Source organism: Pelosinus sp. sgz500959 (assembly GCF_042610375.1).
Classification (GTDB): Bacteria; Bacillota; Negativicutes; order DSM-13327; family DSM-13327; genus CTSoil-075.
In genome coordinates this window covers 1-57671 of the sequence record NZ_JBGJZL010000009.1, presented here as the reverse complement: position 1 = coordinate 57671, position 57671 = coordinate 1, and the positions used below count along the sequence as shown (strand labels likewise).

The 57671-nt window shown below is 37.7% G+C and carries 53 protein-coding genes, 8 tRNA genes, 1 other RNA gene and 1 riboswitch (1 of these 63 running past the window's edge); of the genes, 47 read left to right on the top strand and 15 right to left on the bottom strand.

What is annotated here, in order from left to right; genetic code table 11:
* Positions 1-387, top strand: partial view of a polysaccharide deacetylase family protein gene (locus ACAN52_RS14870; RefSeq protein WP_378955701.1) — the 3' portion only. The gene continues 309 nt to the left of window position 1, outside the view; 387 of the gene's 696 nt are visible here — the last part of the coding sequence; the start codon falls outside the window, past its left edge; it ends in the stop codon at positions 385-387.
* 14 nt (positions 388-401) lie between these two features.
* Here ACAN52_RS14870 and ACAN52_RS14865 read toward each other — a convergent pair whose 3' ends face one another.
* Entirely contained in the window at positions 402-788 is a 387-nt protein-coding gene (locus tag ACAN52_RS14865) for a hypothetical protein (protein WP_378955700.1), read from the bottom strand.
* Positions 789-916: 128 nt separating this feature from the next.
* Between ACAN52_RS14865 and ACAN52_RS14860 the strand changes: the two genes are divergently transcribed.
* Positions 917-1897 (top strand): phenylacetate--CoA ligase family protein, encoded by a 981-nt coding sequence (locus tag ACAN52_RS14860; protein WP_378955699.1) that lies wholly within the window; start codon positions 917-919, stop codon positions 1895-1897.
* A 46-nt stretch (positions 1898-1943) separates the two neighbouring features.
* On the opposite strand, the gene ACAN52_RS14855 is transcribed toward ACAN52_RS14860, so the two are convergent.
* Positions 1944-2261, bottom strand: coding sequence for a hypothetical protein (locus ACAN52_RS14855; RefSeq protein ID WP_378955698.1), 318 nt, complete (start codon positions 2259-2261; stop codon positions 1944-1946).
* Between the two features lie 153 nt (positions 2262-2414).
* Between ACAN52_RS14855 and ACAN52_RS14850 the strand changes: the two genes are divergently transcribed.
* Positions 2415-2861 carry a DUF188 domain-containing protein gene (locus tag ACAN52_RS14850; RefSeq protein WP_378955697.1) on the top strand — a complete coding sequence of 149 codons (447 nt, stop codon included), beginning with the start codon at positions 2415-2417 and terminating at the stop codon, positions 2859-2861.
* On the opposite strand, the gene ACAN52_RS14845 is transcribed toward ACAN52_RS14850, so the two are convergent.
* Positions 2813-3328: a C39 family peptidase gene (locus ACAN52_RS14845; RefSeq protein ID WP_378955696.1), complete on the bottom strand. Its 516-nt coding sequence runs from the start codon at positions 3326-3328 to the stop codon at positions 2813-2815. The genes ACAN52_RS14850 and ACAN52_RS14845 overlap by 49 nt on opposite strands.
* Before the next feature lie 73 nt (positions 3329-3401).
* On the opposite strand from ACAN52_RS14845, the gene ACAN52_RS14840 reads away from it, so the two are divergent.
* Complete coding sequence (locus tag ACAN52_RS14840; protein ID WP_378955695.1) at positions 3402-4046, top strand: YigZ family protein; 645 nt, start codon at positions 3402-3404, stop codon at positions 4044-4046.
* A gap of 71 nt (positions 4047-4117) precedes the next feature.
* On the opposite strand, the gene ACAN52_RS14835 is transcribed toward ACAN52_RS14840, so the two are convergent.
* Positions 4118-4306, bottom strand: coding sequence for a YjfB family protein (locus tag ACAN52_RS14835; protein ID WP_378955693.1), 189 nt, complete (start codon positions 4304-4306; stop codon positions 4118-4120).
* A gap of 202 nt (positions 4307-4508) precedes the next feature.
* On the opposite strand from ACAN52_RS14835, the gene ACAN52_RS14830 reads away from it, so the two are divergent.
* On the top strand, positions 4509-6200 hold the full coding sequence (locus tag ACAN52_RS14830) for a glutamine--tRNA ligase/YqeY domain fusion protein (protein ID WP_378955692.1): 1692 nt from the start codon (positions 4509-4511) through the stop codon (positions 6198-6200).
* 62 nt (positions 6201-6262) lie between these two features.
* Here ACAN52_RS14830 and ACAN52_RS14825 read toward each other — a convergent pair whose 3' ends face one another.
* The 3 genes from ACAN52_RS14825 to ACAN52_RS14815 form a co-directional block, all read right to left on the bottom strand.
* Positions 6263-6685, bottom strand: coding sequence for a hypothetical protein (locus tag ACAN52_RS14825; protein ID WP_378955691.1), 423 nt, complete (start codon positions 6683-6685; stop codon positions 6263-6265).
* A 144-nt stretch (positions 6686-6829) separates the two neighbouring features.
* A complete protein-coding gene (locus tag ACAN52_RS14820; protein ID WP_378955690.1) occupies positions 6830-8488 on the bottom strand; it encodes an ABC1 kinase family protein in 1659 nt (552 codons plus the stop codon).
* 120 nt (positions 8489-8608) lie between these two features.
* On the bottom strand, positions 8609-9220 hold the full coding sequence (locus ACAN52_RS14815) for a LysE/ArgO family amino acid transporter (protein WP_378955689.1): 612 nt from the start codon (positions 9218-9220) through the stop codon (positions 8609-8611).
* 136 nt (positions 9221-9356) lie between these two features.
* On the opposite strand from ACAN52_RS14815, the gene ACAN52_RS14810 reads away from it, so the two are divergent.
* Together ACAN52_RS14810 and ACAN52_RS14805 are read left to right on the top strand one after the other, a co-directional pair.
* Positions 9357-10814, top strand: coding sequence for a PLP-dependent aminotransferase family protein (locus ACAN52_RS14810; RefSeq protein ID WP_378955688.1), 1458 nt, complete (start codon positions 9357-9359; stop codon positions 10812-10814).
* 107 nt (positions 10815-10921) lie between these two features.
* Positions 10922-11098, top strand: coding sequence for a hypothetical protein (locus ACAN52_RS14805; protein WP_378955687.1), 177 nt, complete (start codon positions 10922-10924; stop codon positions 11096-11098).
* 269 nt (positions 11099-11367) lie between these two features.
* Here the strand turns inward: ACAN52_RS14805 and ACAN52_RS14800 are convergent, their stop codons facing one another.
* Complete coding sequence (locus tag ACAN52_RS14800) at positions 11368-12642, bottom strand: tyrosine-type recombinase/integrase (protein WP_378955686.1); 1275 nt, start codon at positions 12640-12642, stop codon at positions 11368-11370.
* Between the two features lies 1 nt (position 12643).
* Entirely contained in the window at positions 12644-13564 is a 921-nt protein-coding gene (locus tag ACAN52_RS14795; protein WP_378955685.1) for a helix-turn-helix domain-containing protein, read from the bottom strand.
* A gap of 234 nt (positions 13565-13798) precedes the next feature.
* Here ACAN52_RS14795 and ACAN52_RS14790 point away from each other — a divergent pair, with 234 nt between their 5' ends.
* The 16 genes from ACAN52_RS14790 (at position 13799) to ACAN52_RS14715 (ending at position 26156) form a co-directional block, all read left to right on the top strand.
* Positions 13799-13978 carry a hypothetical protein gene (locus ACAN52_RS14790; protein ID WP_378955684.1) on the top strand — a complete coding sequence of 60 codons (180 nt, stop codon included), beginning with the start codon at positions 13799-13801 and terminating at the stop codon, positions 13976-13978.
* Positions 13978-14205 carry a hypothetical protein gene (locus tag ACAN52_RS14785; RefSeq protein WP_378955683.1) on the top strand — a complete coding sequence of 76 codons (228 nt, stop codon included), beginning with the start codon at positions 13978-13980 and terminating at the stop codon, positions 14203-14205. The genes ACAN52_RS14790 and ACAN52_RS14785 overlap by 1 nt, the downstream gene beginning before the upstream one ends.
* 37 nt (positions 14206-14242) lie before the next feature.
* Positions 14243-14404, top strand: coding sequence for a hypothetical protein (locus tag ACAN52_RS14780; RefSeq protein WP_378955682.1), 162 nt, complete (start codon positions 14243-14245; stop codon positions 14402-14404).
* 4 nt (positions 14405-14408) lie between these two features.
* Entirely contained in the window at positions 14409-15776 is a 1368-nt protein-coding gene (locus ACAN52_RS14775; protein WP_378955681.1) for a VapE domain-containing protein, read from the top strand.
* Between the two features lie 396 nt (positions 15777-16172).
* Positions 16173-17051, top strand: a complete 879-nt coding sequence (locus tag ACAN52_RS14770) for a DUF3991 domain-containing protein (RefSeq protein WP_378955680.1) — start codon at positions 16173-16175, stop codon at positions 17049-17051.
* Positions 17052-17135: 84 nt separating this feature from the next.
* Complete coding sequence (locus ACAN52_RS14765; RefSeq protein ID WP_378955679.1) at positions 17136-17294, top strand: hypothetical protein; 159 nt, start codon at positions 17136-17138, stop codon at positions 17292-17294.
* 94 nt (positions 17295-17388) lie between these two features.
* Positions 17389-17787: a hypothetical protein gene (locus ACAN52_RS14760; protein WP_378955678.1), complete on the top strand. Its 399-nt coding sequence runs from the start codon at positions 17389-17391 to the stop codon at positions 17785-17787.
* A gap of 69 nt (positions 17788-17856) precedes the next feature.
* Positions 17857-18198 (top strand): DUF5681 domain-containing protein, encoded by a 342-nt coding sequence (locus ACAN52_RS14755; protein WP_378955677.1) that lies wholly within the window; start codon positions 17857-17859, stop codon positions 18196-18198.
* Positions 18199-18428: 230 nt separating this feature from the next.
* A complete protein-coding gene (locus tag ACAN52_RS14750; protein ID WP_378955675.1) occupies positions 18429-18992 on the top strand; it encodes a recombinase family protein in 564 nt (187 codons plus the stop codon).
* 138 nt (positions 18993-19130) lie between these two features.
* On the top strand, positions 19131-19349 hold the full coding sequence (locus ACAN52_RS14745) for a hypothetical protein (protein ID WP_378955674.1): 219 nt from the start codon (positions 19131-19133) through the stop codon (positions 19347-19349).
* A gap of 113 nt (positions 19350-19462) precedes the next feature.
* Entirely contained in the window at positions 19463-23596 is a 4134-nt protein-coding gene (locus ACAN52_RS14740; protein WP_378955673.1) for a phage tail tape measure protein, read from the top strand.
* Positions 23583-24080 (top strand): hypothetical protein, encoded by a 498-nt coding sequence (locus ACAN52_RS14735; protein ID WP_378955672.1) that lies wholly within the window; start codon positions 23583-23585, stop codon positions 24078-24080. Before ACAN52_RS14740 ends, ACAN52_RS14735 begins: the two co-directional genes overlap by 14 nt.
* A gap of 501 nt (positions 24081-24581) precedes the next feature.
* The gene (locus ACAN52_RS14730; protein ID WP_378955671.1) at positions 24582-25190 is read left to right on the top strand and encodes a hypothetical protein; all 609 of its coding nucleotides are present in this window, start codon (positions 24582-24584) and stop codon (positions 25188-25190) included.
* A gap of 279 nt (positions 25191-25469) precedes the next feature.
* Positions 25470-25688 (top strand): helix-turn-helix domain-containing protein, encoded by a 219-nt coding sequence (locus ACAN52_RS14725; protein WP_378955670.1) that lies wholly within the window; start codon positions 25470-25472, stop codon positions 25686-25688.
* Positions 25689-25830: 142 nt separating this feature from the next.
* Positions 25831-26007 (top strand): hypothetical protein, encoded by a 177-nt coding sequence (locus ACAN52_RS14720; protein ID WP_378955669.1) that lies wholly within the window; start codon positions 25831-25833, stop codon positions 26005-26007.
* Positions 26004-26156: a hypothetical protein gene (locus tag ACAN52_RS14715; RefSeq protein ID WP_378955668.1), complete on the top strand. Its 153-nt coding sequence runs from the start codon at positions 26004-26006 to the stop codon at positions 26154-26156. Before ACAN52_RS14720 ends, ACAN52_RS14715 begins: the two co-directional genes overlap by 4 nt.
* 412 nt (positions 26157-26568) lie before the next feature.
* Here ACAN52_RS14715 and ACAN52_RS14710 read toward each other — a convergent pair.
* Both ACAN52_RS14710 and ACAN52_RS14705 read right to left on the bottom strand, forming a co-directional pair.
* Positions 26569-26644 (bottom strand) — tRNA-Lys (locus ACAN52_RS14710).
* A gap of 10 nt (positions 26645-26654) precedes the next feature.
* A tRNA-Gln gene (locus ACAN52_RS14705) sits at positions 26655-26730 on the bottom strand.
* Positions 26731-26904: 174 nt separating this feature from the next.
* Between ACAN52_RS14705 and ACAN52_RS14700 the strand changes: the two genes are divergently transcribed.
* The 4 genes from ACAN52_RS14700 (at position 26905) to addA (ending at position 35690) form a co-directional block, all read left to right on the top strand.
* Complete coding sequence (locus tag ACAN52_RS14700) at positions 26905-27816, top strand: CsgG/HfaB family protein (RefSeq protein ID WP_378955667.1); 912 nt, start codon at positions 26905-26907, stop codon at positions 27814-27816.
* An 82-nt stretch (positions 27817-27898) separates the two neighbouring features.
* Positions 27899-28387 (top strand): spore coat protein, encoded by a 489-nt coding sequence (locus ACAN52_RS14695; protein ID WP_378955666.1) that lies wholly within the window; start codon positions 27899-27901, stop codon positions 28385-28387.
* A gap of 153 nt (positions 28388-28540) precedes the next feature.
* Positions 28541-31990, top strand: a complete 3450-nt coding sequence (gene addB, locus ACAN52_RS14690) for a helicase-exonuclease AddAB subunit AddB (protein ID WP_378955665.1) — start codon at positions 28541-28543, stop codon at positions 31988-31990.
* Positions 31977-35690 (top strand): helicase-exonuclease AddAB subunit AddA, encoded by a 3714-nt coding sequence (gene addA / locus ACAN52_RS14685; protein WP_378955664.1) that lies wholly within the window; start codon positions 31977-31979, stop codon positions 35688-35690. The genes addB and addA overlap by 14 nt, the downstream gene beginning before the upstream one ends.
* A gap of 80 nt (positions 35691-35770) precedes the next feature.
* Here the strand turns inward: addA and ACAN52_RS14680 are convergent, their stop codons facing one another.
* Entirely contained in the window at positions 35771-37174 is a 1404-nt protein-coding gene (locus ACAN52_RS14680) for an amino acid permease (RefSeq protein ID WP_378955663.1), read from the bottom strand.
* 493 nt (positions 37175-37667) lie between these two features.
* On the opposite strand from ACAN52_RS14680, the gene ACAN52_RS14675 reads away from it, so the two are divergent.
* The 7 genes from ACAN52_RS14675 to ACAN52_RS14645 all read left to right on the top strand — a co-directional run bounded on the left by ACAN52_RS14675 (position 37668) and on the right by ACAN52_RS14645 (position 44324).
* Positions 37668-39341: a ribonuclease J gene (locus tag ACAN52_RS14675; protein WP_378955662.1), complete on the top strand. Its 1674-nt coding sequence runs from the start codon at positions 37668-37670 to the stop codon at positions 39339-39341.
* Positions 39342-39656: 315 nt separating this feature from the next.
* Positions 39657-39884 (top strand): hypothetical protein, encoded by a 228-nt coding sequence (locus tag ACAN52_RS14670; RefSeq protein WP_378955661.1) that lies wholly within the window; start codon positions 39657-39659, stop codon positions 39882-39884.
* Positions 39885-40031: 147 nt separating this feature from the next.
* The gene (locus ACAN52_RS14665; RefSeq protein WP_378955660.1) at positions 40032-40796 is read left to right on the top strand and encodes a polysaccharide deacetylase family protein; all 765 of its coding nucleotides are present in this window, start codon (positions 40032-40034) and stop codon (positions 40794-40796) included.
* Positions 40797-40942: 146 nt separating this feature from the next.
* Positions 40943-41032, top strand: a tRNA-Ser gene (locus ACAN52_RS14660).
* A 12-nt stretch (positions 41033-41044) separates the two neighbouring features.
* Positions 41045-41135, top strand: a tRNA-Ser gene (locus tag ACAN52_RS14655).
* A 142-nt stretch (positions 41136-41277) separates the two neighbouring features.
* A riboswitch (M-box (ykoK) riboswitch) is annotated at positions 41278-41452 on the top strand.
* Positions 41453-41748: 296 nt separating this feature from the next.
* On the top strand, positions 41749-43047 hold the full coding sequence (locus ACAN52_RS14650; RefSeq protein ID WP_378955659.1) for a magnesium transporter: 1299 nt from the start codon (positions 41749-41751) through the stop codon (positions 43045-43047).
* Positions 43047-44324 (top strand): Nramp family divalent metal transporter, encoded by a 1278-nt coding sequence (locus ACAN52_RS14645; RefSeq protein WP_378955658.1) that lies wholly within the window; start codon positions 43047-43049, stop codon positions 44322-44324. Before ACAN52_RS14650 ends, ACAN52_RS14645 begins: the two co-directional genes overlap by 1 nt.
* A gap of 49 nt (positions 44325-44373) precedes the next feature.
* Here the strand turns inward: ACAN52_RS14645 and ACAN52_RS14640 are convergent, their stop codons facing one another.
* Positions 44374-45540 carry a DNA polymerase IV gene (locus ACAN52_RS14640; RefSeq protein ID WP_378955657.1) on the bottom strand — a complete coding sequence of 389 codons (1167 nt, stop codon included), beginning with the start codon at positions 45538-45540 and terminating at the stop codon, positions 44374-44376.
* A gap of 176 nt (positions 45541-45716) precedes the next feature.
* On the opposite strand from ACAN52_RS14640, the gene ACAN52_RS14635 reads away from it, so the two are divergent.
* Positions 45717-46844: a M20/M25/M40 family metallo-hydrolase gene (locus tag ACAN52_RS14635; protein ID WP_378955842.1), complete on the top strand. Its 1128-nt coding sequence runs from the start codon at positions 45717-45719 to the stop codon at positions 46842-46844.
* Between the two features lie 42 nt (positions 46845-46886).
* On the opposite strand, the gene ACAN52_RS14630 is transcribed toward ACAN52_RS14635, so the two are convergent.
* Both ACAN52_RS14630 and ppx read right to left on the bottom strand, forming a co-directional pair.
* Entirely contained in the window at positions 46887-47945 is a 1059-nt protein-coding gene (locus tag ACAN52_RS14630) for a tetraprenyl-beta-curcumene synthase family protein (RefSeq protein ID WP_378955656.1), read from the bottom strand.
* Between the two features lie 194 nt (positions 47946-48139).
* Positions 48140-49657 (bottom strand): exopolyphosphatase, encoded by a 1518-nt coding sequence (gene ppx / locus ACAN52_RS14625; protein WP_378955655.1) that lies wholly within the window; start codon positions 49655-49657, stop codon positions 48140-48142.
* Between the two features lie 293 nt (positions 49658-49950).
* Here ppx and ppk1 point away from each other — a divergent pair, with 293 nt between their 5' ends.
* From ppk1 to ACAN52_RS14565, 12 genes are all read left to right on the top strand, one after another.
* Positions 49951-52002, top strand: a complete 2052-nt coding sequence (gene ppk1, locus ACAN52_RS14620) for a polyphosphate kinase 1 (protein WP_378955654.1) — start codon at positions 49951-49953, stop codon at positions 52000-52002.
* Between the two features lie 349 nt (positions 52003-52351).
* Positions 52352-52428, top strand: a tRNA-Arg gene (locus tag ACAN52_RS14615).
* A gap of 20 nt (positions 52429-52448) precedes the next feature.
* Positions 52449-52525 (top strand) — tRNA-Arg (locus ACAN52_RS14610).
* Between the two features lie 22 nt (positions 52526-52547).
* Positions 52548-53033, top strand: a complete 486-nt coding sequence (gene tadA, locus ACAN52_RS14605) for a tRNA adenosine(34) deaminase TadA (RefSeq protein ID WP_378955652.1) — start codon at positions 52548-52550, stop codon at positions 53031-53033.
* A gap of 23 nt (positions 53034-53056) precedes the next feature.
* Positions 53057-53147: transfer RNA gene (locus ACAN52_RS14600), tRNA-Ser, on the top strand.
* Between the two features lie 196 nt (positions 53148-53343).
* A tRNA-Ser gene (locus ACAN52_RS14595) sits at positions 53344-53433 on the top strand.
* 26 nt (positions 53434-53459) lie between these two features.
* Positions 53460-53674, top strand: an RNA gene (gene ffs / locus ACAN52_RS14590) — signal recognition particle sRNA large type.
* A gap of 140 nt (positions 53675-53814) precedes the next feature.
* Positions 53815-55551, top strand: a complete 1737-nt coding sequence (gene dnaX / locus ACAN52_RS14585; RefSeq protein WP_378955651.1) for a DNA polymerase III subunit gamma/tau — start codon at positions 53815-53817, stop codon at positions 55549-55551.
* A gap of 4 nt (positions 55552-55555) precedes the next feature.
* Positions 55556-55891, top strand: a complete 336-nt coding sequence (locus ACAN52_RS14580) for a YbaB/EbfC family nucleoid-associated protein (protein WP_378955650.1) — start codon at positions 55556-55558, stop codon at positions 55889-55891.
* 3 nt (positions 55892-55894) lie between these two features.
* On the top strand, positions 55895-56491 hold the full coding sequence (recR, locus tag ACAN52_RS14575) for a recombination mediator RecR (protein ID WP_378955649.1): 597 nt from the start codon (positions 55895-55897) through the stop codon (positions 56489-56491).
* A 59-nt stretch (positions 56492-56550) separates the two neighbouring features.
* A complete protein-coding gene (locus tag ACAN52_RS14570; protein WP_378955648.1) occupies positions 56551-56859 on the top strand; it encodes a DUF2508 family protein in 309 nt (102 codons plus the stop codon).
* 169 nt (positions 56860-57028) lie between these two features.
* Positions 57029-57307: a pro-sigmaK processing inhibitor BofA family protein gene (locus tag ACAN52_RS14565; protein ID WP_378955647.1), complete on the top strand. Its 279-nt coding sequence runs from the start codon at positions 57029-57031 to the stop codon at positions 57305-57307.
* Positions 57308-57671 lie beyond the last annotated feature (364 nt).

Genomic DNA, 57671 nt, shown 5'->3' with positions numbered 1-57671 from the left:
TTATTGTCAAAGATGAGCAAAGATGACGTTCAAAAAGAACTAAATCAGGCAGAAAAAGTCATTACTGCGGTAGCGCCGATGCCAACACTCTTTCGACCTCCAGGTGGTGCATATAATCATTACGTATTGGAAGAAAGCGCTAAACATGGTTATACGACAATTTTATGGTCCATTGATCCAGGTGATTGGCGTCGACCGAGCGTCGAATCGGTTGTCGATGAAGTCATGAAGAAAATTGAACCAGGCAGTATTGTATTACTTCATGATGGTCAATACCCATTGCCAACGCCTGAGGCGATTGGTATTATCATTGATCGATTACGAGAACAGGGATATAGCATTGTGACAGTCAGTGAATTACTACAATATTACGAAGTACGCCCGTAGACAGTCCTGATTAGTTATTGATAAGGCTGTAAATTTTTCCAGTGTGATTGAATGAGTTGATCATAACGCATAATGGTGGCAGTACGTTCATTACGCAAGGCTTGAATGGAACTCAAAATAGGTTGATCAAACACATATACATTTTGTTTGGGAACGATGATGGGACTCGCATATTCTTTTAACTTCGTAGCAACTTTTAAGTTAACTTTACTTTGTTTGATGATCACAGCTGGTTCTAAGATATCTGAGCCAGCATAACGGTAGATTAGACAGTTAGGTTGTATACGATCAATAATATTTTTGTTCTCTCCATCAAAAAAAATCCCTGTATTGCAAGTGGAGCAATGGGTTAAATCTGGAGTGATCCAAGTATGGCAGTGGGCACAAATCATTTCGTTCATCAATTACACCTCCGAATGGTAGTCTGCCCAATGACTGATGTAAATATTAAACAGTATAATTTACAATGAATTGACAAGACGTTATACTGTGCAAGAGAGTCATTATATATTTCGCAGGAGGTAATGATATGTTTTGGAATCAAGAAGTCGAGACTTTACCTAGAGCTGATATGGTACGGTGGCAAAGCCATAAATTAAATAAAGTGATAGAGCGTGTATATGAGAAAAGTTTGTTATATAGTAAGCGAATGTCAGACAATGGTATAAGTCCAGAAGATATTGAGACTGTGGATGACCTTTGTAAACTGCCATTCACCACACGCCAAGACCTAGCTGCCAACTATCCATATGGACTTTTAACAATGCCTGTGAGTGGTGTTTCTTATATTCATAAAAATCAGAATCTGGAGAATCACCCAGTCGCGATGAACTACACAAGCAATGATATGCTCATGTGGACTGAGCTCATGGCACGAATGTTAGTGGCCGGAGGGGTAAATGTGACGACGGTTTTTCAGGTAGGAGTTCCCGGAGAACTGCACCCAGGAAGTTTAGGGGTATGCTATGGGGCAAGGCAGGTAGGGGCAACATTGGTACCAGGTAATAGTGATCATGCTGCCCAACAACTGTCTATTATAGAAGACTTTGGTGTAAATGGAATCTTCTCTACACCAGAGTCTCTCCTAGCTTTAGCCAAAGAAACGAGAGCGGCAGGGAGTCAACCTGAAGAATTACCACTACAAATGATATTTTGTAGTATACAATCGTTAGAAGAACATACTTTGCAACAAATTAAAAAAGAGTATGGAAGACAATTAATAAGAATTTATGGATTCAATGATATTTTTGGTATGGGTATCGGTGGGGAATGCCACTGCGCTGATGGGTTGCATCTACAGGAAGATTGTTTTTTTCCGGAGATCATAGATCCAGAGAGTGGACAAGTGCTAGCGTCAGGAGAAATGGGAGAATTAGTATTAACGAGTCTAACACTAGAGGCTATGCCGATGATTCGTTATCGTACAGGAGTACAAGGAGCTCTTGATGGCAGCCCGTGTGCTTGTGGACGAACTTTGGTGCGATTAAAAAATAAAGAGTCTAAAAAATAGAAAAAGGTTCTGAGATGAAAAATCTCAGAACCTTTTTGTTTGATTTTTAATAATATTCGCCACTATCTCGGTAGCTTTTCACAATATCTACAAGATTATCACTTTTAGGATGGTTATTGAGTAGTTCTAAAAACTGGTGGGAATTTTCAAATCCTACACTCCATGCGAAAGCTCCGTCAGCAGTATAAGCAGCAAAAATGATTTCCTGTTCTAAATCCATAGGTAGAGTGCCGTCAATATCAGTCACTAAGGCATAAGCCTCATTTTCGACGGGTTCATAAATTAGAGCAGTACAGCCGTCTTCAATTTCTGTTTCATACAACTCAAAAGGTTCATAAGCTTCTAATAGTGTGTTAGCGTTCATTCAGTATCATCCTTTATTCTTTGTAATAGTATGTCAGTATCTGTTCTTTATCTTAAAACAGGTATAGCCATTTGACAAGTAAAAATTTTAGGATCATAGTAGAAAAGTATGTTAAAATTTTATTGAAGAATAAATAGGCAGAAGGATGGAAATATGAAGATTTTAGTAGATGCTGATGCCTGCCCAAAGAAAGTATTACAAATCTGCATGGAACTAGGACGGCGATATGCTGTTGCGGTGTGGACTGTTGCTAGTTTTAATCATAATATCATATCTGATTATCATGTAGTGGTGGGCGATAACGATCAAGAAACAGATATCAAAGTTCTCAATTTAAGTGAAGCTAGAGATATTATTATAACCCAGGATTGGGGACTAGCAGCCATGGTCTTAGGCAAAAAAACTCGTTGTATCAGTCCAGCAGGGAGAGAGTTTCGTAATGATAACATCGATTTTTTACTTGAAGAACGTGATATGAAAGCTAAATTACGCCGTAGTGGCGGTAAGACTAAAGGGCCAAGTAAGCGCACCGGAGAAGAGGATAGACGATTTCAAGAATGTTTGGAGGCAATTCTAGGAGAGGGTACAAAGGCGACATAACCAGTATTTGCATTATCTTGTACGAGAAAATCCCACTGGTAAAGTTTGCAGGTGTCATCTCGATTTGGATCATTGACCATTACTTCATTGTCAGCTGTAATATAAGCGTATACAATGAAATGACCGCTTTGTGTGAATTCTCCAGGACCATGGGCGCCAATACATGGAATTCCTTGATTAAGTGCAGTTAAAACTTGATCGGGATCGGCTGTTTGAACCATGGGTATACCAAAATACTGACCAGCCGCGGCAAAAAAATCCCAACTGGTTCCGCCTGGTGTGGGATAAAAACCGTTGATGATCGCAAAATCAGCGGCTTCTGGTGGTGTGATATTTATGCCGTAGAATTGAGCGATCATCGTAAAACAGGTTGGACCACAGCCTGATGTGGCAATTGTACTTGAAGAATAGGGATAATCACCCCATCGCTCATCCCATTGTTTAAGCAGTGGTACTCGATTGGGCATGGATATCAACCTCCTGATAACATAATCTTTTTCAAATTATTATATGCAGAGAGACAATAAGAAGGTGTGTGAAATGTTAAAGTTTTATCGAACTGTTAAGGGTTATGGACAAAAAGAAATTGAGATTAATAAATCACGTTTTATTGCCTATGTTGAGCAAATCGAAAGTGAAGAAGCTGCAGTCGCTTTTATTGAACAAATTAAAAAGAAACATTGGAATGCGACTCATAATTGCTCTGCTTATTTGATCGGTGAAAATGATCAGTATCAAAAAGCCGATGATGATGGTGAGCCTTCCGGTACAGCTGGTAAACCTATTTTGGAAATTATTAAAAAATCAGGACTTAAAAATACTGTGATTGTGGTGACTCGTTATTTTGGCGGCATCAAACTAGGTGCAGGGGGGCTTATTCGAGCCTATGGAAAAAGTGCCAGTGCAGGTATTAAAGAGACTGGTATAATTGAAAGGCAAGGTCATACACGGATTGGAGCTGAGGTTGATTACACTTTCTTAGGCATGTTGGAAAATCAGCTTCGCATACAAGGCTATATTATCGCTGACAAACAATTTGCTGATAAAATAACTCTGATTGTGTTAGAAAAATTAGGGCAAGAAGAAGTGCTTAAGCAAAAAATAATCGATTGGACAGCAAATCAAGTGAAATTTAGTGATGAGGGTGAAGTCTATGTGGATACTCCAGTGTCATATCAAGAGTAATTGATCAGGGAAAACAAAAGGGTTTCAGATATCATAATCTGAAACCCCATGATGAGCTGGATACTAAGATCTTAGGCTGAAATGTCAATGGTTTGCCCTAAGTGAGCAGGAGAAAGATTCGGTCCACTAGAAGAAAGCAAATCAGTAATTGCCTGTCCATTTTGTTGGCTAGTATCCATTACTTTTCGCATAATCATGATACTGGCTTGATTTTGAACTTTACTCATAGACGCCATGGTTGATAAGGCTGCGATGTCCATTTCATCATCTCCTTTTACATACGTATATTTTACCATAAATATTTAATCATGTTAAAAGTTTATTTAGGAAAAAATAAAGGAATTATTATATAAAAATTGGTTATTTTAGATTAATATGTGAGGTTTTTTGGCATAAAGCAGGAAATATGGGTTCTATGCCGAACACTGAATAAAGCAAAAAAACCACGAGGGAGTTTTAAAAATGACGACAACCAATACAGTTATATCTTCAAACTTTATTCAAAATATTATTAATGAAGATTTGAAAAACAATAAAAATAATAGCCGGGTACATACTCGTTTTCCACCTGAACCTAATGGTTATCTACATATTGGTCATGCGAAATCGATTTGTCTCAATTTTGGTATTGCCAATGAATATAAAGGACAATGCAATTTGCGGTTTGATGATACCAATCCAAGTCGCGAGGAAACTGAATATGTGGAATCCATTCAGGAAGATGTGAAATGGTTAGGTTTTGATTGGGATGATCGGATGTTTTATGCCTCTGACTATTTTGAGCAAATTTATGACTATGCAGTTCAGCTTGTGAAGAACGGGAAAGCCTATGTCTGTGATCTCACTGCCCAGCAAATGCGGGAATATCGGGGAACCTTAACTGAACCAGGGACAGAAAGTCCTTATCGCAATCGTTCAGTTGAGGAAAATTTGGAACTATTTGAAGGCATGAAGAATGGACAATTTGCAGATGGTTCAAGAGTATTGCGCGCTAAAATTGATATGTCTTCACCAAACGTAAATTTACGTGATCCTATTTTGTATCGCATTATGCGGGCTGAACATCATCGGACAGGAAACACATGGTGTATTTATCCTATGTATGATTATGCTCACCCAATTTCAGATGCTCTAGAAGGCATTACTCATTCCATTTGTACATTGGAGTTTGAAGATCATCGTCCACTGTACGATTGGTTGATTAACGCTCTTGATATGGAAAATCGTCCACAACAGATTGAATTTGCGCGTCTCAATGTGACGAATATGGTCATGAGTAAGCGGAAACTTCGTCTCCTTGTCGAAGAAGGTTTGGTTGATGGTTGGGACGATCCACGGATGCCAACCATTTCAGGACTACGCCGTCGGGGTTACACTCCTGAGGCCATTCGTGATTTTTGCGAACGCATTGGAATTGCTAAAAGCAATAGTACAGTTGATATTGCGATGCTTGAGCATTGCATACGGGAAGATCTCAATACAAAAGCTTTACGGGCGATGGCTGTACTGCGTCCGCTGAAAGTTGTCATCGAAAACTATCCTGAAGGGCAAGTAGAACAATTAGAAATTGAGAATAATCCAGAGCAGCCTGAGACAGGCACGCGTACGATTCCGTTCTCTCGAGAAATTTATATCGAACAAGAAGATTTCATGGAAAACCCTATTAAAAAATTCTTTCGTTTAGCCCCAGGACAAGAAGTACGTCTTAAGAGTGCCTACTTCATCAAATGTGAGCAGGTCATTAAAGATGAACAGACGGGTGAAATTATTGAACTGCGTTGTACCTATGATCCTGAAACTAAAAGTGGCTCAGGGACTTCTACACGCAAAGTCAAAGGAACCTTGCACTGGGTGTCGGCTACTCATGCTGTTAAAGCTGAAGTGAGACTCTATGATTATCTATTGCTCGAAGGCGAGCAGGAAGTTCAAGAGGGTGAAAAGGACTCCAAGGATGATATTAATCCAAATTCTATGGAGAAACTTACTTCTTGCATGATTGAACCTAGCTTAGCAAATGCCACTCCTGAAAAACGCTACCAGTTCTTGCGTAATGGCTATTTCTGCCTTGATGTAAAGGATTCAACGCCAGAGTTGCCTGTATTTAATCGGGTGGTTGGTTTACGTGATTCTTGGTCTAAAAGTCAAAAATCATAATTGAATATAAGATGAAAATCCCCTTGAAATAACACTTATAGGTTATTTTCAAGGGGATTTTATTAAGGTTTTTTATGTTTATCTTGATTTATGAAGGGGACTATTTCTATTTTATTTTTTTTCAAATAATCTTTTAATGCTTGATTAATAATTAAGGCCTTTGCCCCTTTATTTCCTTTGGTCATATCTGCAATGGTTTGGTAAATATCATTTTCAACCCAATAACTATCTTTAATATGTATTTCTTTAAATTTAGGTTTGCGAACTTTAAGTTCAGGGATTGGTATGTCAGGAATGACAGTTGGAGCTAGGGTTGATTTGCTGCTTCTTTTACTGGTTTTTTTTTCTTTTGGGCTTACAATGTCTAGTGTATTATCTTCTGCTGTAAGTTCCCCTTCTTCTGCTATTGTAGCTGCAATTTCTACTTCTGGGGTTATAAGAGACTCAACTTTATCTGCAACAGTTGTTTTTTTAATTCTTGGCATCTTTGATCAACTCCTAAAAAAAAAATAAATGAATTTTCGGAAAAGTTAAAATTATAGTATTATTATACCAATAATTATCATAATTGCAACAAATATGTAGTTATAGCACCTTATATAAAGTAAATGATTGTTTCCTTTCTCTCATCAACGATGGGAATGAGAGCGCCATTGCAATTTTTTTTCAGCTTTTTTACGGAAGTTATTGACTAATAATACAGCGAATACTCCCATGATATAAAGTAATATGGTCGCTAATCTTTCTTGGCCATTACTCCATAGTATTGCTGCTCCAATCCCTGCTGCGGCTAATAAAATTGTCCATACTAATCGATTAATTAAAGTTTCTTGAAACCTTAATTGCCTTAAAACAGGTCCCATCTCTACTTTAACTTGGACATCTCCAGAACGAAAATCTCTTAGAGTCTGCTCTAATAAGGGCGGGATCTCTACCCCTGATAACATGATCTTCTTTGCTTTTTGCCAAACTAATTGTACGGGTGAGAAGTCTTGCCCAAGAACTTGTTTGGCATAAGGTTTAATGATGGCTAAAATGTTCATGTTAGGATCTAAACCTGCTGAAATTCCTGAAAGTGTACCAACGGCTCGACCTAAAAAAGTGTAATGTACTGGAATTTGAAAAGGATGAGAATAAATAAATTCGCGTAATTCTTCTAAAAGATCATCGACCTGTAAATTTCCTATTTCCTCAAAGCGCATCTCACGAAATGCAATTAAAAAAAATGAAATTGCTTTTTGTAAACTTAAGAGATTCGCGGCAGGTTTGATAAATCCTAGTTCTTGCAATGCATGAGATACTTCTTCAGCATCGCTATTGATGACCCCGCCAATTAGTTTGCGGATAGCCTTTTTGTTGTGTTCTGTAATCTTTCCCACCATGCCGAAGTCAATAAAAATAATTCCACCATCGGGCCTCACAAATAAGTTGCCTGGATGGGGGTCAGCATGGTAAAAACCATGTATCAAAGCTTGTTTGAGGTAAGCATCGACTAAATTTCCTGCTATGACTTCGGGCGCGAGCCCGGCTTTCAATAAACCTTCCCGATCCGTCACCTTATATCCTTGGACAAACTCTAGCGTTAGTACTCGTTGTCGTGAGTAGCTAGGATAGACAGTTGGTACAGAGATCATCGTGTCACCTTGAAAGTTCAATCGGAATCGCTCAAGGTTAGCCAACTCTTGGCGATAATCAAGCTCTGAGCGGATTGTCGTACCAAATTCAACATAGATCGCATCAAAATCCGCATACTTCTCCCACGTGGTAAAGACCTTTAACATCCAAATCACGCCACGAAAAGCCATTAGATCAATGTTGATAATTTTTTCAATATCTGGTCGCAATACTTTGACTGCCACCACTTCGCCAGAACGTAACATAGCGCGGTGTACCTGTCCCAAGGAACCTGCTGCGATGTGCTGTTCATCAAATTCAGCAAATATATTTTCAACCTGGTCGCCAAGTTCCTCCTGAAGTACCCTCTTGATCTCAGCAACACTTACAGGTGGAACTTCATCTTGTAACAGAGCAAGTTCTGAAGTATATTCCACTGGCAGCACGTCAATACGCGTACTAAAGAATTGCCCAACTTTGATCAATAGCCCCTCTGATGATAAAGCTGTCTCCCGAAAACGAATGGCTTGATTGCGATAAAGCTCTGGTAGGCGTTTTTCCATTCTAGGTCCATGTATTTTATGCAAAAAATTATACCAGCCAATTTCTAAGAGAAAACCAGCAAATAATTTTAAAACTGCCACCGTTCGTCGTATTTTAGAGTGAGAGGCCATAATCTTCTTCAACTCCTATCTAATGTGCTTGTAGTATCGTAGTGTAGATGCTTACAGGGTTTACCTGCAGCCATTTTTTCTATATATACCATTTTTATCTTTATACTGCAACAATACTTTTTATAAATAATTGCTGTAAGCCATGTAGATCGCTGATAACCACATAAAAACTGCTGAAATTTTATTTATGCTCACAAATAGTTTTGCAAATCCTTCTTGTTTTCCAATCTTCCACCCTATAACTGCTAAAAATAAAAACCAGCACCAAGAGATGAGAATGCAAGCCGTTGTAAATAAATTTTTTTCACTTCCAACATAGTTGATGGAACTTGTTCCGATTACCCCAATGGTGTCTAGAACGGCATGGGGATTAAATAAAGACACCGTCACTGCAAAAAAGATTTGTTGTTTCAGCGTAACACTTTTTTCTTCATGCTCACAACCATTGGCTAAGGTCTGATTCCATGTGAGCCAGCCCATATAGGATAAGAAAATAATTCCGATTCCGAGTAAGAATACCTTAATCCACGCAAAACTTGCGATAAAGAGCGAGACACCCTGAACGGCTAATAAAATCAAAATAGTATCACATATGGATGCTGTAACAACAACTGGTAATGTCCTTACAAATGTTGGCTGAGTTACCCCTTGGGTAAAGACAAATAAATTTTGTATTCCTAAGGGTAGTATGAGCCCCATTGCTAGAACCATTCCATGAATAAATGCTTGCATTATATTTCCTCCTTATTCCTCATCACTGTTTTTTTACAGTATAATGAAACATATCTGAAATGTCTTCAGCCAATTGGATTGTTGTAATACCATCCAATTTGTTATAATGAAAAAAAGTAAAAAAGAGGAGATCATTGTGTTATCGATTGATTGGAGACCTAATCCTAAAGACTCTGTGCCTCTTTATCAACAAATCTTTGCATATATGAAAAATAAAATCGCCAGTGGTGAATGGCCTATCAATAGTAAATTACCTCCCCAACGCACTCTTGCTCGTCTTTTGGGCGTAAATAGAAGCACCCTAACCATTGCCTTGGATGATTTAATTGCCGACGGATTATTAGAAAGCAAAATCGGAAGCAGTACTTGGGTAGCGAATAATACATGGTCGCTGCTCGCATCAACTCCAACTACCAATTGGACGTCCTATCTTAATAAAGGACTACATCTTCCTAATCTTCAGACCATCCAAGAAATCAATCATTTAGAATTTAATCCTAAATTTATTCGCTTAGGTACAGGAGAGCTTTCTCCTGAAATCTTCCCTAAAGGGATGATGGATTCTATCTTAGAACGATTACCGAGTCGTATTAACTCCTTAAGTTACGAAGAACCAAGGGGACTACCTTTTCTTCGAGAACAAATCAGTATCTATTTATCCTCTTTTGGAATCAATGTTTCTCCATCATCGATTTTAATTGTTTCGGGGGCACTGCAAGCCTTACAGTTAATTTGTGCGAGTCTATTACCAAAAGATTCTACCATCTTATTAGAAAGACCATCCTATCTTTTTTCTCTCAAATTATTTCAATCGATGAATATGGATTTTTGCGGTATTCCCCTTGACGAAGAAGGGATTGAGCTTGCACCAATCTCTTTTTATAAAAAACAAAAAAATGTAAATTTATTATATACAATCCCTTGTTTTCAAAATCCAACAGGAATTACTATGACGGAAAAACGTCGTAAAGATATGATTAATTTGTGCCAAAAAGAGCAATTACCGATCATTGAAGATGATGTTTATCGCGAACTCTGGCTCGATGAACCACCGCCCATGCCACTTAAAGCCCTTGAGAAAGAAGGTCTTGTACTTTATCTTGGAAGTCTATCAAAATCATTAAGTCCTGGGCTGCGGATCGGATGGATCGTAGGCCCAGAACCGGTCATCGAACGACTGGCTGATATTAAAATGCAAAATGACTATGGCTCTAGTTCTTTATCCCAGTGGGCTGCTGCCGAATGGTTTTCCAGCGGGCTCTATCAAAAACATTTGGAAGATGTTAGAATACAACTCCGAAGTCGTCGCGCGACTGCTTGTAAAAGTTTAGAATCCTACTTTAGCGATATTGCTACGTGGCAGATCCCTACAGGCGGTTTTTATATCTGGCTTGTACTAAATCAAGCCATTTCTATGCAAAAATTATTTAAAGAGGCCTTAGAAAATGGTCTTATCATTCATCCAGGTAATTTATATGATACTCTAGCAAATAGACATCTTCGCCTTTCCTATTCCTATGCCACATTAGCTGAACTGGAGAGCGGATTATTCCGACTTTCGATACTCATTAGGAATTTAATGAAAAACCCCTAGGTCTGTAATGAATAAAAAGCATGTTGTAGCGAATTTTCCAGAGACGTATGTACAATAGGAATGGAAAATTATAAATTACAAGGAAATAAGTTAAAGGGGGATTCAACATGACTGACCGATTATGGCTGATTACGAAAATCATGTACAAGTTAATAGAGGAGAAGTATCCTGACTTTAATAACTCCATGCATATGGAAGCTAGGCAAATGGCTGAAGATGAACTTCGTGAGAAGTCCATGAAAGAATTGCAGGTAATAGCTAAAGAAATGAATGTAACAGCATAATAAAAAAAGCCTTCGCGAACCTCGCGAAGGCTTGAAATTTCTGGTGACACACCGGGGAATCGAACCCCGAACCTACTGATTAAGAGGTGGTATAAGCACTTTAGTTTACGTTTTATTATGTTTTAAAACGTAGTAATTTAGAGGGTTAACAGCTTTTATCTTTATGAAATATTAGGTATCTTTTTAGTGCTTTTTTAGAAATAAACACTAAATAAACACTAAACGCTATATAGTAAAGATCATTGCTTGAAAACGCAAAAAGCAGACTATTATTTAGCCTGCTTTTTTTGTTTCTCTTTTGCATTATCGGTTGCCTGTTTTAAAAATGATTCCATTTTATCAGAAGTTTCTCTTTCGGCGGATTTAAGAAGGTGAGTATATACAATGGTAGTCGTATTAGTGTTGGCGTGTCCGAGTTTGCCAGCAACGGTTCGTATATCTGTTCCGGATGTTATTAGGTAGGTTGCCGCCATATGTCGAAAGCTTTTTGGCGTGATTGGTGGCAATCCATTGTCAGTGACAAATTTTCTTAACCACGTATTCATACTATCAGGGTGTGCTTGTCTGCCTTCCCATGTGGTGAAAACAAAGTCTTCGTTAATATCTTCTTCTCCTGCCCATCTATCGCCTAATTTCAAGCGTTTGGCGTTATGATCGGCTTTATGTGTCTTTAACAGAGTAGCCACAATTTCTGACATAGTTACAGTCCGTTTAGAACCTTGTGTTTTAGGGTCTTTAGTATATGTACCTTTACCAGTTAAATATTGCGAAGTTTGTTCAATGCAAATTGTGCCAGCTTCAAAATTAATATGCTTCCATTGTAATCCCATTGTTTCGCCACGCCTACAACCAGTGGCAAGTGTAATCATTGTCATAGTACGATGTTTTGTATTTTCAGATTCTAAAAGCAGTAAAAATTGACCAGTTTGTTCCTCATTGTAAATGTCTTCTTGATTACGTTCACATTTTGGCGCATCTGTTCGTTCGCAAGGGTTAAAAGATGCCAGTCCCCATTTACAAGCACGATTAAAAAGCATATTTAACATTCTATGATATTTATTAATAGTATTCTGTGATAGTTTACTTTGATCTTTTCTAGTGCCTTGATACATACCGTCTTCTTGAAGATTCTTAATAAATGCGCGGATATTGTTTGCATTTATATCATCAAGTTTTTTATGTCCGAGAGCAGAATCAATCCGAGTAAAAAGTCCATTATAAAACTGTATACTCTTAGGGGCTAATTTTTCTGCATGTTGTTTGAAGTAATCGTAAAATTGTTTTAGTGTCATTCTATTATTAGTAAGTACCGCGCCGCCTTTTATTTCAGTAATCCATTGGGCGCGAAGATCAGAAGCTTCTTTTGCTGATTTAGCAGTGACAGTCTTAAAATATCGTTTCTGCTGTTTTTTTACAGTACCATTTTTATCTCTGATAGCATTACCTTTCTCGTCTAATACTTCAATATAGCCGTCAGTAATAGTAAGTTTAAAAGTATTGGTGGTTATTTGAAGTACACCAGGATATTGCTTTGTACCTGCCATGTTATTCACCTTCTTTTTTGATTCTAAATTCATTTAACCAACGTTCTATGGTCTGAGGCCTTTTTACTCCGATTATGTCAGCTATCTCTTCGTTGTTTTTACCTTCTTCCCGCAATATTATTGCTTTCCTAACGTTTTCTAACTTTTCTTTTTGACGATGTTTTTTTACGTTTATAGAATTTCTGCATGCTTGACTACAATATTCTTGTTTCTCATTGTAAGCAAAGTATGGATTGCCGCAAATATCGCACGTTTCCACTGGTTGGTCTTTAGTAACACAATTTTGAATTATCATTAGTTTTAGAGCAACAAATAGCGAACTGTTAGTGTATCGGGTTTGCCAATATTTGCCGTCATAATGTAACTCAACACCAATGGGATATACATTGATTTCTTTTAAATACTGTTTCCAAGGCAATCCAAATGGAGAAATATCTTCAGGGGTTGCCTTGGCCTTTTTAAATTTTCCCCACAAATCATAACATAACCTTATTTCTAAAGTTTTTTCAATAGTGATCGCGATAGGTTCGCCATAATTATAATGCCATTCATCTATATTAGCCATGTCAGGAGGTTCATTAGGAAAACATCGTGGGAAACAATGATGTTTGTATATTTCAAAAAACTGTCTATTATTGTCGTGTTCCAATTCATGTATTAAGCCAAATAATCCATAACTATTAGCAAATCTTAATAATGGTTTATAATCATTTGGCATTTTACGTAAATCATTAGTCATTACTATGAAATCACAAAGAAGCTCCTTTTCTTTGAATGGAGAATAATATTCAATTTTTGCATTGCCAGCAGGAAGGATTACAGATTCGCCGTGCTGGTTTTCTATTACGTATTCATTAAATCTAGGCCATAAAGGTGAATCCGAAATTAGGCCAGGGTTTACGCGAGGTGAATTTCTTCTCATAATACGGCTCTCCTTAGAAAAATGTAATTGATGTAAGCAACTTCTTAATTACAAAGATATCATATAAAATGAAATTAATCAATGTTGTTGATAGCACTTTGAAAAATAAATAGCTGTACCTGTTAGATTTGGCTAGAGCCTTAACGCTGGGGTAGGGAGCCGATAAGTTTAACTGGTTATAGTGTAGTTTCAGAATTATAGATATTAAAAACCTTTATCAGAGGAGTGAAATAAATGGCAAATTTAGATATACGAAAAAAAATAGCCAGCAACTTTTTGAAACACTGGGAAATAGCAATGGAACTTAATATTCATGAAGCTGTACTCTGTCGGTGGTTACGTAAGGAATTATCAACAGAGAAAAAAGATCTCATTCTAGCAGCTATAGAAAAATTATCGAAGGAGGGTCGTTAATGGATATAAAAACAAACCTCTATACCATTAAGGAAATTAATAAAAAATCAAAAGAAGAAGGATTTTCCAGCTTTTTTCAGAGTTATACCAGTATATACAGTTTAATAAAATCTGGTCGTTTACCAGTAGTAAAGGCTGGTAATCGATACTTACTCAGGATATGCGACATTGAAAAAGCACTTATGGCAACTACAGTAATGGTTGATGGAATTAGAAGGATTGATTAAATAGAATTCCTCAATATTTATATGAGAAGGTGAATAAATGGAAAAATTTTTACTCTTACAATCAGCCAGAGATTTGAAACGTTGGGCTGAAAATCAAGAAGACCATCAAATGGTTGATTGCTCTTTAATTATGATTGAACGTTTAGAGTTGTCGATTGCAAAAGAGAAAACATTGTATAGATCAAGGGCTAGAAGGTGAATACATGGAAGTAGTTGCCAAAAAAACATCTAAGAAGAAAGAAAAATTTATACCTGATTTTAAAGATTGGCGAGATTTTTTAAGTTATGACGATGAAGGAAAACTATATCAAACTCCTGCTAATGCCATGAAAATATTGAAGCATGATGAACGTCTTAAAGATAAATTTTCATACGACTTAACGATCAATACGGTTTTTAAAACAAAAGGACTTCCTTGGTCGCAAAAAGATGATAAATACACGAATGCTGACAGGAAAATAATGTCTGATTTTGATTTTAAAGCACTCTATAACTATTTCCATAATAACTATAATTTTTCTCATATTACTGTCATAGATAACGCCTTTGCAGAATTTTGCCTATCAATCCAGCATAATCCACTAATTGATTATCTTGATAGCCTTCCACAATGGGATGGTGTTCCGCGAGTTGATACGTTATTGATTGACTATTTTAATGCCGAAGATACAGGGTATGTGAGGATAGTTACCAGAAAAAAACTCACAGCATTATTAAAGAGGGCATACGAACCGGGCTGTAAATTCGATGAATGTTTAATTCTAAAAGGTGGACAAGGTTTAGGAAAATCGACATTTTTTAGAATTTTAGGTGGCGATTGGTTTACAGATAAAATTAATATAACTAGTGATTCAGCCAAAACATACGAATCAATTAAAGGGAAATGGGTATGCGAAATGGGCGAATTAGTCAGCTTAAAGAAATCCGAAGCAGAATTAATTAAGTCGCACTTATCCGCACAATATGATTCATATAGACCGCCATATGGTAAAAATGTAATGCAAATACCGCGAATGGGTATCACAGTCGGAACTACTAATTCTGACGAGTTTCTTAAAGACGTTACTGGCAATCGTAGATTTTGGACGGTTAAGGTTTTTACTGGTGGTGTAAAAAATGTTTGGAATGATCTTCCGATTGAAAGAGACCAAATACTTGCAGAAGCTAAAATGATATATAAATCTGGTGAACCATTACATTTACCGAAAGAAATTGAAGAAATTGCAGCATTAATACAAAGTGAGTTCGTTATCCGCGATGGTTGGGCAGATACAATCGAGAATTATCTTGAAATTATATTGCCTTCTAATTGGAGAATGATGAAAGATTTTGAAAGAGTCTCTTACATAGACCAAAATCGGAATTTAATATGTGGAAGTAACAAACGTCAAAGTGTAACTATTGAAGAAATTTGGATTGAATGTCTAGGTAGTCGGATTGAAAATTTAACACCAACAAAAACCAATCAGATACGCGATATCATGAATCAGGTTGAAGGTTGGAAGGCTTTTAAAAATGCACGAAATACAATATTCGGCAGAAAGCGTGGTTGGGAACGAATTAAAAAATGACACATGGTCTGTGTCAAGTGTGTCAATGGTGTGTTATCACAAAGCTAGATTATATAAGGGTTTAAAGGGTATTAACACACTTGACACACTACATATATATAAAGAGATACATATATGTAATACCGTATATAGAGGAATTGCACACAGTATAAGGAAAGTCTTTTGGTTTTTTTAGTGTGTTGTGTGTGTCAGGGTTATAAGTGGCGTAATTACTGGGGGTGAGAGGTTTTTTCTTGGCACAATAGGGTGTGTTGGTGTGTTAAAAATAGTGTGTCAGGCTATGAAATCAGTAAAAAATAATCTAATAAAAGGTAGAATTGCACAAATGAAGATTAAAATTTATTTTCCTGTTAGTCGTTTCCTATAACCTTATCAAAAAAAGAGAGATGATAGAAAATGAGGATTGATAATGCAATAATTAACCAAGCAAAGCAAACTGATTTAGTCAGCTACTTATCTTTAAGAGGTGAGCCACTTATTAGAAAAGGTTCAGAATACCAACATGGAGATCATGACAGTCTTTTTATTAAGGGGAATGTTTTTCGGTGGTATAGCAAGATTGGCAAAGGTGGTAAGTGCTTTTCTGGTGCGGCTATTGATTTTGTGATGGAGTTTTACGGAATGACATTCATTCAAGCGGTTGCCGAACTTACAGGTGTTAATAATGGACAAGTTACGCCTTATGTACCAGTAGCGAATAAGCCTAAAGTATTAGTAATGCCAAATAAGGCTGATAATGTACGCAGGGTTTTTGCGTATTTAGTACAGACAAGGCGAATAGATAAAAAGGTTTTGCAATTATGCTTTGATCGTCATTTGATTTATCAAGACACTTTTGGAAATGTAGTTTTTCGTATGAAGGACATTAATGGTCATATCGTTGGTGCTGAAATTCGCGGTACAGGGTCAGTGCGCTATACAGGAATAGCAAGTGGTAGTTTGTATGGATACGGTTTTAATCTTTCAATAGGGACTAATTGTGAAAGAATGATCGTCCTTGAAAGTAGTATAGATTTGCTAAGTTTTATTAGCTTACATTATAAGAATTTGGGAGGGCGGGTGCTATTGAGTATGGCAGGACTTAAAGAACAAACACTTTTGAATATGGCGAATTTATATAATATTGATTTGAAAAATGTTTGTTGCGCTACTGATAATGATGAAGCTGGTATTAATTTTGCAAATAAGATGCAATTGGAATACGGCACTAAGACATTTCTGCCAAATAGTGCAAAAGATTGGAACGAGGTTTTACTGTTAGAGAAAATAAATTAGAAAAGGAGTCAAAAAAATGATATTTCAAAACTTATATATTATTGGACAGGTCATTACAATTCTTATTCTGTCAGGGGTGATTTTATGGGGGAAATAATTATTAAACGTCCTAGAATGATAGTTGCGTTGACTGAAAATGAAGTCCTAGAAATGTTAAAGAAAAATCCTGATACATGGGCAGTAGCGTTAAAACGTGGTAAAGGCGTATTGCGTTATGAGCAATCAATGAATAGGAAGGGGTGAGCCTTGATGTAAGAGTGATTAAATAATACATGTACGACAGGGATAATATGCGGAAGTGAGAGAACCGACAATAAATGAAATGAGGTTTTTGATAATGAAAAATAAAATAGTGTGTCATGCTAACGAGTGTATTTTTAATAATCAAGGTGGTTGCAGTAATGATTTTGGTGTAACAATTGCTGTATATGATGGCGTAGCTGTATGCCCTAACCATACTCCAATGAGTGCTGATGATGCCAAGAAATTAGAGTTAATTGAAGGTTTATATCAGGTGCTAGAAGGTTTATTGTTAGAAGATCATGGAGACCGCATGAGTGAAAATATTAGGGATTATGATTTGTGTACGAGTAATGAGAACACAGTATTTATGGAACTTGATGGTGGAGATCATTTGCAGGATATATGTACTGATAATGATAGAGTGGTTGCCATAGTGGATACTCTAAACGTATTAAAGTATGGGCGAGTTATGAGAGTGACAGAATGTAGTTAATATGAGAGTAAGCATAATCACAGCGTACATAATTTTCAATATAAATAAAATATGAGGAGTGGAATGATAATGTCTGAGAACAGGGTAATATCAGGGCAATTTCAAAAAGGACAAAGCGGTAATCCAGGAGGTCGACCAGCAAAAAAAGCTGAACTTGCAGTAAGTTGCAGGGAAATGACACCTGATATTTTGCAAACAATTCAAGGTATAATTGCGAATAATGAAGCTAAAGATGCTGATAGAATATCCGCTAGTAGGTTGGTGCTTGAATATGGATTTGGCAGGCCTTCGCAAACTGTAGAAGTTGATGTGTCAACGAAAGTAGAAGAAATGAGTGACGAACAGCGTAGGGCGAGAATAAGAGAATTACAGGCTAAAGCGGCAATTGACATTGAAACCGATGATGATTAGATTAATAATGTTTATCAAGGTATATGGATTTTAAGCTATATACCTTTTTAAATGGTGTATCTGTGTTAAAAAGTATACTTTACGATACAGTTATTTTAAGATCATTTTATTGGATTGAAAGTGTATTAAAAAGTTAAAAAACAATTTTAATATGTATTGAAAAACAAATAGACATTTTAATACAATTCTGTTATAGTAAAGATAACAAATATAGCAGGAGCGTGTTGAATGTGAAAGTAGGATACGGAAGAGTGAGTGCTAAAGACCAAAACCTTGGCCGACAGATAAAAGTCTTTAAAGAGAATAATGTTGACCGCATATATGAGGAAAAGATTAGTGGTAAAGATACTGATCGCCCACAACTACAAGCAATGTTAGAGTATGTCAGAGAGGGTGACACTGTAGTTGTTGAATCATTTAGTAGGTTATCACGTAACATGTTGGATTTACTCACTATTATTGATAAATTAACACAGAAGGATGTAGGATTCATAAGTCTTAAAGAAAACATTGACACTACTACACCAGCAGGACGGTTTCAGCTTAATGTATTCGGTGCAATGTATCAGTTTGAACGTGAGTGTAGCAAGGAACGTCAACGTGAGGGCATTGATCTAGCATTGGCAGAGGGGAGAGCATATGGCAGACCTAAGACTGTAGTGGTGACTGACGGATTCATTGCAGCATATACAGAATGGAAGGCTGGTAATATCACAGCTACTAAGGCTATTGATATGTGCGGTATGTCAAGAGCAGGCTTTTATAAGTTAGTTAAAGAATACGAGGCAGGTTGATACCTGTCTTTTCTTATACCCTCCCCCCGTCATTTTTTTCCAAGAAAACAAATTGCCACATGCCCCCGTGACCACTGAGAAATTTTATAAAAAAATACCAAATTTTTATGTAAAAAAACGGTAAAGGAATGTGATTAAATGTCAATTAAGATATCGGCTAAATTGGAAGGCAAAATTAAAAAGAATCTTCGAGAGGTTTTTTGGGCTATATCTCAACAATCGCTATCGAAAAAACAATCACCTACAAATCAAGATGTATTAAATTATTTAATCAATTTAATGATCGGAGCTGCAGCGGATCATAATGCAGATTTAAAAATAAAATGTAAAAATATAATTGAGTTTTCGAATAAATAAATATAAAAATATGAGCCTGGTGAATTTGATTAATTTCAAGTGAACCGGCTCTTTTCATTTTAAGAAATAATCATGCCAGCCAACAATATTAACTTAAAAGAAGGTGGATAAAAATGTCACAAAATAATATGGGAACATATTCTATCGCGTGTATTGCAGACTTCTCACAATTCAATTCAGCAGTATTAAACTCAGTTCAAATGATATCTAATCAAACACAAGCAATAACCAACATGCTAACAGCTATGAACAATAACGCTAGTAAGAGCATGGCGCAAATGGCGGCTACTGTTGGAATATCGGCAACACAATCAGTTGAGCAAATTAATAGAATAAATCAGTCTATGGCAATGGTAAATTCAACTAATGCTACTCAATCAATGCGTCAATTAGGGAATGAAACTGGTAATTTAGAAACAAGAATAAACCAAACAACACGAAGTGCTAGTAATTTTAGTAATATTTTAGGGACAATGGGTAGCCATATTAAAACAATAGCAATGCTCGGAGTTATTACCGCGCCCTTCATGGCAATTAATTCTATGACAAGTATTGAACGTCAAATGGCAGGCATGATTCAAACATTGCCACAATTACATAACAATCAAGCTGCTGTAAATGATGTTTCTAAACAATTCATAGGTATTGCTGAACAATATGGAATGCAAGTCGATAAGATTATTGAAGCAGGAAAACTTTGGAGCAGAGGGTATAAAGATGTTGGCGAAGTAATGTCATTAACAGGATTGACCGCTAAACTCGCTGTAGCTGATATGATGGACGTAGGACTTGCTAATAGGGCTGTAGAGTCTGTTATTAGTGGTTATGGCAGGCAAGCTGATGCAGTAAGTTTTGCGACTCATGTTGTGGATTCATTTACAAATGTTTCACATAATAGCCAAGCATCTGCAACGGACTTATCAGAAGCTTTAATAAGAACAGCGGCTGCGGCTCATGTGGTCGGTGTATCATTTGATACTACCACAGCACTAGCGGCTACAATGATTAAAGCTACAGGTCAATCAGGTGGAAATGTCGGTAATGCTTTAAAGTCTCTTTTTTCTAGTATACATTCTGATAAAGCAATAAGAGATTTGCAAGATTTAGGAATACAAGTTTATAAATTTGATAAAGATGGTACTGCTAGTTTTAGAGACGTTTCAAGTGTAATGACTGATTTAATGTTAACCACACATGAAACTAGTAAAAATATGGAGAAAGATTTACAGGATATTGCAGGGGGTAAGTTCCAATGGTCTAAAGTTGCCGCTTTATTCTCTAGTTACTCCGACTTTATCAAAACCTACAATTTATCAATTAATTCCGTTGGTTTCTCAGATGGACAAGTGGCGGCTCAAATGGATACTGTTAGTCGTAAGGTTCAACAGGTAAAAGCTAGTATGGACGGATTGCTTGTTAACGCTGGTAATTCTGGTTTAATGACTGGTATTAAAGGTATGTTGGATGGAGTAAACAGTTTTATAAAAGGTTTGCAAATGATTCCTGCTAGTGTTTATCAAATTATTGGTGTTACGTCAATGATGGCACTAGGATGGGTTGCTATGACAAGGACATTGGGTTTTCTTAATGCTGGTGTTATTGGGTTAAGAACAGCACTAGTAACTACTACACCGATTAAATTAGTAGATGCGGTGGCTACTGGTGTAGAAACAGCGGCACTTGAAGCTGATGTAATTGCCACGAATGCTGATACAGTAGCAAAAAGTAGACTTGCTGTAGCAACAAGTATTGCTACTGGTGGTCTTAATCTAATATTAGCAGGATTGACAGCAGCGGCTATAGGTGGTTCTGTTTATGCAACTAGTTTAGGTTCTGCAAGTATCGCTACAGAAAATAGCATCCAGAAGAATGAAGATTTAATTGCCGCTAAAAAGCAAGAAATTGAGATGAACAAAAAGCAAGTTGATTTTATCGGCACTCTTGGAGAAGCTTATATTAGGTTAAAGAATGATCTAAATAATGTTGGTGACGATGAAAAGAAAGCTATTAAAATTAAAGAAGATTTAGGGACTACAGAAAATGAATTAGCTAAAATCATTGGGGAAGATGGAGTAAAACGGATTAAAACTTCTGATGATGTTAATTCCGCTATTTCACACGAACAGGAAGTTCATGCTCAAAAAACTACAGAAATTCAAACTTCTTTAAATAATCTTGTTACTGCTCAAAAGGAATTGAGAGATAATACAATCCAATATTGTAATGATCGAATTGATGCAATAAATAATGAAGCTGTTGATTTTGCAAAAGCGGCTGATGCCATTGGTCAATCTTTAGGTAAGATTAATCAATTAATGTTCGAATATTACCGTGGAAAAGCTAATTTTATGGGGAAAATGTCGGAAGATATTAAGGCTGAATCAGATAATGGTACGTTGAAACAAGCGTGGCAAATGGCGGGTATTCCTACTGATAACATGGATGCAAACGTTCAAGGTTCTGCTGATTCTTTTGCCGAACAACAAAATAAATATAACGCTAAAGCTGATGCAATCGCACAAGCGGCTAAAAATGTAGCTATAAATCAAAGTAGAGAAGCAATGGGGTTAGGCGGTCACTGGACTCCATCTGGCGAAACTCCTTCACTAGGAGGAACAGATATTATTCCTGTTAGCCCTAAAGGTTCTGGTACAGGAGGTCAAGGAGAAACAGCCTATCAAATTCAGAAAAAAGCATATGAAGCGGCACTTGCACAAGCTAAATACAATAAAGAAGTTGCAGGAGAAAAGTTCACTCATGCTGACGAATTAGCTTTATATGAAGAAATGATGGGCAATGTATCTAAGATTGATGATAAACACCATCAAGAAACTTTCGATTATCTTAAAGGCGAGTTTGAACTTAAAAAGAAAATAATTAATGAAGGAATTGCGCTTACTGAAGCTGCTTTAAATCGTGAAATTGCACTTGCTAAAATTTCAGCGGCAGATAAACAAAAAATTGAGGATGAAATAGCAAGGAAGAAAGCTAATAACATACCTTTAAGTGCTGATGAATCTAAAATTGATCTTGATTTTCAGAAAATGTACGCCTTGCCAAACGGTTCAAAAGAAAAAGTAGATGCACAAACAGCCGTTATTAATGCTGAATCGGCATTAAACGATAAACAAACCGAATCCTTGCAAAAAGCGTTGCAGACCCAATACGACATTGCTTTAGATCATTCTAAGAAAATGCAACAATTAGCCAATCTTGACTTAGATCATAAAAAAGCTATGGGGTTAATTTCTGATGAAGATTATTTGAAGTTAAAAATTCAGATTGATCAAGGTTACTTGGAAGAACAGGTTGGACTTGCTAAAGGCATTATGGATAAATTAGGCGATTTAAAAAGCGCACATCCAGAAAACAAACAAGTTTCAAATGCGTATGATAGTTCTTCTAAGAATTACAGTAAATTGCAAGACGAACAAACTAATCAAGCGGCAGTAGATGCTAATAAATTAAAAGAATACTACAATTCAATTTCTCTTAGTGTAAATAAGGCTGTAGCAAGTATGAGTGGTGCATTTACCAACATGTATTCATCTATCATGAAAGGTGGATTTACCTTTTCCGGTTTGATGAAAGGCATATTTAACGGTTTGGTTGATTACACGTCAAATTTGTTGTCTACTATGACGATTAACGCATTGCAACAATACGCCAGAAATTTAACCGCTAAAAAAGCCACAAAAGCTACTGAACAAGTTATTGATAAAACAACGGCTGCGGCAGAAGTTGCAACGAATACTGCAAAAAATACTGCATTGGTTGCAAGTGATCAAGCTGCTGCTGCATCGTCAATGGCAGCATGGACACCTCTTCTTTTATTAATGGGTGCTTTAGCTTTATTGGGTGGAGGTGGCAGTAGTACTTCGACAAGTACATCAACCGTAAGCCTTGGCAGAAATGCTGCAAGCTACTACACGACACCTGCTAGTATAAGCGTACCTAGTTTTGATGTAGGAACATTGGACGTACCGCACGATATGTTAGCGCAAATCCATAAAGGAGAAGTTATTGTCCCTGCTCCGTTTGCTGATGGTGTAAGAGGTATGATAAGCGGTTCCAGTGGTAATGGGAATAATAGTGGGCGTTCACAGCAGAGACCTTTTGTTTTAAATCATACATTTGCCCCCAATTTAATTGATACTAGAGGAGCAAAAGAATTTTATAATGATAGTAGTAAGGAAATGGTAAGAACTATTAGAAAAGAAGTTAGGAGATTTAATGCAACTTCCTAAAAAAAAGATTATAATTTATAGTAAAGGATGTGATATATTAATGGCTTCTGTTATTGAATTTCCAACAAAATCGGTAATAAATTTACAAGAATTAGAATCGTCTATACGAAAATTTTTGTATAACCATACTGATGATAGTGAATTAATAGAGAACGTTACATGTAGAATGAAAGCGTATGCTGGTAAGTATCTGAATAAGGATATTAATTTTAATTTTTCAACTGATGTTTTAGATTTGCCAACAGAAACGTCTGGAGAACAGTTAAACAGCATCAGTCTTGCTATTGATGAAAAAATTCAAAATATAATTACTGATATTCATATGATGACTAATGAAATAATTGCTGAACGGTTGAAGTTTGAAATCCATTTATATTATATAAATACTAGTATGCAAGCAGCTATTAAAAATAAAAACCATGATGAAAAATACATCTTGCGTCAAGGGGCTGATGATTTAAATAGCATATTAACTAAATTTTAGTAGAAGGGTAGTGCTAATTTTAAAACATGGTAATGAGACCGCCTAGGACAATCTATAAGCCTTTTAGTATAATCGGTAAATAGATTGCATAGGCGGTCTTATTTTTTTTTTTTTTGTGTTTCACTAGGACGAGCCTTTGACTATGAGGAAGTTTGACAGATTGTAATTTATTTCTCTGTCAGCAATAGTTCTCTATGGTATTTCGTTCGTATTTGACTTATAGGGGCAAAGTATTTACACAAAATTTTCCGCACTCTTATTGTCTTCTTGTGTGTCGTTGATACTGAAATTGTGCTTTATTATATTAGGAAAATAACATATGTGATGTTGATGAAGTCTTGGCGGTTAACGTCAGGGCTTTTTTGTATTATCTATATATCTTTGTCAATTTCGCAAAGTATTGTTCGTTAGTAGGCAAGAAGATTTCAAAAGACAATGAGTTATAGTTGATTGGTAGTTAATTGGCTTTCAATTTAGTGCATATTATATTGATAATACTTGTTGGTTATAATTAACATAATTAAATTATTGACAACTAACAACAAAGAAAGTTATCATAGTTTTAAAGTGGTTTTAAGATTTTTTAAAAAAGGTGTGATTAATATTAAAACTTTGTCACAAATTGCTGAAGAACTAAATACACCCTCTTCAACACTTAGGTATCGAATAACGCCATATATGGATTTCCTTCCTTGTGTAAGAGCCGATAAAGGTAAGATGTTGTATGCAGATGACAAGAAAGAGATAATGAGAGAAATAAATACATACGCATCTCAAGGTAGAGGAAATAAAGAAATAACTAAGATTTTATTAAAGAAATACCCTCATAATGCTGCACTTCCAAAAGATCAGAAACTTGGCAATAATGAAGAAATTATGCTGCCTATGGAGGAAGAGAATACCAATATTATTGCCACACAAAATACGACGCAAGAAATTAATGAGAGTGTATTAATTAATCATCCTATACAGCAAGAGAGTGGCAATAATGTAGCACTTATAGAAAAATTAGCAGAGCAAACAAAGATATTGAAGATCATAACCGACATACCTAATATTGAAAAATACCTTGGATATGTATTATACGAAGAAGCTAAGAAAGTAATTTAATAATTATAAAATAGATAAAACTTGGCATTAATGTCAGGTTTTTTTTATGTGGCAAAATAGCTGTTTACAAAAGTCTGCCTTATTAAAATTGAAATAAGAAAGAACCTAAACACTGGTGATATAGTGGTTAGGCTAAAATAACAATCTCTCTAAATTCGTGGAGGTTTTTTTTGATCGGTAAATGATGATAGATATCAAACTTAATATTTATAATATTGAATTAAATATTTGACATATCAAATATAATGCGGTAATATAAATACAAAAGGGGGTGATTTATTGCCAGTCAGTTATAATCCATTATGGAAATTGTTGATTGATAAGGGATTAAGTAAGAGTCAATTAAAAGAAAAAGTCAATATATCAACGTCAACGCTAGCTAAAATGGGTAAAAATGAATATATTGCCTTAATGGTGTTGGAACGTATTTGCTTAGAACTTAAGTGTCAATTATCAGATGTTTGCGAAATAAATAAAGATAATCAATTAAATGATTAATGGATATCAAAAAAAGAAAAAGCCCCTACCTGCTGTAACAGGTAAAGGCTAGGACACGGCAAGAACCAACTAAGAACCCTGCCAGCACTATTTTATCATTGTTGGCAGATGGTAGTCAAAATAATAAAGGATGGTGCTACATATGACAGTTGCAGAATATTTAAGATACCGTGACGCATTTATTGATTTGCAAGAAATAGGATTTGATACTCAAGAAAAATTAGAGCAACTTATTGATATTGTCGCCAAGCATAAGGAAAATTTAGTTGAAGCAATACCTCACCTAGAGAAGTTACTTGTAGTGAGGGTATTAGCATGAATATCGAACAAGATTATGTTGAATTAATCGTAACGATTGAGAATGACGAACTTAGGGAAAATATAGAAGCTATGGCGAATGATTTACAGGTTACACCTGAAAGATTGTTGGAAACAATAATTTGTGCGAAGTATAGTAATATTGGGTAGGGGATTCTATCTTTCTCATAACAGCCGTTCATAATTGCGTTGTGAGAGGTTTTATTTTGTAGGCGTGGTAGTTTGTATGGGTGATGTATTTTAAGGCAGGGTAATACCTGTCTTTTTTTGTTTGTGCTGGTGGTAAAGTGACGATGGGGATTGCTAGCAGAGAAATAAATTCAAAAATTCTCTTGAAAGTCGCTACTACTTTTGTTCGGCTGGTGCTGATGTGTTGAGTATGCTATTTTATTTTCTGTCAGTAATAAATACAGTAATAATAAGGTGTTCATATACAATAGTTAACACCTTATTTTAGAGTTTATTAGTATTCATTTGTATCCTTTTTCTAAAATAAACACTAAACAAACACCATAGTTAACATAAAAAAAGCCCTCGCGAACCCGCGAAGGCTTGAAATTTCTGGTGACACACCGGGGAATCGAACCCCGAACCTACTGATTAAGAGTCAGTTGCTCTGCCAGTTGAGCTAGTGAGTCATATTAAATGTGGTTAGGGCGGCAGGACTCGAACCTGCGAATACGGGAGTCAGAGTCCCGTGCCTTACCAACTTGGCGACGCCCCAATTAAATACCCTAACAGTAGTATATTATAACAGCTAATTTCCCAAAAAGCAAATGGAATAATAGATATATACAATATTTGCTATATTTTAAAGGGATTTTATTAGAAGGATTATAATGGAAAGATAACGAATAGACGAATTAAGTCTAGGATATCTAATTTATAGGAGGCTTTTATGACGAAAAGAGTATTTTTATACTTATTAGTGATTTGTTTTTCCATGACCATCATACCGAATGTGATATTCGCGAATGGGAGTATAAGTCAAAAAAAGATTGGCGTTTTACGATTGAAAAATGATACTAGCTTCCGTCATTTTGGTCAAACGGCAGCCGACGTTTTGACTGCCGACTTAGTTAAACTCAAATCATGCAGTGTGGTTGAGAGGGGAGAATTAGATAGAGTCTTTGACGAACAGCGCTTAGGTGCACAAGGATATCTTGATCCTGCAACCGTCTCTGATCTCGGAGGTATATTGGGTCTTGACTATCTCTTAATGGGTACTGTGTCGGGTAATGTGACGACAGAAAAGGGGCATTATGACTATAATAAGAAAAAAAATAAAGATGTATGGATTAAAGGGAATTCAAAAAATACAGTAAGTTTAATTCTTCGATTAGTTGATGTTAAAACTGGACAAATTGTATGGTCAGACCAAAAGAGTATAACGAATTACAATGATGATATGAATGCCTCATTAGAAGAAGCAGCTTATGATTCTATACGGACCATCTATAAATTTATTCCAGTGCAAGGTTATGTTCTTAAGGCGGAAGGTCGTAACTATTTTATTGATCTTGGTACAGTCAATAATATAGCTGTTAATGATACTTTAGTTGTCAATAGTACAAGTGATACAATTTTGCACCCTGTCACTGGAGAACTCATTGTTATGAAAAAGAATATTGGTTTTCTAACCGTTACCGAAGTCTTTGAAAAGATGTGTATTGCAGTGCCTAGATTGAAAGATGATGGTACTCAAGAACTGTACGGTAAAGTTAATGACGGTGATAGTGTAACACGGGAATTACACAAAAAAACAAGAGGTTTTCTTGGCATTGGCTGGTCAGGAAAACATGATTTTTAACAGAGTTCACTCTTTTTATTTTCTATGATTGAATAATGATAATACCTTTTAGACAAAATAATAGCAGGAGGTGTTGTCAATTATGTCTACATTAACACAAAAAGAAACGTCCCTGTTAAAAGATCAACAAAAGCATGAAAAAGTTTGTATACAAAAATATCAAACTTATGCACAGCAAGCAAGTGATCCCCAATTAAAACAATTATTAACTACTTATGCCAGCCAAGAACAGACCCACCTCGATACCATTACTCAAATGCTGAGCGGTCAAGTTCCAGCGACCTTTTCACAGCAAGGTCAGCAACAACAACAACAAAGTACTCTGCAAAGTTCAACCCAGTCCTCTTCTCAAACACAGCAAGGGGCAACGACTAGTCAAAGTGATAGTGCGCTCTGCAGTGATATGCTTATGACGGAAAAATTCGTTTCAGGTGCCTATGATACGGCAATTTTTGAGTTTAAAGATCCAGCTATGCGCCAAGCTCTGAACCATATACAAAAAGAAGAGCAAGAACACGGACAAGGTCTATTTGAGTACATGCAGAGCAAAGGCATGTATAGCGCACAGTAAATAATAAGGATCGCGGACAGGAGAGGTTCCCCAAGGGGATTGCTCTCCTGTTCTTTATTTTACGGCGTCATGGAAATGAATGATAGGACTTTTACTCAATCTTACCGAATGGTACTGTAAAGAGATTAGCATAGTAGGGAGATGAATCCATCAGTGAAACTAAGATTAATCATAGGGCGGGCCGGGTCAGGTAAGACCCATTATTGTTTACAAGAAATGGGCGAGATATTGAAAACATCTTCTGAAGGTAAATCCTTAGTCATGATTTTACCAGAGCATGCAACTTTTCAAGTAGAACATGCTCTAGCCACTATGCCTGGTATTGAGGGGTTTACAAGGGCTTATGTATTTGGATTCCGCCGTTTAGCCCATCGAATTTTGATGGAAACAGGTGGAGCTGTTAGACCTCATATTACAGAACTAGGTAAGCGGTTAGTGCTGAGCCAATTACTCCATGAACACCAGCAGGAGTTTAAAATATTCCACCGGGCCGCTGGTCAGCGAACTTTTGCAGATTTGTTAATCAGTATGATTCAAGAATTTAAATCCTATGGTGTATCGCCAGAATTACTTTCTGAGGCTGAGGAACAATTGAGTGGTTTGACGATTGGGGATAAACTTCATGATTTAGCTCTCGTTTACCAAGGGTTTGAAAAATTTTTACAGGGTCGTTATACCGATCCTGAAGATTATTTGACACTGCTGGCAGAAAAGATGGATAAGTCTGAAATTTTAAATGGTGCACAGGTGTGGATTGATGGATTTACTTGGTTTAATCCTCAGGAAGCAGCGGTTGTAAAAAAACTATTAGAGACATCTGCCAGCGTAACCATGACTTTGTGTCTCGATGGCCATTCAGAACAACAACATAATCCAACAGCTTTATTTCATCGCCAATGGGATACACGGCGTAAGCTAGTGGATTTAGCAAAAAATATGGGCGTTGAGGTCGAAGAAATTGTATTAACTGAGTCGGAGCGGTTTACTGCGCCTCTTCTCAGGCATATTGAAAAACAATTTTTTACTTCTCCAGCGGTGGTTTGGACTGGTGAAATCCAGGGATTAGCAGTGGTTGAAGCTGCTAACCGCCGGGTAGAAGTAGAAGGGATGGCGCGCGATATTTTGCGTCTATGCCGAGAGGAAGGTTACCGTTGGCGTGATATTGGCATTTTACTCAGAGATACAGAAAGTTATGCTGATATTGTAGAAATCGTACTTGCTGATTATGAGATACCGTTTTTTAGTGATCGTAAGCGCCATCCTTTTCACCATCCTCTGGCAGAATTGTTACGGTCGGTCTTAGATATTGTCATTGAGCGTTGGAGTTATGAACCCTTATTTCGTTGTTTTAAGACAGATTTATTAACTTTATCCCGAGATGAAGTGGATCGACTAGAAAACTATGTGTTAGAGTTTGGAATTCGTGGTACGAAGTGGACCAATGATCAAACGTGGACTTTTATCCGTCGTTTTTCCTTAGGTGAAGATAGTGAAATGAGTGAGGTTGAACAGAGCTATTTACAAGAGATCAATGAGATACGAATGAAGGCATCAACGCCTCTGATTCAATTTGAACAACAGATCAAAATGTCTTCAACAGTAGTGGAAATGACCACTAGTTTGTATCAGCTCTTAGAGATTCTTGGGGTGCCTGAAAAATTAGAAGAGTGGGCTGATCGTGCGGAAAAGGCAGGAGAGCTGGAACAAGCCCGGGAACATCGCCAGTTGTGGGATAGTGTGGTGTTATTATTTGAACAGCTAGTGGAAGTTTGCGGTGAACAAGAAATGGCTCTCAAAGATTATAGAGATATGATTCATGAAGGGTTAGAAGGTCTTACACTCAGTTTGATACCGCCTGGTCTTGATTATGTGACAGTTTCCTCTATGGATCAGACTAGCCTAGAAAATATTCCTGGTATTTATGTTCTTGGTGTAAATGATGGCGTGTTGCCTATGCGTGGGCGGGGCGAAGGGCTGCTAACGGATGCTGAACGGGGGCAAATGATTCAATTTGGTCTAGAATTAGCTCCTGGATCGCAAGCTGATTCTTTTGCTGAACGATTTTTGGTTTATACAGGATTGACGAGAGCCAAAGAATATTTGTGGCTCAGCTATCCTTTAGCTGATGAAGAAGGTAAGGGACTAAGTCCTTCTTTGCTGATTAAGAGGCTGCGAGAACTTTCACCAATGCCGTTGCAATCTTTGCCTGTGGAACCTATTCTAGGTACTGAACGTCAGTACTTGGCCCATGGAAAAAGAAGTATCTCTGCATTAGCTACTGTACTGCGTGGGTATAAACGAGGAGAACCTGTAGCTGAAGTGTGGTGGGATGTCTATAATTGGGCGCGACAGCAAGAAGGCTTAAGTTCCTATGTAGAGCAGGCAGTTGCAGGCTTATTTCATCATAATCAGGTCGAAAGATTACCCAAAGCCTTAGCAAACCGTCTTTATCCTAAAAATAATAAACTCAGAGGCAGTGTAACGCGATTTGAATCCTTTCAGGCTTGCCCCTTTAAACATTTTGCTCAATATGGACTTAGTTTAAAAGAACGAGCTGTATTTCGTCTCCAAGCTCCTGATTGGGGACAGTTCCTTCATGCTGCTCTCAAAAATTTTGGTGACCGTATGGCAGAGGAAGGGCGAGATTGGGGAAGTGTCAGCACGCAAGAATGCCATGATATTGTTAATACCGTAGTTGAAGAATTAGCACCCAAGCTGCAGAATGAGATTTTACTTAGTTCTGAGCAGCATAAACATTTAGTTGGCAGACTCAAACGGACAGTAGCTCGTTCAGTGCGCCGCCTCGTTGAGTTTGATCAGGTCAGTGTTTTTAAACCCATGGCGATGGAGAAATCTTTTGGGCGAGGTTCAGATGCTTTGGCACCTCTCGTCTATATGTTACCTGATGAGGTTGGGTTAGAGATTGTGGGACAGATTGATCGCTTAGATACTGCAGAGCACGAAGGTAAAAAATACATGCTTGTCATTGATTATAAATCGGGTGGTGCTTGGCTGAAACTTGTAGATGTTTATTATGGACTGCGTCTGCAGCTATTGACCTATCTCCTCGTGGCCCGTAATTCCTATCAAGAGTGTTTGCCAGCAGGGGTATTATATTTCTTTCTAAAAAACCCTAGTATATCGGATATTGTGCGAATTGATGCCAATGAAATTACGAAAAAAATAAATAGTTTATTAAAAATGCCAGGCTGGGTATTGGCTGATCCAGAGGTTATAAGGCTTCTCGATAGTGCGATTGATGGTTATTCTGAGTTTTTAAAAATTGCCCTCAAAAAAGATGAGAGCTTCTATAGTGCATCCTTGCCCTATGTCAAAACGCCTGAAGAGTTTGCTTTATTACTCAATCATGTAGAGAAAAAATTGATTGAAACGGCTTGTAATATTATGGATGGTGAAATTGAGATTAGTCCTTATGCTTTGGATAAACGTACGCCATGTACTTTTTGTCAGTATCATGCTGTTTGTCAGTTTGATAACTTGCTGCCAGAAAATGAGTATCGCAGGTTAGGAAAACCTGAAGATGCCCTTATTATTAAGAAATTGATTGAGGATCAGGAGGAGGGAAACCATGGGTTGGTCTAAACAGCAAATGGCAGCAATTGAAACACGGGATAAAAATCTATTGGTGGCTGCTGCTGCCGGCTCAGGTAAAACTTCAGTATTAGTCGAACGGATTATCTGTCGAATTTTAGACAAACAGGAGCCCGTCGACATTGATAAAATGTTAGTTGTGACTTTTACGAATGCCGCAGCGGCAGAAATGAGGGCACGTATTGGTGCTGCTCTGAGTGATGCTCTCAAGAAAGAACCACGCTCTGAACATATTGAACGGCAGCTTGCTTTGCTCAATTCGTCAGCGATTTCTACAATTCATTCCTTTTGCCAAAACATCATAAGGCAAAATTTTCATTTGCTTGACTTAGATCCTCAGTTTCGAGTTGCTTCGCAAGGGGAAATTACCTTACTAAAAACCGATGTACTAGAAAATTTATTTGAAAGCAAATATTCTCAAGGTGAGACTCAATTTTTAGAACTGGTTGAACATTATGGAGATGAACAAAGTGATGATTCCTTATATAATCTAGTGTTAGGTCTTTATGATTTTTCTCGCAGTCATCCTTGGCCTGATGAGTGGTTAGCTAGTTTAAAAGATCAGTTTATCTTATCTGATGATGTTGTGATTGATGATTTACCTTGGTCAGGGCTGATTCGCGGTAAGATTGCACTAGAGATTGAGCAGGCTATAGGGCAGCTTGAAAATCTGATTGAACAAGCAGGAAAACCAGGCCATATCCCTCAATACATACAAACTTTTTCGTCAGATAAAGTCTTGTTAGATGAACTATTAACAGGGGCTCATCATTCTTGGCAAAGATTATCTGGTATTATGGCTTGCTATAAGTTTGAAAAAATCGCCAGTACGCCTAAAGGCACAGATGAATCGCTGAAAAAATATTTTCAAAAGGCTAGGCAAAAAATAAAAGACAAAATTAATGACTGTAAAGTTAATTTTTTTGATCGTCCAGGAGAAGAGCTATTAGCTGATATGCGTTTAATAGGACCTTTAGTAGAGTCTTTAGGGAAGATCATTATTGAGTTCGGACAAGAATTTGCTAAGATTAAAAGAGAGAAAGGCTTATTGGATTTTAATGATTTAGAGCATTTTTGCCTAAAAATATTACTTGATGCCGAAGCTGTTTCTGGTGAAGTAAAAGCGTCATGTGTGGCCTTACAATTGCAAGAACGTTTTGCTGAGGTGATGGTTGATGAATATCAAGATACTAATGGAGTACAAGAAACCATTTTGCGTTTAGTCGCTAGTGATGAAAAAAATAATTTATTTTTAGTCGGTGATGTGAAGCAAAGTATCTATCGCTTTCGATTAGCTGAGCCTGAGCTTTTTATGGACAAATATCGTCAGTATCCTATGGGGGGGGCTGAGTATGGTCGAATTGATTTATCCCAAAATTTCCGTAGTCGTGCCGGTGTACTTCATGCAGTAAACTTTATTTTTACCCAGCTCATGGCTCCTCGCGTTGCTGAACTAGAATATGGGGAGGCCGAGAAACTCAATCCCGGTCCAGATTATCCAGAGGGGGAAGGGAATTTTCTTGATGGACCTGTAGAACTCTGTATTGTGGATCGCGATGAGGGCGAGGAGCAAGTAGAAAGCATGAATGGGGAGGACGGAGAAGTTGTTGACCAGCCAGCAACAGAGCTCGTTGCTGAGGTTGAACTCAGTGGCTTCGAGTTAGAAGCACGTCTCATTGGTAAACGCATTGGTGAACTGATGACAAGTGATTACCAGGTGTATGATAAAAGTCTAAAAAATTATCGACGACTGGCGTGGCGTGATATCGTTGTTTTATTGCGTTCGGTAAAAGGCAAAGCCAATATTCTATTGGATGTCTTGAGGCAAGCGGGTATACCAGCCTACGCTGAGCTGGACGCAGGTTATTTTCGGGAAATCGAAGTGCAGATCATGTTATCTTTGCTTAGTGTGATTGATAATCCTCGTCAGGATATTGCCTTGGCGGCAGTACTCCGTTCGCCTTTAGTCGGATTTACCACAGAACAGTTAGTCGAAATTCGTTTGCAGCAGCAAGGCGATGATTTATGGAGTGCATTAACAGCTTATGTTATGGATGAACATGAGATTGATGATAAACTCCGGACAAAAGCTCAGGATTTTATTACATTATTTGAACAGTGGCGTAATCAATCGCGTTGTACAGGTGTGCCAGCTCTCATTTGGCAGATTTATCGTGATACAGGTTATTATGATTATGTAGGTGGTATGCCGGGAGGAATGTTGCGCCAAGCCAATTTGCGCGCACTGCATGATCGAGCACGTCAGTATGAGGCGACTAATTTTCGCGGATTGTTTCGATTCTTACGTTTTTTAGAAAGAATGCAAGATAAAGGCTCTGACCTTGCTGTAGCCAGAGCCCTTGGTGAAAGTGAAGATGTAGTCCGGATTATGAGTATTCATAAGAGTAAAGGACTAGAATTTCCCATTGTATTTGTAGCTGATTTAGGTAAAAATATCAATCTGCAAGACAGCAAAGCCTTAGTACTGTGTCATAAAACATTAGGCGTTGGACCCTATGTGACCAATCCTGAACTTCGTTTTCGTTATCCCAGCTTAGCGCGCCATGGTATAAGCCATAAGCTAATTATGGAAACCAAAGCCGAGGAACTGCGAATCTTATACGTGGCACTCACGCGAGCACGAGAAAAGTTAATTTTAGTGGGTTCAGTGCCTAAGTTAGCAAAAAAGGCTGCCCAGTGGTGTCAAACAGTGGAGCATAATCTCTTGATCTTGCCAGACTCATTAATTGCAGGTGCCAAAAATTATTTGGACTGGCTATGTCCAGCTGTTGCTCGCCATGAGGGCGGGGAAGTTTTAAGGCAATATGCTGAATGTGAATCATCATTTACTGAGATTTTTGCTAATGAGTTATCAGATTGGCAGGTTACTATCTATTCGCCTAACCAGCTGATTGAGGTGGCTGAAGAAGAGGCTAACGTTGCACCCTTGTTAGCAAAGATCAAGAATAAGGAACCTATTGATGGCGGAGAAGATTTTGCCTGGGTCGATCAGACCTTGGGATGGCAGTATGGATATACTCAGGTTGTGGGTAAACCAGCTAAATTATCGGTGACTGAAATAAAACGGCGGTTTAGCGAACTTGCCGAGGAGACTGGTCACCAAGTTTTTGCTAAAAAATCCATTGCTTTGCGTCCAAGGTTTATTCAGAAGTCAACAGGTTTAACGGGTGCAGAACGAGGTACATTAATGCATAGTATTATGCAACATATGGATTTGCAGGGCGATTTACATACTGAAGGCATCCGGAGGCAATTAGATGACATGGTATCTAAGGAAATGATTTTACCGGAGCATGCAAAGTTGGTGGATATCTCAGGGATTGTTACTTTTTTTGAAAGTTCTCTTGGACAACGCCTTTGCCGTTCTGGTAATGTGCGCAGAGAATTGCCCTTTAGTTTAGTCCTGCCTGCAGAACGTTTTGATGCTGAGATGATCGGAAGTGAAGAGAAGGTTTTTATTCAAGGTGTGATTGATGCCTTGTTTGATGAAGATGACGGGTTGGTATTATTGGATTATAAAACCGATTGGGTTCAAGATAGCGAGGAACTCATTGAACGATACGCAATTCAGCTCAATCTTTATGCAGAAGCAGTAGAACGTATTTTTAAACGACCTGTGACAGAGAAATATTTATATGTATTTAGTACAAAAGAAGCGGTCAAAGTATAAGGGATGGATCTCTCGATTGCATACAAAAAAGGCTAAGACTCGGCATGAAGCCAAGTCTTAGCCTTTTTTTAAGAACAAGATCATCCAATATTTTTAAGGTCGTTTGCTTTTTCCACTAAAATGGTATTGTGACGACTATAGGAAAAGTAGACCACCATGCCAATTAGATACCAAATACCAAAGAAAACAAAGGTTTGTGCTGGTAAATTGGCAATGAGGTAACCACAAAAAAGAACCGCAAGTGGTACGACAATAGAAACAGCAGGACAACGGAAAGGGCGTTTAATATTTGGTTGAGTCTTGCGGAGTACTGCAACACCGATGGAAACAATGCAAAAGGCAAAGAGTGTTCCTAGGTTGCATAATTCAGCGATAATATTAATTGGTAATAAACCGCTGAGAATCGAGACTGCAACACCAGTAATAATTGTAATCTTATGAGGTGTACCATAAGTGGGATGAATTTTTACCATACTTTGTGGGATCATTCCATCACGACTCATGGCTAAGAATACGCGGGTTTGTCCAAAAATCATAACAAGTAATACGGTTGTAATGCCACAAATGGCGCCAACAGCTACAACTGCACTCCCAAAATTCATACCAATAGCGCGCAGCGCAAAGGCTACAGGTTCACTATTGTTCAAGGAAGAGTAAGGAACAACTCCAGTTAGAACGGCTGCCACTGCAATATAGAGTATTGTGCAAATGACTAATGAACCAACAATTCCAATTGGAATATCTCGATTAGGATTTTTACATTCTTCGGCAGCTGTCGAGACTGCATCAAACCCGATGTAGGCAAAAAATACGATGGCTGCACCAGTTGCGACACCGCTTAAGCCAAAAGGAAGAAAGGGCTGCCAGTTCAATGGATCTACGTGAGGTGTAGCTAAGAATAAGAAAAGGGCAACACAAGCTAATTTGATGAAAACTAAAATTTTATTCAGTTTCGCACTTTCTTTTGAACCTAAGATGAGTAAGTAAGTCAAGAAAGAGACAATGAGAACCGCAGGAACATTAAGAATTCCACCATCTGCCGGGACAGATGTCCATGCTGTAGGAAGATTAATTCCGACTGTTTTAAATAAACCAACAGCGTAGCCAGACCACCCGGAAGCTACTGCAGCCGCACCGACAGTGTATTCGCAAATCAATGCCCAACCGACAATAAAAGCGATAAATTCACCGAGGGATGCATAGGCGAAAGTGTAGGCACTGCCTGCCACTGGGATCATAGCGGCTAATTCGGCATATGCCAGTGCGGCAAACCCGCAAGCAAGACCCGATAAGACGAAAGAAAGCATGATTCCTGGTCCGGCATACTTGGCTGCGGCAACTCCCGTCAGGACGAAAATACCAGTGCCAATAATACAACCAATTCCGAGTAAGATGAGATCGAGGGAACCAAGAGTTTTCTTAAGGGCATGTTGTTGAGTACCTTTGATCATGTCGGCGATACTTTTTGTACGAAATAGATTCATGACTGTCCTCCAATTGTTATTCGTTACAACCGATGGAAAATGTACCTTGTAAACAAACATTACTTCGATTAATTAAACAATTTTTCCTCAATTCTGTCAAGAAAAATCATAAATAATTTATGCCTAATTAGGCTAAAATACTAGGGATATAAGGTTTTAAATCTTAATTAAAAAGTAATTATACACAGTATCTTCCTGAAAGATAGTAAATAAAGTAAAAAAAATAATGTCTCTGTGGAAAAGAATAATGTATTATTTTGTTTTATGTCAGAATTTTAACAAAAATACTAATGAAATAGATGAAAATAATGGCGATAATTTGTGTATTGACGCAACATGAAGTATAATAATACCAATAGCTTGTGTGCGGATTTTCTCATTCACGAACAAATAGATGAAAAAAACCTTTTTAGTAATTGGTTAGTGTACGGAACATCTAAATGGTGAAAATAGACTATAAGTATACAAACTCAAATAATGGAGGTGTTCTTTTTTGGACAAACAAAATAAACTCGCAATCATTCCTCTAGGGGGATTAGGCGAGATCGGAAAAAATATGACGGTCATTCGTTATGGTGATGATATTGTCATCGTTGATTCAGGTTTAGCATTTCCTGAAGATGACATGCTCGGAATTGATTTAGTGATACCTGATATTAGTTATCTGATTGAAAATCAAGATAAGATACGTGCCGTTGTTCTTACTCATGGTCATGAGGATCATATTGGATCTTTATCTTATTTATTAAAGGAAATTGATATACCCGTATATGGGACTCGCTTGGCGCTTGGTCTTGTTGAGTGTCGTTTAAAAGAAAATAATGTATCGAATTATAATTTGATTGCTGTTCAGGCCGGGGATCAAGTTTCATTTGGTAGCATTGAGGTTGGTTTTATTCGGGTTAGCCATTCTATACCTGATGTTGTAGGTATGTATTTTAAAACTCCTGTTGGTACAGTTGTACATACTGGAGATTTTAAAATCGACTATACACCAGCTGATGGGAAAATAATGGATCTTCATAAATTTGCGGAACTAGGTGATGAGGGTGTACTCGTACTGATGTCAGATAGTACAAATGCTGAACGCCCTGGCTTTACCAAATCAGAACGTACTGTTGGTATTGCTTTGGATGAAGCATTCCGTGGTGCTAAAGATCGAATTATTTTGGCAACCTTTGCTTCAAATGTATTGCGTGTGCAACAGGCCATTAATTCTGCGTGTCAATATGGTCGTAAGATTGCCATTATTGGTCGCAGTATGATTAATGTCGTAAATATTGCTACAGAACTTGGTTACCTAATTGTTCCTGAAGGTATGTTAATTGATATTGATGATGTAAAGCGGTATCCTGGTAACCAGATTTTGATCTTGACAACGGGTAGTCAAGGTGAACCTATGTCTGCCTTAACGCGGATGGCAATGAATGATCATCGTAAAGTTGATATTAATCCAGGTGATACAGTGATTATTTCAGCGACTCCGATCCCAGGTAATGAGAAATCTGTGTCAAAAACAATTGATGCTTTATTACGTCTTGGCGCTGACGTTATTCATGAAGGATCAGCAGGCATTCATGTTTCTGGTCATGCTAGTCAAGAGGAACTAAAGTTAATGTTAACTTTAGTTAGGCCTAAGTATTTGATTCCTGTTCATGGTGAACATCGGATGCTCATCAGTCATGGGAAACTAGGTGAAGATTTAGGAATCCCTAAAGACAATATTTTTATTGGTACAAATGGACAGGTCTTTGAATTCTCTAAAGACGGCAATACGGTTACTGGGAAAGTTGCTGGTAAAGTGACAGCAGGTAAGGTTTTTGTCGATGGATCAGGCGTAGGTGATGTAGGGAATATTGTAATTCGTGATCGTAGCAAGTTGTCCCAAGAAGGGGTTATCATTGTGGTTATCACAATGGATAAGCTGAAAGGTTGCGTCGTAGCTGGCCCTGATATTGTTTCCCGTGGCTTTGTTTATGTTCGTGAATCTGGACAATTAATGGTTGAAGCAAAACAAAAAGTTCGCCAAGCTCTTGCGAATTGTGAGGCTGGTCAAATCACTGAATGGGCTGCGATTAAAGCCAGTGTACGGGATACTTTAGGTAAGTTTGTTTATGAAAAAACCCATCGTAGTCCAATGATCTTACCAATTATTATGGAAGTTTAGTAGTGAAATTATGAATGTATGATTGAGATAAACAGTATCCTCTTGGATGCGAATAGACTGTGCTGAAACTTAAGTTTCAGCACAGTCTATTTTATGCCTACATGTATAGTTGCAATACCACCAGTTCATTCATAATAGGATATTTTTTCAAAGAAGATCTCCTTGCAATGAAGTCGGATCAATACTATTATGATAGTACCAATCCAATTGTTTTGCGATTGAATTTATTTTATGTGAAACCAGAGTGTGATGTAAATCATAGTAATCGTATACGACGATATCTTATAATTGTAAGTAAAAGCATGTGCTGAAAGGGTGGTTAACTTGAAACTTTGGAAATGGTTTTGCAAATTAGATGATAAAAAAAACTCTTATAGAATAAAAACAGGACAACCTACTTTTGTGCCCAAGCAAGTTTCAGAGCGAGTCGCTCAGTCAGGTGTAGACATGACTTGCTCGCGGATATGTGGTCATGACGGATGTCGATGTGGCAGTACAGTACGGGGGCTGCATTGTGTTTGGTCCTATTATCGATTAGAATAACAAACAAAAAAGATCTTACAGAAATAAAAATAGGTAAGATCTTTTTCGTTTATTTAACTCATAAGATAGTGTACAATGAGATAGATTATAAAATTCTTAATCAAGAGATGTGTATTGAAAATTCCTTCGAAAAGAGGAGATGTACCCATGTTGTCCCGGCGTAGTTTTATAAAAATGTGTGCCAGTACATTCGTTAGTGTAAGTTATGCAGAACTTTTATTTCAGGTGCCTACGAGTAGCGGATCAGGTAATCGCCAAATTCCTGTACTAGTATACCATCGTGTCGGATATACAACGGATAATTTTACAGTGACTCCTGAACGATTTACCACAGATTTAGAAACTCTTCAATATTATGGTTATTGTGCGATTTCTTTAGAGCAAATGCAGAGTTTTCTTGAAGACCGTAATATAGAAATGCCTGATAAACCAATTTTGATTACCTTTGATGATGGATATTTGGATAATTTTGAAAATGCATATCCTATACTGAAAAAACATAATATGATTGCTACTTTCTTCATTATCACCGATAAACTATGGACACCAGATCGTCTTACTCCACAACGAATTGTGGAAATGGCAGAAGGTGGTATGTCTTTTGGTTCGCATACTGTCACACATCGACGTTTGGGAGAATTAACGTGGGAGGAAATTCGCGAAGAGCTGACGATATCAAAAGCCGTTCTAGAAAGTGTTTTAGGTAAAACTGTGACTGCCATTGCCTATCCCCAAGGTAGTTATAATGACAATGTCATAACTCTTGCAAAAAATTTAGGATATACAACAGGTTTTACTGTGCGGGAAGGTATTTGTCGTAAGGAATCTCCAGAGTTTGAATTGCGACGCATTCCAATCTTTAAGTATGATGGTGGCATTCGAGGCGTAATTGCTAATCGTGGCGGTATTTAAAAAATAACTTGATTTTAAAAATAAAGTTTGATATACTATTAGAGGATTTGATTTTGAGAAACATTAAAAAAACTCAAAAAAATATCTGAAAAAATATTGACGATACTAAAATTTACTGATATAATAGTAAATGTGTTGTCGAGCTCGGAGGGGTGTCCGAGCGGTTTAAGGAACTGGTCTTGAAAACCAGCGATCTTGAAAGGGATCCGTGGGTTCGAATCCCACCCCCTCCGCCATCTAATAATTATGGAGCGATACTCAAGCGGCTCAAGAGGACGGTTTGCTAAATCGTTAGAGGTCGTAAGGCCTGCCAGGGTTCGAATCCCTGTCGCTCCGCCATTCATTCAAATTTGAACGCCTTTATCTTGGCAACAAGATAAAGGCGTTTGTTGCATAATTAACATTTAATTAACATTTTAAGAAAAGATTATGATTGCATTTGATGAAATTAAATGCTACTCTTAAGAAGAAAAAGTATATATGATTTCTTTGTTAGGTGAGGCTCCTGTATAAACACAGGCTACTGCCCGGAAACGTCGAAAGACGCCAATGGGTATAACAGGTACTACCGGATTAAGGTTTTACTTAACGTAGCTGAGTACATTTTTTAGAATCTCTACGTTATACAGTGCTAAAGCTCAACGAGGGGGAAGGTCAGCTATTATTACAGATACACGGGAAGACCTTCTACTTTTAGGGGGTCTTTTAATTTTGCCCATTTATCCAATCGTTATACCCCTAATACGAGGGACTGAGATTCGGAGGAGTCAAAACTTTATTTGAATCAAGTCTTCTTATCTCCAATAGTGGGGAAAGATATAGATATTGCAATAGGAGGTGTTTTATGGATTCCGATCCTGAGGATAGTGACAATGGATTAATGAAAGTTCTGGATTGCTCTGTCTGTGTATGGACAGTGAATGGAGTCCAGCAAAAGAAGGAGGGCTAAACTATGAATCATGTGAACCAATTTAAAATTTTAGGAGAGTTTTATTTTAGTCAGTTGTTAGGTAAACCTATCTATGATAAAAGCGGTCGCAAAGCTGGTAAGATAAGGGATATGGCTGTGCGTTGGGATGGAGCTTATCCTCAAATTGTGGGAATCAAGTATGCTAAAAATATACAGGAACTGATTCCTATTGATCAGATTGATCGCTGTAGTTACAAGGAAGTCAGACTGAAAGAAAACTTTATTATAGATAAAACTGTACCCTTGCATGAAACGGATATTTTTATTAGTAAGTGGCTACTTGATAAACAAATTATCGATTTAAAAGGTTCTAAAATTGTAAGGGTTAATGATATTACCTTGTCATGGGTCATTCAGGAAAACATTCAACGGATGATTTTAGTTGCTGTTGACATTGGTGTGCGAGGGCTTTTTCGCCGTTTAGGATTGGAATTTTTATTTAAAAGCTATAATAATAACCTGTTGGGCTGGCAATATATTAAACCTCTTGAAAGTTGGAACTCTAATTTACAACTTAATCATGAAAAGCAGCAGGTCAGCGAACTTCATCCTGCGGATATTGCTGATTTACTTGAAGATATGGATTATAAGCGTAGAGCCAATTTTATTGATAATTTAGATGATCAACAAGCTGTTGATGCATTAACTGAGATGGATTTGGATGCCCAGGTAGAAATTATTGAACAAATGGATGAGCAACGTGCCTCTGATTTGCTGGAGGAAATGGCGCCAGATGAAGCGGCAGATATTTTAGTCGAATTGACTGCAGAGAAGTCAGAAGGCTTACTTAAATTGATGGAAGAAGACGATGCTGAAGAAGTGCGAGAACTCATGCAATATGAGGAGGGAACTGCGGGCGCATTGATGACAACGGAATTTATTGCATTTTCTGCCGATTTGACTCCTGAAGAAGTGATTAATCAATTGCGCAAACTAGCACCGGAAGCCGAAACAATTTATTATCTCTATGTCATTGATCAAGAAGAACATTTGCAAGGCGTTTTGTCCTTGCGTGAATTGATTGTAGCATCACCTAGCGCAACATTACGAGAATTGATGCATACTAAACTCGTTACAGTACAGCCTGAGGATGATCATCAACGGGTTGCAGATGTAATCAATAAGTATGGGTTACTGGCTGTACCAGTTATTGATGAACAAGGTATTATCTTGGGAATTGTGACGGTGGATGATATTATCGACATCTTGATACCTGAACGAGGTAAGCTTGATACTTATTCGTGGTTTGCGTTGAGCAAGTGGGGAGGTCGGGGACGATAATGATGAATATGATCAAAAGTATGCGTGTTCGTTTGGGCTTATTTTTGTCTGTCATGGGACCGGGAGTTGTAACGGCTTTTGCTGATAATGATGCCGGTGGTATTGCTACTTATGCAGCTGCAGGTGCAAAATATGGATATGGATTATTATTTACAGTATTAATTAGTAGTGTTTGTCTGGCGATTGCCCAAGAAATTTCAGCTCGGACGGGGGCTGTGACCGGTCGTGGTTTATCAGATTTAATTCGAGAGCTATTTGGTGTGAAATGGACCTTCTTTGCTATGATTGTTTTATTAATCGCAAATATTGGCACTACAGCATCGGAATTTTCTGGCATTGCAACGAGTTTTGAAATTTTTGGTGTGAGTAAATTTATTTCAGTACCAATCATGGCTTTTCTGGTATGGTGGCTAGTTTTAAAAGGTGACTATACGCGGATTGAGAAAATATTTTTTATGTTATGTGCCACATTTTTGAGCTATATTGTGTCAGGCGTGATTATAAACCCTCCTTGGGAAGAAGTGATGCTTGCCAGCGTGACTCCTACCTTCGCTCGGGATTCTGAATTTTTGATGATGGCAATTGGTGTTATTGGAACAACGATTACTCCCTGGGGTCAGTTTTATATTCAAGCAGCCGTTGTGGATAAAGGCATTACGGCGAAAGAATATCGATATGTCTTTTGGGATGTCATGTTAGGTGCTTTTTTCACATGGCTCATTGCCTTTTTTATCATTGTGACGACAGCAGCTACCCTCTATTCCAATCAAATCTCAATTGAAACAGTGAAAGATGCAGCAGTCGCTCTAGAACCTTTAGCCGGGAAATATGCAAGTATGTTATTTTCTTTTGGACTCCTCGGTGCCTCCATGCTTGCAGCTTTCATCTTGCCTCTGAGTACGGCCTATGCTGTTTGTGAAGCTTTTGGTTTTGAAAGCGGTGTAAGTAAAAATTCAAAAGAAGCACCTGTGTTTTTTTCAATCTACACCGTGCTGATTGTACTCGGTGCAGGTATTGCACTATGGCCTGGTTTATCCTTGTACAATGTTATGTTAGCATCCCAAGTCATCAATGGAGTATTACTTCCTCCTATTTTGATTTTCATGGTGCTCATTGCTAGTAATGAGACAATCATGGGCAAGCATAAAAATTCTACAGGATATAATGTTGTTTCATGGGCATTTACGATTGTGTTAATTATATTAACTCTGTTGTTGTTGATTTCGACAGTTGCGCCCACCTTGTTGGATAGCATGATGGGATATCTCGGATTATAAAAGATTTACGTTAAAAGTCCCATACCAGTCTGGTATGGGACTTTTGAGTTTACTTGACTCGTCCGCGAGTAATGATTCTTTCGCCAAATTTATCTTTCAGTTTATCCATCACGGCCGTTATTTTTTCTTGTCGTTCGTTGCTTTCCTTGCTTTCATCAAAAAGAGAAAGCTGGCCGCTGCCATGACCTAGCTTAGACACCGTAATGCCCAGTAAGCGAACGCCTTCATGAAGAGGGATTTTCTGTAGCATTTCGCAAGCAGTTTGATAAATTTTTTCATCCAAGGAGATCGCTGATGGGAGAGTGATGCTGCGAGTCACTGTGCGGAAGGAGGAAAATCGAATCTTGAGAGTGATTGTTCGTCCCCAAAGACCTACCTTCCTCAACCGCCACCCTAATTTTTCAGAAAGGGCGATCAGTACTCCTTTAATTTCATCTAGTGACCGTAAATCTCTTTCAAAGGTGTTTTCGTTGCCGATTGATTTAGCTTCTCGGTCAGGGATGACAGGACGGCTATCTCGTCCCCATGCTAGATTATATAAGTCGATGGCGCCTATGCCTAAGTGATGTTCGAGTAGTTTAATATCAGCATGGCGAAAATCATTGATCGTTTCAATTTGGAGTTTTTTTAATAGGTTGGCTGTTGCATGACCGACTCCCCATAGCTTGTGTACTGGCATAGGGGCGAGTAAGGATATTTCCTCGCCTGGATGGATTGTGACTAAGCCATTTGGTTTTTGTAGATCGGAAGCTAGTTTGGCAAGAAACTTATTGGTCGCTACTCCGGCAGAAGCTGTCAAGTTAATTTCATTCTTGATTTTAGCTTTAATTTGACGCGCTATATCGGTGGCATCAGGATAAAGGTATTCCATTCCAGTCACGTCGAGAAAGGCTTCATCCATTGATAGAGGTTCTACTAAAGGAGAGAAATCTTCAAAGATATGACGAATCTGATCAGAAACGTAAGCATATTTATCCATATTAGGCATCAGAAAGATTCCTTCTGGACAACGTCGACGAGCTTCGGTCATTGGCATTGCTGATCGAACTCCGTATACTCTTGCTTCGTAGGATGCTGTGGAAACTACACCCCTGCCGCTGAGGCCGCCGATAATGACTGGTTTATCACGATAGGCAGGGTGGTCGCGTTGTTCAATTGAAGCAAAATAAGCATCCATGTCAATATGAAGGATCCACCGATGTTGAGTATTTGCCATATGTACCTCCATGAATTGTGTATTGGGTTCTATTTAATTTAATGAGATTTAGGGATATAAATATGTTTTAATTATAATAATAGCAGGAATACTATGTTTTATGTGAAATTAATGATAAGTGGAAGTTTTAGTATAACAAAGGTACAAATATGTACATAGAGCAGGAGGTATAAATGATGGTTAATAAAGAACGTATGTTAGCTGAGTTTTTTGAGTTAGTAAAAATTAGATGCTCCACCAAAGCTGAACGCCAGGTGGCGGATGTTCTTAAGGGACGGTTAACAGCATTAGGTATGGAAGTTTTTGAGGATAATACTGGAGAAAAAATTGGTGGCAATTGTGGTAATCTTATTGCTTACATCGAGGGGACGATCCAGGGAGCTCCAACTTTGATGCTGAGTGCTCATATGGATTGTGTTGAACCTTGTGGGGGAATTGAGCCAGTGCTTAAGGATGGGATTATTACGTCCGTTGGGGACACCATTCTTGGTGCAGATGATAAAGCGGGAATTGCTGCAATCCTAGAGGCTTTACGCGTGATTGTCGAAAAAAAAATTCCTCATGGTCCTTTGCAAATCGTCTTTACAGTGGCAGAAGAGGGTGGTTTAAACGGTGCAAAAAATATGGAACCATCTTTATTAAAAGCTGATTTTGGTTATGCTCTTGATTCTAGCGGTGCGCCTGGTGAGATTATTAATATGGCTCCTGGTCAAAATAATATTATCGCAATCGTACATGGTAAAAAAGCTCATGCGGGTATTGCACCAGAAGAAGGCATTAACGCCATTGTGGTGGCAGGTGCTGCCTTGGCCGAGCTAAAATATGGACGAATTGATTTTGAAACTACGGCGAATATTGGCATAATTAGTGGCGGAGTTGCAACGAATATTGTACCTGATAAAGTCGAGATCAAGTGTGAAGCCCGTAGCCGCAACATGGAAAAGCTAGAAACTCAGACTCATCATATGAAAGAAACTTTTGAGAGAGTCGTGGCAAGCCATGGTGGTCGTGCTGAAGTGATTGTAAGACAATCTTATGGGCCTTATGTACTTACTGAAGATGCTCCAGTTGTGACTTTAGCTGTTGATGCGAGCAAAAATATTGGCTTAATCCCAGTTGTTAAAGCGACTGGTGGTGGCAGTGATGCGAACTTCTTTAATAATTATGGTGTACCGACGGCAGTGTTGGGTGTAGGCATGAATAAAGTACATACTGCTGATGAGTACATTAAAGAAATTGATTTATATAATAGTGCTGAACTCGTGATCTCACTCATTAAAACAGCAGGAACAATGAAAAAATAAACAGTAAAATCCTGAGTGCATTTCTGGCACTCAGGATTTTTTTTACAATTTTTTAAGAAAACGTAGAAGTTTACAGAGCAAATACATGAAAGTCGTATAGTTGCCTGCTTTTTTCAGTAATGCTTTTTTCACAGTTTGCTCCTTAAGGCTATTCGTCTTAGGATCTGAAAGATACATTGCTAGTAGCCCTTGAACGACGGTTTTATGAAAAAGAGGCTGAGACAGAGTTCGGGCTTGATCCAAAGCTTGTTCAGTAAAAAGAGTTAAATGTGATAACATTTGAGATTGATCAGTATAATAAGTGACAAAATTCAGATCACCATTGGTTAAATCTTCATTGGCATCAATGAAATAGTCGAGCAATATGTGCAGGCCGTTAATCCAAGGAAAATAAGCTGCAGAAATTTGTGTAACTGTGCTGGTTGTAAGGTTTTTATCACTAGCAGCAGCGCACAACATGAACATGCCGAGGGTAGAGCCAGTTGCGGCTGCGAATTCCCAGTCTGTAATCTGATCATCGTGATGATTGCGTTGTATCCAGTTGATCATTTTTGATTCTCGAATTCTAGGATCTAGGTGTTTGTATGTTTGTAAATCACTATAAAGGCGAGCAAATTTGAGGAGTTCTGTCTTTACTAACTGGTAAGAAGGTAATTTTATAAGTTCATCTTGGCAAGTTTTTACAAGGGTTGTAAGGTACCCTCCATCGTTTTTTAATGGATAAAAGGCATAGTAATCCTGTGGAAGAGCCGCGGAGTCAAGAGCGTCTGTCATGGCTAGATGTAATTGTCGAAACGCTTGTTCATCAGTGATGCCAGTGCGGTCACATAAATTATCTAAGTAATCACTGATGGTTTGGAGGGCGACGACTAGCCTTATGAAGTCATTGGTGGGTACGCCCCAATATAAACTATAAATGCTGCCGCCCTGGCAGTGAAATCTTTTATACTCAATACTTGAGAGTGCCTGTTCTTTGAGTTCGGGGCAAGCGTGAGAACTTGCGTAATTAGCCCAATGGGCAAGTTCTAAGTTTACACGAGGAAATACTTGACGTACGAAGGGATTGATAAGGCTAAGGTTGCTTACTATATTAAAGAACATAGTGATATAGCCTCCTTTTAACAAATCCATAAGTTCATTTTATAATATTTAATAAAAAAAAGTAAGAAGATGTTTTGGCTTTAAGATGCTGTATGGTTATAAGATACCCCATTCCCAACCTATTTATAAAACACAATGGTGATAAAAGAATCTAAATAAAAAAACACAGCCGATGAGCTGTGTTTTTTAGAGTGCTAGTTCTTAACGATTAATTCAAAACCTGTTTCTTTTTTAAACCACTTACTATGTTTTTTAATTGCTTGTAATTCAATAGGTATAGGTTGATTCGTTGTTAAAAGTAGATGCGTTTCTTTTTTTGCAAAGACTGTAGTTATATTTTCCACACTTTGCCGTTGTGTACTATCAAGACTTTCTGCTAATGCTAATAGTAGAGCTAGCTTGCGAGCTGTCTGCCAGTTTTCTTCATCTAAAAATTCACTATAAATTTTAGTGTAGGAATTTTTAGATGAATAACCGTGATGCCAACCAGCAATAAGAGATGTCATGATTTGCTCCCGATGGGAAAGGCCAAATAGACGAGCATTTTCAATTAAATAAGTGCTGTGACGAGCGTGGTCGTAATAGTTAATACTAATACCAACATCATGAAGAACGGCGGCTACTTGTAATAGTGCTTTATCAGTGGATGTTAGGTTTAGAGCTTCTTGCCAATCATCAAATAACTGATTAGCTAGTTTGGCCACATGATAGGCGTGGTCAGTATTGGCATTGTAGGATAATAACGTATTATGTGTACTTTGTATAAGTGGATCAGCCAATGCTTCCGTTTGGCCATCTTGGGAAAGATAATACTGTAGAAATAATCCTTCGCGCACGCCGCAGCTGCTAACAATGAGCTGGGTGCTTTCAACTTCACTGAATAAATTTTTAACAATTGCTAAGCCTGAGAGAATGATATCAGCTCGATCATTGCTCAGCCCAGGAATTTTACGGCGCTGATCAAAAGACATGGCTTTGACATCGGCCCATAATAGGTCAAATGCAATCGAACTGGTACGATAATTATGAAGTTTGAGTAAGGGATAATTATTACGTTTTTGTTCCATTTTGCCTATGGCTCTGGCTGTTCCGCCAATACCAATAAGAGGAATTCCTAAGTTTTTTAACCAAGGTATTTTATCAAGTTGTTGTGTAATAAATTTATCTAGATTATTTAATTGTGTTTCGCTGACTTTATTTTGCAAATTAAAACGTTCTGTCAAAGTTACAGCGCCAAAAGGCAAACTAATAAATTTTTCGGCTTTGCGATTTTTTATTAATGTGAGTTCTATGCTGCCTCCACCTAAGTCAAATAATACTGCATCGGTAACGCTAAGAGTATTGATAGCTCCAATATAGCCGAGCTTAGCTTCTGTTTCACCACTAATGATTTTAATGACAATGCCTGTCTCTTGTTGAACGGCTCTTACAAATTCAGAACCATTTTCAGCATTGCGCAAAGCTGCTGTACCAACGGCTAAAATTTTAGTGACTTGATGTAACTTGCAGACATTAGAAAAATTTTGTAGTAGGACCATGGCACGCTCCATAGCATCAGGTTGTAGTTGTCGGCTTTTATCTGCATCTTGGCTGAGACGTATAGTCTCTTTTTGATGGTAGATGAGATTGTAAGCTCGATTTTGATAGATTTCTACAATAATCAAGCGGGCAGAGTTTGATCCTAAATCAATAATCGCAATTCGCTGGCTCATAAATGTAGCTCTCCTTTATGCATTCCTGCCATTCTTTATATTGTTAAGTATTAGCATTATTTATCGAAAATCCTCTTTGATTCAAAATTACTTTTAATAAAAATTTTAAAAATGGGAAATTTTATAAAGAAAATAATACTTTTATCAGTCATAAAACGATAAAAATATCCGAAAATTTACAAAAACTTAACAAGTTTTGACTGAACTTTGCGATAATATAGGAGGGAAAATAAGGGTTTATAACGAATATCAAACGTTGATAGAGTTCAATTTAGTAGAAGCAGGGTGGCAACATGTTTAATAAGGAACAGAATTTTTTAAATAGGGAATTAAGCTGGTTGAAGTTCAATGAACGAGTTCTAAATGAAGCAAATTCTCTTACGAAACCTTTATTGGAGCGACTCAAATTTGTTGCTATTACAAGTTCTAATTTGGATGAATTTTTTATGATTCGAGTTGCGGGTCTAAAACAACAAGTAGAGATGGGAATTACTAAAAAAGATGATGCAGGTCTCAATGCTGCAGAACAATTAAGTTTGATTGATCAAAGCGTACGTAAATTAGTGCAAAAAAAATATCGTTTTTTGAAAAAAATCATGACTTGTATGGAAACTGAAAATATATTTTTTACTACAGTCGAAGGGTTGTCAACTTCAGGGCGCGAATGGATGGATAATTATTTTCATAATATCATTTATCCTCTTTTGACTCCTTTAGCAATTAACGCGAGTCATCCTTTTCCGTTACTAGCCAATCGAAGTTTAAACTTAGTCGTATCCTTGACTAGAGGTGTGGAAGAAAGCCAAATTGCAATTGTTCCAGTACCGAGTGTGTTGCCAAGGATTGTCGAGGTACCAGATCAAGGCGTCGGAAAGACCTTTGTCTTCTTAGAAGATATTATAACAAGTTATTGTTCATATTTATTTTTTGGTTATGTAGTCAAAGAAGTAATACCTTTTCGGATTACTCGCAATGCGGATTTGCTAATTGATGGTGAAGGTGCTGAAGATTTGTTAGTTGAAGTGGAAAAGTCTCTGCGTCAGCGTAAACGAGGAGAAGCCGTTCGCTTGGAAATCGGTAAAACGCGTAAAAACTTTTTGAAAGATTTCTTATTAGATGTGTTTAAAATTGCAGGGCAAGATGTATATGAGATTTCTGGTCGAATTGATGTGTCGTGTTTTATGAAAGTGACCGATGTCATCGGTTATGATCATTTGCGTTACAAACCCATGATTCCCCAAATTCCTATGGAACTTAAAGATGTAAAGAATTTGTTTGATGTCATTCGGGAAAAAGATATTTTATTGCATCACCCCTATGAATCTTTTGCACCCATTGTGGATTTTATTCGGCAGGCTTCTGTTGATCCTGGTGTACTTGCTATTAAACAAACTTTATATCGTGTAAGCGGAAATTCTTCTATTGTGGAAGCTTTGATAAAAGCAGCGGAGAATGGTAAACAGGTCACTGTTGTTGTAGAAGTTCGTGCACGTTTTGATGAAGAAAATAATATTTTGTGGGCTAGGCGATTAGAAGAAGCTGGTTGTCATGTTATCTATGGTGTTGTAGGATTGAAAGTTCACGGCAAAATGGCGTTGGTTATTAGACAAGAAGGTAGCTGTATGCGTCGCTATATTCACATGGGGACTGGTAATTATAATGACACGACTGCCCGTCTCTATTCAGATTTGAGTTTATTTACTGCTGATAAAGAAATTGGTGCTGATGCCTCTGAATTTTTTAATATGATCCTTGGTTGTTCTGTACCGACCTCATGGAGGAAACTTGTCGTTGCCCCCCATGGTTTGCGAAAGCGTTTGAAGGCACTCATTGATCGAGAAATTGAGTTTGCTGAAGCGGGGAAAGGTGGGCATATTATTGCAAAAATGAATTCTCTACTTGATAAAGAGGTTATTCTTAAATTATATGAAGCTTCTAGCAAAGGAGTTAAAATCGAACTGATTGTTCGTGGTATTTGTTCCTTAATACCAGGTATTGAGGGGGTTAGTCATAATATTACCGTACGAAGTGTAATTGGACGATTTTTGGAACATCATCGAATACTTTATTTTGCAAATGGTGGCAATTCGGACGTGTACTTATCGAGTGCTGATTGGATGAAACGTAATTTGAGTGAACGAGTAGAGTTATTATTTCCTATTGGTGATCAAAAAAATATTGAACGTGTGAAAAATATGTTAGAAATCATGCTGAAGGATAACCGGAAAGCTTATATTATGAAAAATGATGGTAATTATCAACATGCTTTTAGTCGGGGTAAAACAATCAATAGTCAGGAAGAATTATGTCGAGAGGCTGAAAGTCGATCGTGCGTTCTTACTTAACTAGCAAAAAAAAATAAAAAAAAGATTTGACTAAGGTCAAGTCTTTTTTTTATACACAATTCACAAACTTATCAACACAATTATCAACATAGTGTTAATAATTGTGGATAACTTAGTAAAAGTATCTTAATCATTCGCAAAGATAAAGGGTTTTTAGTCGAAAAGGAGTGAAAAATCTGTGGATAAAACATTGTGGATAAAGTTATCCACAATGTTTAGGTAATATAAATAGAAAATGCTATTTTAAAATAATCATAAAAAAACTTTATAATAAAAAAATAGTTGACTTTGTAATTTGATTATGATAAAATATTTTTTGTTGACGAGTTACTGACTCGATTGGCAAAATGACTCCGTAGCCCAGCTGGATAGAGCGCTTGACTACGAATCAAGAGGTCGCAGGTTCGAATCCTGCCGGGGTCACCATATTGCTGTTTATTGTACCTGCGCCCGTAGCTCAGGCGGATAGAGCAACGGTTTCCTAAACCGTGTGCCGGTGGTTCGAGTCCCCCCGGGCGCACCATTTATTTTGTGTGGTGAACCGGATGATTGATGATTCTTATTATATGGGACTGGCCTTGGAAGAAGCACGTAAAGCTTATGATCTTGGTGAAATACCAATTGGAGCTATACTAGTTATGGATGAACAAGTCATAGCTAGAGGGCATAACATGCGTGAAATATGGCATGATGCTACTGCTCATGCTGAAATGATTGTTATACGTGAAAGTTGTGAAAAACTTAAGCGATGGCGTTTGACTGGTGCTACATTATACGTTACGATTGAGCCTTGTCCTATGTGTGCTGGCGCGTTAGTAATGAGTCGTATTGACCGGTTAGTATATGGCAGTTCTGACTATAAAGCCGGAGCCGTTGAATCGCTATTTAATATAGTTCAAAATGATGCTCTAAATCATAGCATGGTTGTTGCATCAGGAGTACGAAGTGATGAATGCGCTGAAATTATGCGTGATTTTTTTCGTAGTCGGCGAAAGAATAAAAAAACATTACAAGCAATTAACAATAAATGAGACTTTTTTGATGATCAGGTAACGGAGAGGTGGCTGAGCTGGTCGAAGGCGCTCGACTCGAAATCGAGTAGGCTGTAACAGGTCTCGTGGGTTCGAATCCCACTCTCTCCGCCATAATATATATACAACACCAGGGGTTCTAGCTGTGCGCAGTTAAAACGCCTGTTTTTTTATTTCTATGAGCAATCTATTTATAAGAAAAAAATATTATGAAAAAATATTGTTGACAATAATCTTAGGACATGATATTATATTTTTTGTAGCTGATTAATTGCTGCTGCGAATGCAAAATAGTAGTGAATTAGTTTTTGGAGAGATGTCCGAGCGGTTGAAGGAGCACGCCTGGAAAGCGTGTGTACGGGCAACTGTACCGAGGGTTCGAATCCCTCTCTCTCCGCCATTAAATTTTAATAAACTGTCAGCGTATTGTGTGATGGCTGATGACATGTGATTGGCATAAAATTTCATATTTTAGCCCTTTATTTATTTTAGAGTGGGGCCACGACAGAAGTTGGGTCTTACGCAATGGAAACTCATGAACCCCGTCAGATCCGGAAGGAAGCAGCGGTAAGTGATAATTTTTATGTGCCGTGAGGGTGCCTGGCTTGTGTCGTGGCCCGACGCTAAAAGAATAAATGCAATGAAAAGCAACCAGAATATCTGGTTGCTTTTTGGCTATGATAGAAAGTATCTTTTTGAGGATTGTTTTGCAGAGTAAAACTGCAGGAAAAAGAAACTTCATGTGGAATAAAATATAAGGTTGTAAGGAGGTGCGGGTTATATGGCATATGTGGCATTATATCGTCAATGGCGTCCTCAGGATTTTGAAAATTTAGTAGGACAGAATCACATTAGCAGTACTTTGAAAAATGCCATTGTATTAGGCAAAATTGGTCATGCTTATTTATTTTCAGGACCGAGAGGGACTGGTAAAACCAGCACAGCTAAAATATTGGCGAAATCACTCAACTGTATCAATGGCCCGACACCCGAGCCGTGTAATATATGTGCAAATTGTGAACGGATTAATACTGGTGCATCTATGGATGTTCTTGAAATTGATGCTGCATCTAATCGGGGTATTGATGAAATACGCGAATTGAGGGAGACTGTGAAGTTTGCCCCCGTGGATGGACGGTATAAAGTATATATTATTGATGAAGTACATATGTTAACCACAGAAGCCTTCAATGCTCTGCTTAAAACATTGGAGGAACCGCCTCCTCATGTGGTATTTATTTTAGCGACTACAGAGGCTCATAAAATACCCGCTACGATTCATTCTCGATGCCAACGTTATGATTTTCGACGTATTGGTGTTCGGGAAATTGAACAACGTTTAGCTGATGTTGTTCAACACAATGGCCTTGATGTGGCTCCTGACGCTTTGAAACTTATCGCATCTCATGCTGATGGTGGACTCAGAGATGCTCTTAGTATTCTCGATCAATGTACAACTATGGATGACGGCTTGATCACGTCAGAGCGAGTTCGACAATTATTAGGACTTATTGGTCATGAATGGGTATGGCATATTACGGAAACTTTGGTTGAACGTGATTTTAAAGCTGTATTGTTAGCTTTAAATGAACTAATTGTACTGGGCAAAGAAGTGCGCCAAATTTTACTTGAACTGGCTTTATATATGAGAAGCGTCATGTTGTTTAAGGCGGCACCGACAATTGATAATATTGAATTATATGGTGATGATCGAATCGTACTCGGCAAGCATAGCGATTTGTTTACTCATGAAGAATTAATTCAAATAATTCAACTATTAAATGAAGGTGCCAATGAAGCTCGTTGGGCACCTGAACCAAGAATAACGGCTGAAGTGACATTACTATCTATTTGTCGCCGTTCTGTTGGTGGTGATATGGATGGCTTACTTGCGAGGATTGTAGCATTAGAGGCCCAATTTTCGGGAATGCCTGTCAGTTATAATCAATCTGTGATGCCGAAAACTCAAGTGATTCAATCGGCACCACCTCTGACACGTGCAGCACCGATTGTTTCTGCGCCGCCGAAAAGCTTATCGGTACCAGAGCCAGTGAAAGGTGAGCCAACAAGTGAAGAGACTAAGTTAGAAAAAATCATAGTTGATTCAAATATAACTGATGATATAAAACGTATTTGGGATGATGTGTTGAAAGAATTGGTGGCAAAAGGTAAACGTTCCGTCCATGCTTGTGTTTCGCAAGGACATTTGATTGCCTTAAATGATAAACAAGCCACTGTTCAATTTGCGGCGACTTTTCCTAAAGAACGTACAGAAAAAGATGATTATCGTGGAATGATTGAAAAGATACTGGAACAAATTTGTGGAAAAACAGTGCAACTTTGTTGTATACTGGGGACTGTGGCGGCTACGCCTAAAAATAAATCAACTGTATCGCCTAAATCCAAGCCGGTAAGTACCGGAGTACCGCTGGAGGGGACAGAACATCCTGCTGTGCGCCAGGCTTTAGATATGTTTGGTGGTAAAGTAACAAAAAAAGAAGAACATAAGGGGGACTAAAATAATGTTTGGAAATATGGGTAACATGGGTAATATGGCTGGCATGATGAAGAAAATGCAAAAATTGCAAGGTGAAATGGCAAAAATGCAGGAACAACTTAAAACTCGTACCATGGAGGTATCGGCAGGTGGTGGTGCGATTAAGGTGGTCATTACTGGAGAAAAACAAATTCAATCTTTGAAAATTGATCCAGCTGCAGTTGATCCACAAGATATTGAAATGTTAGAAGATTTGGTAGCAGCAGCTGTTAATGAAGCGATAAAAAAAGTCGATGATATGATGGCTCAAGAAATGGGTAAACTTACTGGTGGTTTAAATCTGCCATCTGGAATGTTTTAAGTTATGCAATACATAGCGCCGCTTGCCAAACTAATAGAACAGTTTCGTGCTTTGCCGGGAATAGGATCTAAGACGGCTGCGCGGCTGGCATATTATGTTTTGGAAATGGATAAAGCGCGGGCTGAAGGATTAGCTCAGGCTATCATTGAAGCAAAGGAAAAGATTAGTTACTGTAATGTGTGTTTTAATTTGACGGATTGTAACCCGTGTAAGATATGTCAGGCTGAAGTGAGAGATTCTAGTGTATTATGTGTGATGGAAGAACCGCGGGATGTGGCTGCGATGGAACGCACTCGCGAATATCATGGTCGCTATCATGTATTACATGGTCAATTATCTCCTTTGGAAGGTATTGGTCCTAATGATATTCGGATCAAAGAACTTTTGACTCGAATACAATCAGGAACGATCACAGAAGTGATAATGGCTACAAATCCTGATGTTGAAGGTGAAGCTACTGCTATGTATATTTCTAGACTCTTAAAACCACTTGGGGTTAAAGTAACGCGAATTGCCCATGGTTTACCAATTGGCGGAGATTTAGAATATGCTGATGCAGTTACTTTATCAAAAGCAATGGAAAATCGACGAGAAATGTAAGAAAAGACGTTTAATTCCTCCTGTTTTTGGAAAAAATAGCCTTGACAGGAGGAGTGTATATGGACATCATGCCAATATTAGAAAGAATAAAAACACGTTTACAAATTGGTGAAAATTTTGTTCCTAAGCCGTTGCCGCCTTTACCTGTAATGGTAGAAGAAGCTAGGCAAGAATGGTTGAATGCTCAATCTTATTATAATATGGTGTCTGATGAAGATTTGATTGATCATGCAGTATATTTGATGCGAGCGACAGAAAAAAAATACATGTATCTGTTAAAACAGGCGCGTCATGCGGGTGTCGTTTATTCTCCATATGCGGAAAAGCCTTATGAAGAGAAGGATAAAAATGAGATAGTAAATCACTGATTTTTTCAAGCATAGGGATAATCAAAGGATTTGAAAGCCGGAGTTGAATACTCTGGTTTTTTTACGGAATTAAAGTGATCTATTTTTTGAATCTAAGCCGTTTATTATCATACTTGGACTATCTTTTTAATATGTATATTGTAGGAGTGTATAGAGGAGGGGATTGATTATGCCGGTTGTATTTGGTGAATTTAATGTAATTCTAGCCTATGTTTTTGGTATTGTTTTAATCTATTTGTTAGGACGTATGTTTTTAATGCCTATTAAGTTAATTTTTCGTTTGATTTATAATGCTTTAATCGGTGGTGCGATGCTGTGGGTTTTAAATTTTGTAGGCGCTCATATTGGTTTCAATATTGCTGTTAATCCCATTACTGCTCTCGTCGCTGGTTTTCTGGGATTGCCGGGGGTTGTCTTGCTTATTTTATTTAAAGTATTTATTGCATGATTATAAAAAAATAATTAAATCTCTTGACATGCATTTAAAGAGTATGATATTATAAGCAAGTCGCCGGTGCTGCCGGCACAAAAAAATGTTGACATGATGTGAAAAACATGTTAAGATAATATCCGTTGCAATGATGACATAAACGTTGCTTGTTGCAATTAGGTGTTCTTTGAAAACTAAACAATGTAAGTAAAGTTAAAATAAGCCAGATGTGCCGTACTCGTTTTGAGTACACACACGTCGGGTCACGCAAGTGATACTGACACAAGTAAGTTTTTTAAAGAGCCATCAAGGTTCTTCATAATATAACTTTTATGGAGAGTTTGATCCTGGCTCAGGACGAACGCTGGCGGCGTGCCTAACA

Excerpts from the sequence above, each read along its gene's own strand:
- ACAN52_RS14865 (WP_378955700.1), bottom strand. The coding sequence starts at position 788 with ATGAACGAAATGATTTGTGCCCACTGCCATACTTGGATCACTCCAGAT.
- ACAN52_RS14860 (WP_378955699.1), top strand. The coding sequence starts at position 917 with ATGTTTTGGAATCAAGAAGTCGAGACTTTACCTAGAGCTGATATGGTA.
- ACAN52_RS14855 (WP_378955698.1), bottom strand. The coding sequence starts at position 2,261 with ATGAACGCTAACACACTATTAGAAGCTTATGAACCTTTTGAGTTGTAT.
- ACAN52_RS14850 (WP_378955697.1), top strand. The coding sequence starts at position 2,415 with ATGAAGATTTTAGTAGATGCTGATGCCTGCCCAAAGAAAGTATTACAA.
- ACAN52_RS14845 (WP_378955696.1), bottom strand. The coding sequence starts at position 3,328 with ATGCCCAATCGAGTACCACTGCTTAAACAATGGGATGAGCGATGGGGT.
- ACAN52_RS14840 (WP_378955695.1), top strand. The coding sequence starts at position 3,402 with ATGTTAAAGTTTTATCGAACTGTTAAGGGTTATGGACAAAAAGAAATT.
- ACAN52_RS14835 (WP_378955693.1), bottom strand. The coding sequence starts at position 4,306 with ATGGACATCGCAGCCTTATCAACCATGGCGTCTATGAGTAAAGTTCAA.
- ACAN52_RS14830 (WP_378955692.1), top strand. The coding sequence starts at position 4,509 with ATGACGACAACCAATACAGTTATATCTTCAAACTTTATTCAAAATATT.
- ACAN52_RS14825 (WP_378955691.1), bottom strand. The coding sequence starts at position 6,685 with ATGCCAAGAATTAAAAAAACAACTGTTGCAGATAAAGTTGAGTCTCTT.
- ACAN52_RS14820 (WP_378955690.1), bottom strand. The coding sequence starts at position 8,488 with ATGGCCTCTCACTCTAAAATACGACGAACGGTGGCAGTTTTAAAATTA.
- ACAN52_RS14815 (WP_378955689.1), bottom strand. The coding sequence starts at position 9,220 with ATGCAAGCATTTATTCATGGAATGGTTCTAGCAATGGGGCTCATACTA.
- ACAN52_RS14805 (WP_378955687.1), top strand. The coding sequence starts at position 10,922 with ATGACTGACCGATTATGGCTGATTACGAAAATCATGTACAAGTTAATA.
- ACAN52_RS14800 (WP_378955686.1), bottom strand. The coding sequence starts at position 12,642 with ATGGCAGGTACAAAGCAATATCCTGGTGTACTTCAAATAACCACCAAT.
- ACAN52_RS14795 (WP_378955685.1), bottom strand. The coding sequence starts at position 13,564 with ATGAGAAGAAATTCACCTCGCGTAAACCCTGGCCTAATTTCGGATTCA.
- ACAN52_RS14790 (WP_378955684.1), top strand. The coding sequence starts at position 13,799 with ATGGCAAATTTAGATATACGAAAAAAAATAGCCAGCAACTTTTTGAAA.
- ACAN52_RS14785 (WP_378955683.1), top strand. The coding sequence starts at position 13,978 with ATGGATATAAAAACAAACCTCTATACCATTAAGGAAATTAATAAAAAA.
- ACAN52_RS14780 (WP_378955682.1), top strand. The coding sequence starts at position 14,243 with ATGGAAAAATTTTTACTCTTACAATCAGCCAGAGATTTGAAACGTTGG.
- ACAN52_RS14775 (WP_378955681.1), top strand. The coding sequence starts at position 14,409 with ATGGAAGTAGTTGCCAAAAAAACATCTAAGAAGAAAGAAAAATTTATA.
- ACAN52_RS14770 (WP_378955680.1), top strand. The coding sequence starts at position 16,173 with ATGAGGATTGATAATGCAATAATTAACCAAGCAAAGCAAACTGATTTA.
- ACAN52_RS14765 (WP_378955679.1), top strand. The coding sequence starts at position 17,136 with ATGGGGGAAATAATTATTAAACGTCCTAGAATGATAGTTGCGTTGACT.
- ACAN52_RS14760 (WP_378955678.1), top strand. The coding sequence starts at position 17,389 with ATGAAAAATAAAATAGTGTGTCATGCTAACGAGTGTATTTTTAATAAT.
- ACAN52_RS14755 (WP_378955677.1), top strand. The coding sequence starts at position 17,857 with ATGTCTGAGAACAGGGTAATATCAGGGCAATTTCAAAAAGGACAAAGC.
- ACAN52_RS14745 (WP_378955674.1), top strand. The coding sequence starts at position 19,131 with ATGTCAATTAAGATATCGGCTAAATTGGAAGGCAAAATTAAAAAGAAT.
- ACAN52_RS14740 (WP_378955673.1), top strand. The coding sequence starts at position 19,463 with ATGTCACAAAATAATATGGGAACATATTCTATCGCGTGTATTGCAGAC.
- ACAN52_RS14735 (WP_378955672.1), top strand. The coding sequence starts at position 23,583 with ATGCAACTTCCTAAAAAAAAGATTATAATTTATAGTAAAGGATGTGAT.
- ACAN52_RS14720 (WP_378955669.1), top strand. The coding sequence starts at position 25,831 with ATGACAGTTGCAGAATATTTAAGATACCGTGACGCATTTATTGATTTG.
- ACAN52_RS14715 (WP_378955668.1), top strand. The coding sequence starts at position 26,004 with ATGAATATCGAACAAGATTATGTTGAATTAATCGTAACGATTGAGAAT.
- ACAN52_RS14700 (WP_378955667.1), top strand. The coding sequence starts at position 26,905 with ATGACGAAAAGAGTATTTTTATACTTATTAGTGATTTGTTTTTCCATG.
- ACAN52_RS14695 (WP_378955666.1), top strand. The coding sequence starts at position 27,899 with ATGTCTACATTAACACAAAAAGAAACGTCCCTGTTAAAAGATCAACAA.
- addA (WP_378955664.1), top strand. The coding sequence starts at position 31,977 with ATGGGTTGGTCTAAACAGCAAATGGCAGCAATTGAAACACGGGATAAA.
- ACAN52_RS14680 (WP_378955663.1), bottom strand. The coding sequence starts at position 37,174 with ATGAATCTATTTCGTACAAAAAGTATCGCCGACATGATCAAAGGTACT.
- ACAN52_RS14665 (WP_378955660.1), top strand. The coding sequence starts at position 40,032 with ATGTTGTCCCGGCGTAGTTTTATAAAAATGTGTGCCAGTACATTCGTT.
- ACAN52_RS14650 (WP_378955659.1), top strand. The coding sequence starts at position 41,749 with ATGAATCATGTGAACCAATTTAAAATTTTAGGAGAGTTTTATTTTAGT.
- ACAN52_RS14645 (WP_378955658.1), top strand. The coding sequence starts at position 43,047 with ATGATGAATATGATCAAAAGTATGCGTGTTCGTTTGGGCTTATTTTTG.
- ACAN52_RS14640 (WP_378955657.1), bottom strand. The coding sequence starts at position 45,540 with ATGGCAAATACTCAACATCGGTGGATCCTTCATATTGACATGGATGCT.
- ACAN52_RS14635 (WP_378955842.1), top strand. The coding sequence starts at position 45,717 with ATGGTTAATAAAGAACGTATGTTAGCTGAGTTTTTTGAGTTAGTAAAA.
- ACAN52_RS14630 (WP_378955656.1), bottom strand. The coding sequence starts at position 47,945 with ATGTTCTTTAATATAGTAAGCAACCTTAGCCTTATCAATCCCTTCGTA.
- ppx (WP_378955655.1), bottom strand. The coding sequence starts at position 49,657 with ATGAGCCAGCGAATTGCGATTATTGATTTAGGATCAAACTCTGCCCGC.
- ppk1 (WP_378955654.1), top strand. The coding sequence starts at position 49,951 with ATGTTTAATAAGGAACAGAATTTTTTAAATAGGGAATTAAGCTGGTTG.
- tadA (WP_378955652.1), top strand. The coding sequence starts at position 52,548 with ATGATTGATGATTCTTATTATATGGGACTGGCCTTGGAAGAAGCACGT.
- dnaX (WP_378955651.1), top strand. The coding sequence starts at position 53,815 with ATGGCATATGTGGCATTATATCGTCAATGGCGTCCTCAGGATTTTGAA.
- ACAN52_RS14580 (WP_378955650.1), top strand. The coding sequence starts at position 55,556 with ATGTTTGGAAATATGGGTAACATGGGTAATATGGCTGGCATGATGAAG.
- recR (WP_378955649.1), top strand. The coding sequence starts at position 55,895 with ATGCAATACATAGCGCCGCTTGCCAAACTAATAGAACAGTTTCGTGCT.
- ACAN52_RS14570 (WP_378955648.1), top strand. The coding sequence starts at position 56,551 with ATGGACATCATGCCAATATTAGAAAGAATAAAAACACGTTTACAAATT.
- ACAN52_RS14565 (WP_378955647.1), top strand. The coding sequence starts at position 57,029 with ATGCCGGTTGTATTTGGTGAATTTAATGTAATTCTAGCCTATGTTTTT.